The sequence below is a fragment of the Planctomicrobium aquicomposti genome, from assembly GCF_051466325.1.
Lineage (GTDB): Bacteria > Planctomycetota > Planctomycetia > Planctomycetales > Planctomycetaceae > Planctomicrobium.
Genome location: NZ_CP195792.1, coordinates 807,400 through 864,642 on the forward strand (window position 1 = coordinate 807,400; position 57,243 = coordinate 864,642).

A 57,243-nucleotide genomic window follows, 5' to 3' on the forward strand; every position below is an offset into this window, starting at 1 on the left:
ATTCCTGAGCAGGGGGAGCGATTTTCAGCATCCGGACTGCTCCGCGCGGCCCGCGCAGGGTCTGTTCGCCGAGAATCGTCACTTCGTCACCGTTAAAGAGTTCCCGCCCGGAGAACGAGTGCTCTTCGCTGAACTCGCTTCCAATGCGGACAATCGCACGGGGGAGGCGGTTTTCTTCGGGCGTGATGGCGACCACCCCGCGTTCCGGAGAAACGCGGTCGACGAGGGTGGCGTCAATCCAGCTGAAGCTGCCCGCCGGAGGATCGATCATATACCAGCCGCCGTGATCGTGTCGGCGAACGGTGACGAGGTCGTTCATTTTGAGCTTCCCCGTCACATAAAACTGGGCTCCGGGGCCGCAGCGGACTTCGACATCTTCGCCGACGACGGTTCCCTGATAGGTCGAGGCTGGCTCGGCGCTGAAACCCGCCAGAGGCGAGGAACAAACAAGGAGCAGGCTGAACAGCGAACGAAAGAGTCGTCGTGTCATGGTCATCAGCTTTTGATCAAAGGGGCACAAGGAGCGTTTCTGTGAGGGAATTTCGGGTGAAATTCACACAAAATCGCGGGCAGGCAGGGAATTGAACTCAAGAAATGAGGGGGATCTTCCGAGGGGCTCTCTTCTTACCGTACCCCTCGCGTCTGAGGCAAGATCAGTCAGCCGAGCTTTGTTGCGAGCCGGAAGCGAATGAGAAAGTTACAATGCCCTCACTCCCCGACTTTCGGTTTTCAGAACAGGCGCCCGAACCCATGACACAATCGTCTCCCCGTCCCAAGGCAGTCGTTCTGGTCAGCGGTGGCCTTGATTCGGCAACGAGCCTGGCTATTGCGCAAGATCAGGGATTCGAGTGCTTTGCGCTCTCGTTCGACTATGGTCAACGACACCGGTTCGAACTGGATGCGGCACTGAAAACCTGTGCGTCACGGGGGGTCAGCGACCACGCCATCATTGAACTCAATCTGCGACGATTCGGAGGCTCCGCGCTGACGGCCGACATCACCGTCCCGAAAGATCGTGATGAAGCGGCGCTCGCTGCAGGGATTCCGATTACCTACGTTCCGGCACGCAACACGATCTTTCTGTCGATTGCCCTCGGCTGGGCGGAGGTGCTGGGGGCGTTCGACATCTTCCTGGGAGTGAATGCGGTCGACTACAGCGGCTACCCGGATTGCCGCCCCGAGTTTGTCACGGCCTTCGAAACCCTGGCCAATCTGGCGACGAAAGCGGGAGTGGAGCAGATGGGGAAGTTTCGCGTTCATGCCCCTCTGATTCACCTGACCAAGGCTGAAATCATTCGCGAAGGGTTGCGACTGGGGGTGGATTATGGACTCACCCACAGCTGCTACGATCCGCAGCCGAATGGCACTCCGTGCGGACATTGCGACTCGTGCCAGATTCGACTGGCTGGTTTCGCTGCGGCAGGGGTTTCTGATCCGACCGCGCCTGCTGAGTAGGTGATCTCCGTGGCTTGAAGAATCGAAGTGGTGATTGTTCCAATTGCTTTTTGGGGCGTGGTCCTTGCCACTCCGAGGTTGGCGATTCAACAATCAGATGGATTGAGGTACGGGCGGATGAGTGTGTGAGCGGCTGAACTTCCTCTTGAATTGAGGCTGACCCATGACTGAAAAGTTCGTCGGTATTGCAGGGATTGTTCTGGCGTTTATGGGCTGGCCCGTGGCTGCTGCCGAGAAGCCGAACATCGTGTTCATCATGGCGGATGACCTCGGGGTCTTCGATCTGGGCTGCTATGGCCAGAAATTGATCCAGACTCCGAATATTGATCAGCTGGCCCGCGAGGGGACCCGCTTTACACAGGTGTACGGAGGGGCGAGTGTCTGCGCTCCCTCCCGCAGCGTGTTAATGACCGGCCTGCACACCGGTCATACGCGGATCCGGGGGAATCATTCAAAGGTGGCTGGTGTCATCGGAGAAGAAGGCGAGCGCGGAAGGGTACCGCTGCGTCCCGAGGACCTGACGATCGCTGAAGTTCTCAAAGGTGCGGGCTACACCACCGGCATGACAGGCAAGTGGGGACTCGGAGAGCCGAATTCCACGGGCGAACCGAACCTGCAGGGCTTTGATGAATGGTTCGGCTATCTGAATCAGGATCGGGCGACAAACTATTATCCTGATTCCGTCTGGAAGAACCGGGAGCGACACGTCATTGCCGAAAATGCCGACGGCAAGCAGGGGGCGTATTCACACGATCTGTTTACGGACTTTGCTCTCGACTTCATCCGCCGGCATCAGTCGGAGCCGTTCTTCCTGTACGTTCCCTACACGATTCCGCATGTCGCCCATCAGGTGCCGGACCTGCAACAGTACGCCGGCAGGGACTGGCCGGATAAGGCACGCGAGTATGCAGCCATGATTTCGCGGATGGATGCCGATGTCGGGCGGATCGTGAAGCTGCTTGATCATTCCGGATTGAGCGAGAAGACCTTGGTCTTCTTCTGCAGCGATCATGGCGGGCCTGCTGCGTATCAAAAGGTGTTTGCCAGCAATGGAAACCTGCGTGGGAGGAAGGGGACACTTTCTGAAGGGGGGCTGCGGACCCCGATGATTGTGCGCTGGACGGGGCAGATTCCGGCCTCCCGGACTTCGGACGTTGTGTGGTCCTTCCCGGATCTGTTTCCGACCTTTGCCGAACTGGCCGGGGCCCGTGTCACCACCCCGGTCGATGGCGTCAGTATCCTGCCCACACTGCTCGGGAAATCGCAGAATCTCGAGGATCGGATGCTGTACTGGGAACAGATGTCGAATGGCTTGCAGCAGGCTGTTCGCTGGCAGAACTGGAAAGCGGTCCGCACCGGCCTGGCTGCTCCGCTCGAAATTTATGATCTCGCGTCTGATCCGACAGAGAGCCACAACGTCGCGAATGAGCATCCCGAAGTGGTGCGGCGTGTGGAAGAATTCCTCAAGACGGCGCGGTCGGAGTCGGAAGAATGGCCGCTTCTGACTCGCAATCCTAAACAGTCTCGGGCAAAATGACGTCGCGGTGAACTGACGTTAACGCTCGGCTCCAGGACTCACGCCATGAAGATCTTTTCAGCTGCACTGTCTTGCGCTCTGGCAATTGTCTGCACGATCACTTCGCAGACGATGGCCAGCGAACGGCCCAACATCGTGTGGATCAATGTGGACGACATGTCTCCCCACTTTTCCTGCTATGGGGAACAGCGGATTCAGACGCCCCACGTCGACGAGCTGGCCAAAGAAGGGACCCTGTTTCGCAACGCGTTTGTGACAGCCCCTGTCTGCTCGGCGAGCCGGTCGGCTTCGATCACCGGCATGTATCAGACTTCGATCGGCGCCCAGAATCACCGCAGCAGCCGGGGAGACGTCAAAATATATCTGCCAGAAGGAGTGGAACCGCTGCCTGTGCTGTTCAAGCGGGCCGGCTATTACACCGCGGTGGGGAGCCCCGAGATGAAGCCCGGGAAGCAGATGGGCAAGCTCGATTACAACTTCGTCTATGATGAGTCGATGTATGACGGCAACGACTGGTCCGGACGGAAGCCCGGACAGCCCTTCTTCATGCAGGTGCAGCTGCACGGGGGGAAATCCCGTGAGGGGAATAGCGGTCCCGCAGATCTGCAGAAGGCCTTGGGAACACTCACTTCTCCGGATGTGGTGACACTCCCTCCTTACTACCCGAACGATCCGTTGCTGTTGGCAGACTGGGCCTATTACCTCGATGCTGTCCGCAAAACCGACGCCGAGGTGGGGGACGTGATCAAACGTCTGAAATCCGAAGGAATCTACGATCAGACGGTAGTCATCTTCACGACCGATCACGGTATCAGCCACGCTCGTGGCAAGCAGTTCCTGTATGATGAAGGGATCCATGTGCCGCTCGTGATCCGGGGACCCGGAGTTCCCCGCAACACGGTGCGGGACGATCTGGTCGAACACATCGACATGGCGGCCACCTCTCTGGCTCGGGCAGGCATCGCGATTCCCGCCAAAATGCAGGCGCGGGATCTGCTGGCCACCAACTATCAGCCTCGTCAGGAGGTTTTTGCCGCCCGCGACCGCTGCGATGAAACCGTCGACCGGATTCGTTCTGTCCGGACAGCCGACTTCAAATACATCCGGAACGGTTACCCGGCTCGTCCCCATCTGCAGCCCAACCGCTACAAGGACAGCAAGCCGATCGTCCGCCAGCTGCGCAAGCTTCACGAAGAGGGGAAGCTGAACGACTTGCAGGAGCGCCTGCTGTTCTCGGAAAGCCGCCCCGCGGAGGAGCTGTACGACCTGAAGTCTGACCCCTATGAAACTGTGAATCTGGCTGCGGATCCGAAGTATCAGACGCAGCTGCTGGAGTTGCGGCAACGCCTCGATCGCTGGCAGGAGGAGACGAACGATCTGGGGCGGGTCCCGGAGTCGGAAGCCTCATATGACGCCAACACCATTGCGAACATCAACAGCAAGGGGGGAGGAGACAAGAAGACACTGCGGCGGAATATCGAGCTGATGAAGAAGTGGGCTGCCGAAGGCAAATGAGTGCGATTCGACCGGTGGGAATGAATGCCGGACGATGACCATTTGCCTGTGGGATCATGGATAAAAGATTGTGGCGCCTCCCGCCTCTCTCCGATTGAGGACTGTGCATCATGCTGAGCCCGATTCGTTGTCTGAAGAGTCCCCTCCTCGCCGGCCGGCATGGTTGGCTGTGTCTTGCCGTACTGCTGTGGGGGGCGGTGGCCTCCCCGGCGGCCAGCTTCGCTGACGAGACGAAGCGGCCCAACGTGTTGTTTATCGCTGTTGACGACATGAACCACTGGGTCGGCTACTTCGCCCGAAACCAGCAGACCATCACCCCCCACATTGATGCCCTCGCAGCCCGAGGTGTGCGCTTCACCCATAACTATTGTGCGTCCCCCTCCTGCAATCCCTCCCGGGCAGCGCTCTTGTCAGGTCTGCGTCCCAGTACCACGGGAATCTACGGCAACGTCGACGACTGGCGTCTGATCATTCCTCAGGACAAGACGCTGATCACGACCTTTCGCAATGCGGGCTATGAGACTCTCGGGGCAGGCAAGATCTATCACGAATCACACAATCGACCGGAGGAATGGAATGACTTCTTCCGGAGCAGGGTGAAAGATCCCCTTCCGCAAGGGGACACCGGCGTGGGAGGAATCAAGTTCGCTCCGTTGGACTGCGATGATGACGACCTGCGTGAAGGGGGCATCGTTCAATATGGGGTTGACGCTCTGTCCCGTCGACATGACAAGCCGTTCCTGATCACGATCGGGCTGCACAAGCCCCATATGCCCTGGAATGTTCCCCGGAAGTATTACGACATGCATCCGCTGGATCAGATTCAGCTTCCCCCGACGCAAGAAAACGATCTCAGCGACGTGCCCCCCGCCGGAATCCGGATGGCCAACCCTGACAAGGATCACCAGCGCATGCTTGAATCGGGTCGCTGGAAAGAGGCGGTGCAGGGGTACCTCGCGGCGATCTCGTACAGCGATGCCATGGTGGGGCGGCTGATCGACGCGTTCGACAAGTCCCCTGAGCGGGAGAACACGATCATCGTGTTCTGGAGCGATCATGGCTGGCATCTGGGGGAAAAGGAGCACTGGCGGAAGTTTGCTCTGTGGGAAGAGGCGACCCGGTGTCCCCTGATCTGGGTGGTCCCCGGGGTGACACCACCGAACAGTGTCTGTACCCGAACCGTGGACCTGATGTCCGTGTATCCGACACTGACAGACCTGTGCGGTATTCCCACACCCTCCCATGTGGAAGGGAAGAGTATTCGGGCTCTGCTGCAGGATCCTCAATCGTCGTGGTCGGCTCCGGCATTGACGACTTACGGAGCGCAGAATCACGCTGTCCGCTCCGAGGGTTGGCGTTATATCCGCTATGCGAATGGCGATGAAGAACTCTACGACGAAACCGCGGACCCTTATGAATGGACCAATCTCGCGGGTGACAGCCGCTTCCAGTCCCGCAAAGACGAACTGGTGAAGTTTCTACCGCAGCAGAACCATCCCGGATTCAAATCAGGTGCAGGCCGAAAGCGAAACGGGAATAGTGATAACGATTAGAGCATTTTGACTCTTTGGCTGCCCCGTCCTTGCCAAGGGAATTCAGCATTTCATCAGATGAAACGCGGGCTGTGCGGGGATTAGAAAGAGCAATCTGTTCGAGGTGTCAGAAGCTTCATTCCGAGTGAATGTTGACATCACCTCACGGAGTGAGGAGCAGCGGGGACACGGAGCAGCACGTGTGACGGCGGATCGGGTCGACGCTCCGATGAACACCGGGTGATGAACACCGGGTGATGAACACCGGGTGATGAACACCGGGTGATGAACACCGGGTGATGAACACCGGGTGATGAACACCGGGTGATGAACACCGGGTGATGAACACCGGGTGGCCTGCCTCTGAAATGCCAAATGGATTTGAGATTCGTGCAGCGTGATCGCCCGCAAGATCTCTGCCTGAAGACCTCACTTTGATTTCATTGCCACTTCTCTCCCGGTTCGTCCATAACGGCGTCTCGAAATCGAGTCCTCCCCAGTTGCTCCTGCTCCGGCAGTCGTTTCCGCCTGGCTGAGATGCTCCTAATTTTCGATTTGCCCGTCTCGTTAGTTGCCACTCGAGGGGGGAGGCGGCTAAACCTTGCAATCTCATCATTCCGTCTGGGAGAACCTTGAGTGACTGAAACGTCCAAGCCCGCAAAAATGGATCGAGGCCAGTGGATGGCCTTCCTGGCCGCCTTTCTTGGCTGGTTGTTCGACGGATTTGAAATTGGTCTGGTCCCGCTGGTGGCCCGCCCTGCGCTGTTCGACCTGCTGGGGACTCCGACAGAAGGGGAAGTCGGCCAGTGGATCGGCATTCTGACGGCCGGTTTTCTGGTGGGCGCCGCTGCAGGGGGCGTGCTGTTCGGCTGGCTGGGAGACCGGATCGGCCGGGTGCGGGCCATGTCTCTGAGCATCATGACCTATGCGATTTTCAGTGGGGCCTGCGGCTTTGCCAGCAATGCCCCGACGTTCCTGATTCTGCGGTTTATCGCCTCGCTGGGGATGGGAGGCGAGTGGTCGCTGGGTGTCTCTCTGGTGATGGAACTGTGGCCGAACCGTTCGCGCGGCTGGCTGGCCGGGATGATCGGCGCCGCTTCGAATATCGGGATCGTGCTCGTGGCGGTGATCTCCCTGAATCTGGAAGGCTTCGTGCACTTCCTGGAACAGGGGCTTTCCCAGCTGGGTGTCCCGGATTCCAAGATGGAAGTTCTGGCGTCCCACGGGGGCTGGCGTGTGCTGATGCTGATTGGAGCATTGCCCGCCCTGCTGACATTTTTCATCCGGATCTTCGTTCCAGAATCTAAACGCTGGAGCGAAGAGAAAGGGAAAGGGGCGACCTCGCACTGGGCTGCGAGTGACCTGCTGGGAGTCCTGATCGGAAGCCTTGGCCCCTTCTTGATGATCTGGTTGTTTGCGTCGAACCGTTTTGACCAGGCGAATATGGAACTCGGCTGGGTGGTCCGGTTGGTCGGTTCGATCGTCGGTTTGTCGCTGGCTGTGGTCGGTTATCTGTACCCGGTGACGAAGTATCTGCAGCGGACCAGCAGTCAGGGTCCGATTCTGGGAGCAGGCGGTCAGCCGGTCCGCAAGCTGATGCTGCTGGGAGCTGTGCTGAGTGGCGTCGCCCTGCTGGGAACCTGGGGGTCCATGCAGTGGGCAGCCCCTTGGGCCGATCAGCTGAAGTCCGCCGAACTGAACGCTGCGAAAGCCGCCGGGAATGAGGCCGACGTCGCACGCATCACCAAGCTCCCCGCCAAAGAGTACACGCAGATCGCGTCGGGAATCGGCGCGGTGGTCGGAACCTTCCTCGCCGGGTGGCTCGGTTATGTCTTCAGCCGTCGCACGACCTACGTGGTACTCTGTCTGCTCTCTCTGGGAACGATCGAGTTGTTCTTCTTCGGGAACAAGTCGTTTGGAACCATGTTCGTGGCCACGTCATTCATCGCGGGGGCCACGACGGCGGCCTTCTATGGCTGGCTGCCGTTGTATCTGCCGGAACTTTTTCCCACCCGTGTTCGGGCGACCGGACAGGGATTCGCATTCAATTTTGGGCGGATTCTGGCTGCCATTGGTGCACTGCAGACCGGAGCGCTCATGAAGTACTTCGGCGAGAGTTATCAGCGGGCCTGTGGAATTATGGCGCTGATATATCTGCTGGGCGTGGTCTTCATCTGGTTCCTGCCGGAAACCAAAGACAAAGAACTTCCTGCGTAGTGCAGAGTGCTGACTGTTGTGTCCGGTGCAGTGGCTTCATGCTCGGACAGGGGCTTGTGGAAACCCGGACGCCAACCCCTGACGGGGCGCGCAAAAAAAGCCGCAGTCGTTCCTGTGACGAAAACGACTGCGGCTCCCCCACAGTACTTCCAGGTTGATCTGCCGGTCAGATCCGCTTCGCGCCAAACTTCAGAAACAGGGTCAACACGACGACTGCTCCGAGGATGGACATCAGCATCCCTGATGGCTGGAATGGTTGGCCGCCATCGACAAAATAAGCGATGAGGCCCCCTGCAAAGGAGCCGACGACTCCCAGCAGAATCGTTTTCACCCAGCCCATCGGCTGGCGACCGGGGACGAGTAATCGACCGATCACTCCCACCACGAGTCCAAACACAATCCAAGACAGAATCAGACCAATCGTATCCATTGCGGCAGCCTTGTCTCTTTGAAGAACCAGTCGACGTCCTGAGCCTTTCTCAATGACGTGACCTTGGTGGCCAAAGCACGGCGACACATCCCAAGACCGGTCTCTCGGTCGCCGCTGCTTATCGTTTAGCAGCGTCCTGCCGCTTGAGCAGATGCCGTTCCAATAACCGCAGATTCTTCACGTTGGCACGCCACGTCACGTCGAGCAGATCGCCCACGATCGGAACCGCGCCGACTCCCAGATCGACGAAGACGTTCGCGACCATGCGCAGCTGAACGTGCTTGGGAACGCCCAGCTCGCGGCAGAGGTAGACGATGTAAGCAGCAATGGCTGTCGTCAGCACATCTCCAATGCCGGGAATCAGGCCAATGACGCCGTCCCAGCCAAATCGAATTCCCGTCCCTGGAACGACGAAACGGTTATCCAGGAAGTCGACGAGCATCCGAATGCGTTCCAGCACAGCCTGCTCATCAACAACACGCTCGCCCCGCTCGAGCAATACGACCGGACCCAGTGGAACCACCGATTCCCAATTTTCCATTCGCTTCCTCCCGGCACCTTGGGCTCTCTGTCATGGCGACTCGGCAGCCAGATGTGGTGCCCCATCTGGTTGTTTATCGCCCGCATCGATCGCCCAGCAAGCAGGGAAGAGACTCGCACGGACGACATCGACATTTCATTTTAGCGCGATCGTGGGGGAATAAGAGATCGAATCGCTGAGTTTTCTGAATGTGTCGACGGGTGGCATTGTTGTTGCATTTCTGCTGTTCGCTTTCGCAGCAAGTGGTGAAGTTCACTCACAGGAGATGACCATGCCCTTGGAGTCGAAGACAGACCTGCGTGAAGAGACACTCGAACAGATTCAGGATCTGATTCAGACGAACATCGACAGCCGCGACGGATTCAGGCACGCAGCCAGCGCCATCGAAGACCTGAATCTTTCCACACTCTTTCACTCGCTGGCGACTCAGCGTGAAGAGCAGGCCAACGAGCTGTCCCGCTACGTGGAATGGAACCACGAACAACCTCGCCGCGAAGGCTCATTCGCAGCGGCGCTGCACCGCCACTGGATGACAATCCGGGAGAGCCTCTCGACCAATAATCTCTACACCGTGCTGGCAGAAGCCGAACGGGGTGAGGACCAGATTAAAACGGCTTACGAAGAGGCCCTGCGGGCCACAGCCGGAAGTGCGATGAACGACGTGCTGCTGCGACAGTACGCTCAGGTCAAGGGGGACCATGATCGCATTCGTGATCTGCGGGAAGAGTACAAATCTGCCTGATGGCTAGTGTTCAGGATTCTGTGTGATTGGCAACGGTGCCGGCCACATTCACGTGTGAAATCTGGGGAAGGATGGATAGATGACTCGACCGTCAATGAAACATGCATTGCTGGGAATTGCCGCGCTCGCAATCGTGGCCACGACCTGTCTGGAAGCAGATGCCGGATGGCGTCGCCAACAGCGCCGGGCGTGGCGTCATGGCTGCTGCGAACCGGTCTATCAGGACTTCTGCTCGCCCTGCGGCGAACAGTACGCGCCGGCCTTCAATTCCTGTCCGTGCGGAGGAGGAACGGCCTGGGCTGCTCCGGGAGGTGTCGAGTATTCGGCTGCCCGCCCGATCTATCCCAATGACGCTGTGCAGCCGACGCAAAATGGCGCATATCACCAGGAGCAGATTGAGTCAAACCGTCTGAGAAACGATGCCCGGAACATGGATCGGGTACAACCACGCACATTTGAGCAGAATGGCCGGGGAGCCGCTGCGTCTCCGGCACCCTCGGCACGAATCGAAGCCGATGTGCCCAGTGCTCCCGTTCCGGGCGAAAATGCACCACAACTGAACGACTGAGTCTTCCTTTTTGGCGGCAGCAGGTCGGATGGGAGAAACTTTCGGGTTGATTCCATCCGACCTTTTTTGGTTTACATTGAAAAGGTGATGTCGCCATAATCTCAGGACGATTGATTTGGCATCGGGTTTGCTTTGTTTGCTCGAATGCGCGATACTTGCCACGACCTTCCTACGGGCTTTCCCATGCTGCCTTGCCAAAAAAGTGTGTGTAAGCGAGTCCTGACGAAAGTTGGCTGGTGCTTTCTCGCAACGGCGCTCAACTCTGCGTGTTTCGTTTTAGCACAGGATACAATTCCACTTCCCCCTGTCGCCGAAATTCAGGCGTCCACGCTGGAGATCCCGGTCGAGGTCCGGTTCTCGTCCGTCGTCCCGACTCAGGACTTCATCGATATGCCCGTTGTCGATGCGAACGGTCGACAGTTGGGAAAAGTGTCAGACCTGCTCATTGACCTGCAGTCAGGAGCCGTTCCCCTGGCGATGGTTCGGCAGCAGGGTTCCATCGGCGCAGGCCAGATCGTCGTCCCCTTGGCGTGTGGAACCTTTCTCCGCAACGATTCTGGACAAGTCGAGTGGAAGCTCGCTGCTCCTGCCGTCAGCCGTCTGCGTGCCCAGTCAGGGTTGACTCGGCCGCCGCGGACTCGTCAGGAGGCGAGCCAGTGGTGCGAGAAGTTCGGTGTCAGCCTCCCTCGGCTGCACGCCAGCCAGACGGCCGAAGAATGGCAACTGACCTCCCTGCGACTCCTCGCGGACCAGCGGATTGAGAGCCCCATCGGAGGGTATGTCGGACGGGTGAAAGAGTTCGTAGTCGACCTGTCGACGCAACTCGTGGCGTACACGTTGCTGGCTATACCCAACCCGGCCGCAACCAGCCCGAACACTCCTCCGGAGCAGATCCTCGTTCCTTTGTCCGCGTACCGGAAATCCTCCCGAGAGCATGTCTGGATTCTGGAAATCCCGATCGCACAACTGCGGCAGATGGAGCGGGTTCCCTCGGGAACGTTTCCCCTCAGCATCCCCGCCTATTGGGTCGAGCATCTGACCGAAGAGCTCGGGACCGACTTCTACGGCGGAGTGCAGTCGCTGGTGCAGCAAACCCCCAATACCCAGGCTCGCCGGACCGAGTTCACGGTCCCGTAGTCCTGTTGGAAATTTGGGTCGGTTATCTGGGGATCAGTTTTCTAGAGACTGCTCCAGTTCGTACGCTCGACTGGCCGTCGCTTCACATGACTCAGCCGTACTGGCGAGACAACTCTCGCGGACGGCAATTGCTGAGAGCACGTTTGCGGGACTCTGGCACTTTGTTTTTTGATCGACCCGTTCTTGCCATGCAGAACTGAGCATTTCATCACAGGAAACGCTTGCTGCGCGGGCGCTGAAAAGAGCAAGCTGCTCCAAAGCAAAAGTTCCGCCTGCCCGGGACAGGGATCATCTTGGCCTGAAGAGTCGGGATTCCTCTGCGAACTGTCGATCCGCTTGCCCTCTGCACTGGCCAGTCTGGCACACCGCTTGCATTCTCCCTCATCCCGTTGAGGCGGTTCTTTCAAGGTGGTGAACTGCTGAAATCGGCACGGTTCTGGCGGTTCACCGGAGACCCTGTTGCGGATGAAAGACCACAGTGTCCGTCCGGCTGCCAGGCAGACGAACGGCTCAGGATTCTGGAGCAAACGACTCGATCAAGGAGGATCCCATGTTGACGACATCACTCATCGTGCTCGCGTCCGTCGGAATTCTGACGCTGTTGGCGAGCGTGGGGACTTCGCTCATCTATCTGGTCAGCCACGGACTCTCCTGGCTGATGGAGTTATTCTTCGGGAGCCTGTCGGCCTGCAAGCATTGACCCGTCACCCTGCCCGAGAAGGGCTTGCTCACTCCCCGAATGTCGATTTGCGTCGGAGGGTGTGATGGTAGGACTGGGCAAAGCGGTGAGCTTCGTCGCGGACATACTGCAGCAGCCGGAGCGCATAAGAATGGCGTCCGAGTCGGAGCGGCTCATCCGCTCCGGGAACGTAGATCTCTTCTTCCCGCTTGGCCAGTGAGATGGTTGTGGGCCCCTCTACCTCAATCGCCCGCATCGCCGCCAGGGCGGCATTCAACTGTCCTTTGCCACCATCGATCAGCAGAAGGTCGGGGAATGCATCCCCTTCCTGCGACAGTCGGCGCAGTCGGCGGCTGACCACTTCCCGCATCGAGGCGAAATCGTCGACTCCCTCGACCGTGCGGATTTTGTATCTCTTGTAACCGTGCTTGAAAGGGAGGCCGTCGATGAACTGCACCAGACTGGCGACGGTTTCTCCTCCCTGCAGATGGGCGATGTCCACCCCTTCAATGACACGCGGAAGTTTGGGAAGCTGCAGGATCTTTTTCAGCCCCCGCAGCCCCTTGCGGGGATCGATATAAAAGACCTCCGGCTGGACATGATCTTTGAGGTTCCCTCGCAGATTCATGCTCTCCAGCGCCTTGATCTCATCCCGCAGTCGCGCTGCCCGTTCGAACTTCCGCTCCTGTGCTGCCAGTTGCATTTCTTCTTTCAGTTCCTGCAGCAAGCGGTCTTTCTTGCCATCCAGGAACAGCCGCAGCTTGCGAATCTCTTCGCGATAATCCTCTTTGCTGATCCGCAGATTGCAGGGGGCAGTGCACTGGTTGATGCTCGCCAGCAGGCAGGGCCGGAACCAGCGCCACTTCTGCTCATCTTCATCGATGTCCAGAGCACAGGTCCGGAACTTAAAGATCTTCTGCAGCACATTGATGGTCCCTCTCAGCTTCTTCGCCGAAGTGAAAGGACCATAGAGCTTCACTCCCTTCGTCCGGGGTTTCCGCGTGAACTCCACCCGCGGGAATTCCTCTCCCGTCACGATCTGCAGATACGGAAAAGTCTTGTCGTCCTTCAGCTCCTGATTGAAACGGGGCTGGATATCCTTGATCAGCCGCGCTTCCAGCAGCACAGCGTCGACTTCCGAATCGGTTTCGATGCAGTCGACGTCGGCGATCTCGGGAATGAGATCCGCAGTTCTGCGGTCAATTGCGGCGGCTGCCAGAAAGTAGCTCCCGGCCCGACTGCGAAGGTTGACCGCCTTGCCGACGTAAATCACGCGGCCGAGACGATCCTTCATCAGGTACACGCCCGGCTTGGGGGGAAACTTCCGCACCTTCTCGCGCGGCAGGAGCGGGCCTGCCTGGGATACCGGGTTCGAATCCGCCGGGGGCGGAGTATCAGTCGATCCATCACTCATGCTGCCATTTTAGCATCGTCCTCTCTGCTGTTCAGTCCGGAAACATCCGGTTTGGCGGGGAGCGGCGGGGCGGTCGGCAATCCGGTATCGAAGTCCTGAGTCTCCCTTGCTATCTTGAGGACGTTCACCACCTGTAGCGGAGCGGACCCATGATTCAAATTCGACGGGCAGAAGAACGGGGTCACTTTGATCACGGCTGGCTCGATACGTACCACACCTTCTCCTTCGCCCGGTACATCGACCGCGAGCACATGGGATTCCGGGCGCTCCGTGTGATCAATGAAGACTGGGTCGCCGCCAGCAATGGCTTCGGCGAGCACGGTCATGACAATATGGAGATCATCACCTACGTCCTCTCGGGGGCACTCGAACATCGCGACAGTCTGGGCAACGGCGAGGTGCTCCGTCCCGGCGAAGTTCAGCACATGTCCGCGGGCACAGGAATTCGCCACAGCGAATTCAATCATTCCACCTCCGAACCGGTTCACCTGTATCAGATCTGGCTGCTTCCCCGTGAAGAGGGGTTGACCCCCGGATACAGCCAGAAGCAGTTTCCGGCCGATGGCCGACTCAACCGTTTTCAGCTCGTCGCCTCGCCTGATGGAGCCGACGAGTCACTGACAATTCAGCAGGATGCCCGCATTTCGCTGTGCCACCTGACCATGAACCGCGAAGTCGGCTACGATCTGGATTCGCAGCGTCACGCCTGGCTGCAGGTCCTGCGCGGCGGGGTCAAGGTGAATGGCAGCTGCCTGAATGAAGGGGATGGGGCGGCCATCAGCGACACAACCCGACTCACAATTTCGGCTCCACAGGATGCGGAGCTGCTTCTTTTTGATCTGGCTTAAGGACGCGGTCAATGAACTCGTTTTTTCAGTCCCTCGGACTGCTGTTACTGCGCTGCAGCGTCAGCGCGATGATGATGATTCACGGCTGGCAGAAAATCGGGCAGTTTGCAGAGCTACGGACAAAGTTTCCCGATCCGATTGGTGTCGGCTCACATCTGAGCCTGATTCTCGCCATCGGGGCCGAGTTCGGCTGCTCGATTCTGTTGATCCTCGGGATCATGACCCGGCTGGCGACGATCCCGCTGATTATCACCATGGTGGTCATCGTGGCCATTGTCCACAAAGACGACCCGTGGGGAGCGTCCAAAGAGCTGGCCGCTGTTTATCTCGCCACGTATGTCACGCTGCTGGTAGCTGGCGGCGGTATGCTCTCTTTTGATGGTCTGCTGTTCAACTGGTGGCGGAAGCGTCGCGCGAATCAGGCCATGCGGAACACCGTGAAAGCGGAGCTGGCCCGGGAAGCGGTCAAAGCCAACCCGTGACGGGACAAAACGCTCAAGGCTCGTCGGTCACGCCGAGGAATTCCAGTTCCTCATCGCTGATCGACGAGCGTCGGGCTGCCTCTTTCATTTTGCCGATCGCGTACGACTTGTGATTGGCCACCTCCTGCTCTGTGATTCCCAGATGCCGGGCGACCTCCCGGTTGGGGAGTCCTTGCACCAGCAAGAGTTCGACGCACTTGAGCCGCGTGAACTCCCCCTGTGCCAGCCAGCGCTGGATCAATTCGCGCAGGCAGTCGGCCACAACCTGTTCTTCGCCTCCCCGTCGCTCCCGGCTGCGTGCCAGTGATGAGGCGACCCGAGCCCGCCCCGCCGGTTCCAGGCTGTGGTTAAAATCTTCCTCTGCATGCAGGGGAAGCCGAGGACGTCGACCCTCCCGACGCAATGTGTCGGTGATTTTGTGGGCCGCGATGGCGAACAGAAAATTTTCGACAGGAGTTGTCGGGTCGTAATTTGGCAGCGAAGTCAGAAAGCCCAGAAAGGTTTCCTGAACCAGATCTTCCGCCTGCCCCCGATCCGGAATCCGGCTGAGGACGAAGGCCTGCAGCCGCCCCTCGTATGTGGAAATGCAGGCTTCCCACGCCCGTGCATCTCCCGCACGGATACGCTGGACGAGGTCGGACTCTCCGTTGGCCCTCGACATGTTTGCTCCTGCCACCGCGGCAGCGGGCGATTTGCCCGTGCGACGGGGTGGCGAATCCATGCTATCCCCGGGGAGGGTCGACGCAAGGGAACACTCTGTGTTCGCCGGCTGCAGAGGGACCCGCAGGCCCCGGGGCTCCCTGCCAAGCTGGCAGCGTGCGGCGCGGCAAGGGAGTCGGTGTGCGTCGCAAGGTTCATGGTGCAAGCATGTTGCGTGCTGTGTGAAGACTCCGGCACGTCCGTTGCTTTAGGGGGCTGGGATTCCGGAAATCTGTCATTCCCGGCAGCCGATGAGGGTGCAGGGATCGAGTGAGATCGATATCGGGCAGCGGATCAACGCTGTATTTGTAGTCGCTGATACTGGAAGAGGAGCAGCCGTGGCGAAGCTTTTGAGTTTTGATGATGAGGCTCGGAAACAACTGCTGTCGGGAGTGACGAAGCTCGCCCGCGCCGTGTCGAGCACGCTGGGCCCCCGCGGACGGAATGCTGTGCTGGATAAAGGCTGGGGTTCTCCCAAGATCACCAAGGACGGTGTGACCGTCGCCGAAGACATCGAGCTGGAAGACAAGTTCGAAAACTGCGGCGTGCAGCTGGTCAAGGAAGCCGCTTCCAAAACCGGTGATGTCGCCGGGGACGGAACCACCACTGCCACCGTTCTGGCCGAAGCCATTTACCGTGAAGGACTGAAGTTCATCGCCGCCGGTTCCGCACCGGTCGCTCTGGGTCGCGGAGTCCAGAAGGCTGTTGACGCCATCGTGGAACACCTGCGGAAACTGTCGAAGCCGGTCAGTGCCACCGATCGCAAGGCGATTGAAACCGTCGCTGCCATCGCCGGCAACAACGACAAGGAAATCGGCAAGTTCCTCGCTGACGCCCTGCTGAAGGTCGGCAAGGACGGCGTGATCACCGTCGAAGAAGGACGCGGGACCGAAACCAGCGTCGACCTCGTCGAAGGGATGCAGTTCGAACGCGGCTATCTGTCGCCGCACTTCGTGACCAACGAAGACGAACAGGAAGTGGCCTTCGACAATGCCTACATCCTGATTCACGAAGAAAAGATCAGCAACGCCCGCACCCTGGTGCCTGTGCTGGAAGCGGTCTCCCGCTCCGGTCGGCCCCTGCTGATCATCGCCGAAGATGTCGAAGGCGAAGCACTCGCGACTCTGGTCGTCAACAAGCTGCGGGGCATCGTCCAGGTCTGTGCCGTCAAGGCCCCGGGCTATGGCGATCGTCGCAAGGCGATGCTGCAGGACATCGCGGTTCTCACCGGCGGCAAGGCTTACTTCAAGGATCTGGGTGAGAAGCTCGAAAGCGTTGAACTCAAGGATCTCGGAACCGCCAAGAAAGTGCGGATCGACGCCGAGAACACCACCATCGTGCAGGGTGGGGGAGACAAGAAGGCCGTCGAAGGCCGTGCCGCCCAGATTCGTGCGGAAATCGAAGGGACCGACAGCGATTACGATCGCGAAAAGCTGCAGGAACGTCTCGCCAAGCTGGCAGGCGGCGTGGCTGAAATCAAGGTTGGTGCCGCCACTGAAACCGAGATGAAGGAACGCAAGGACCTGTTCGACGACTCCCTCGCAGCCACCCGTGCCGCCATCGAAGAAGGCGTGGTTCCCGGGGGTGGTGTCGCGTTGCTCCGCTCGGCGGAAGCACTCGACAAGCTGAAGCTCAAGGGTGACGAAGCGCTGGGTGTGCAGCTCGTGCGGAACGTCCTGGAAGCCCCGTTGCGGAAGATCGCAGAAAACGCCGGCCGCGAAGGGGCTGTCGTGGCGAACAACGTCCGCAAGAGCAGCGACAAGAACTACGGCTACGACGCACTGAACGACAAGTACGGTGACATGTTCGAATTCGGCGTTGTCGACCCGACCAAAGTGGTTCGCTCGGCACTGCAGAACGGAGCCAGCGTCGCCTCGCTGCTGATGACCACCGACTCCATTATCGTCGATGAGCCCAAAGAAGAATCTGACGACCATGGGGGCCATGACCACGACCACGGAATGGGCGGCGGCATGGGCGGAATGGGAATGCCCGGCATGGGCGGAATGGGTGGCTTCTAGAGTCGGTCGTTCTTTCCCGGTCCCCGTGCAGCAAACGCCTCACGGGGGCGGAAAGAGACGCTCAGGCCACTGGGGACCTGCTCTGTCAGCACGGGGTTGCCGGCAACGGCCCTGCGGCAGGCAGTTCCCGATCAATCAGAATGCTTGAAACAACGTTGCTCTTCGCCGACTGCGGAGAGCCTGACATCGAACTCAATAACACAATCGATTTGTGAGGAGCTTTATATCCATGACACTGAAGCCGCTTGATGACCGCGTCGTAGTGGAGCCCCTGAGCGCCGAAGAAACCACCGCTGGTGGAATCGTGCTGCCCGATTCGGCAAAGGAAAAGCCCCAGCGCGGAACCGTGGTGGCTGTGGGCCCCGGTCGCCTGCTGGACAGCGGCGAGCGTTCCACGCTGAGCGTCAAGGTTGGCGATCAGGTGCTGTTCGGCAAGTACGGCGGTACCGAAATCGAAGTCGACGGCAAGGAAATCAAGATCCTCCGGGAAAGCGACATCCTCGCCAAGGTGGAATAGTCTGTAGTTCAGGTGCCCCGCGCATCGGCTTGATGCGCGGGCCGGCGATCGAGAGTTTCCAGATCATCAAATTCAGGAGCCCACTGTGGCCAAACAATTACTTTTTGACGATCGCGCCCGCCTGAAGTTGCAGCGTGGCGTGAACACACTGGCCGACGCTGTCGCCGTGACCATGGGACCGACCGGTCGCAATGTGATCATCGACAAGAGTTTCGGCAACCCGCTCGTGACCAAGGACGGCGTGACCGTCGCCAAGGAAGTCGAGCTGGAAGATCCGTACGAGCACATGGGTGCCAAACTCGTCAACGAAGTCGCCACGAAGACCAGCGACATCGCCGGTGATGGTACCACCACAGCCACCGTGCTGACACGTGCGATCTACGAAGAAGGTCTCCGCAGCGTCTCGCTGGGTGCCAACCCGCAGGTCGTCCGTCGGGGAATCGAAAAAGCTGTCGATGCCGCGATCGAATTCATCGAAGGCTTCGCCCGTCCGGTCGCCGACAAGAAGGAAATCGAGCACGTCGGTGCCATTTCCGCGAACAACGACATGGAAGTCGGCCGGATGATTGCCGATGCCATGGAGAAGGTCGGCCGCGATGGCGTGATCACCGTGGAAGAAGGAAAGTCGAACGAAACGACGCTGACCCTCGCCGAGGGGATGCAGTTCGACAAGGGATACATTTCCCCGTACTTCGTGACCGATGCCGCTGAAATGAAGGCGGTTCTCGAGAACGCCTACATCCTGCTGCACGAGAAGAAAATCTCCAACCTGCGCGACTTCATCCCGCTGCTGGAGAAGGTGTCTCAGGTCGGCAAGCCGCTGGTCGTCGTCGCGGAAGATGTCGACGGCGAAGCGCTGACCGCCCTGGTGGTCAACCGCCTGCGTGGCGTGCTGCAGGTCTGTGCCGTGAAGGCTCCCGGATTCGGCGATCGCCGCAAGGCGATGCTGGGTGACATGGCGGTGCTGACCGGCGGAACCGTGATCTCCGAAGATCTCGGGATCAAGCTGGAAAACGTCGAGCTGTCACAGCTCGGCCGCGCCAAGAAGGTCGAAGTCGGCAAGGACTCCTGCACCATCATCGACGGTGCCGGCAATCAGGCTGAGATCCAGAAGCGGGTCGGCCAGATCAAGAAGCACATCGAAGAAACCGACAGCGAATACGACCGTGAGAAGTTCCAGGAACGTCTCGCCAAGCTGACCGGTGGTGTGGCGATCATTTCCGTCGGTGCAGCGACCGAAGCGGAAATGAAGCAGACCAAGGCCCGCATGGAAGACGCCCTGCACGCAACCCGCGCTGCCGTGGAAGAAGGCATTCTTCCGGGCGGGGGCGTGGCGCTGCTGCGAGCCATCGAAGCGGTGCAGAAGGTCAAGGGCAAGGGGGACGAGCAGATCGGGGTCGAGATCATCGCCCGCGCTCTCGAAGCTCCGGCCCGCCAGATCGCCGGCAACTGCGGCGAAGATGGTTCGGTCATCGCCGACGAAGTGAAGAATCAGGCAGAAGCGACTCATGGCTGGAACGCAGCCACCGGCAAGTACGGTGACATGTACAAGGCCGGAGTGATTGATCCTGCCAAGGTGGTGAAGAGTGCTCTGCGGAATGCCGCTTCCATCGCCGGCCTCATGCTGACGACTCAGGTTCTGATTACGAAGACTGATGAACCGAAGTCGGGCAAGAAGCCGAACGTGGAAGGTTCGATCCGCTAGGGCTGGTCGCTCTTTCCGGTTTCCGCGCAGCCAGCGTTTCGCATGTTGAAAGGCTGGCATCTGCGGACGAGGACGGGGCAATCAAAGCTCACCAGGTTCGAGAGCCGTTGGCTCACTCCTCTCCCGCGCAGCGGGGATCCTGAGAGATCAGGCCTCTGTGTCGCGGGAAGGAGGAGCCGTCCGGCCCCCCCCGGCAGCCATTGCCGGGGCTGGATTGCAAAAAAGATGTGACGAGCCACCGCAACCCGGTGGCTCGTTGCTTGTCCAGCAGAGGTCAGGCGGCACATTCCGCATCGCCTGCAAGGTGCCCCGGTTTTCGGGGAAGGGAAATCAGCCTGCTCCCGCAGCGTCGATCGCGGGAGAGATCATCCGGAATGCTTGCGGCGTTGACTGGCCGTGTAGAATGAAGCATTCCCCTTTCTGAAGTTGTGACAGACAGATGCCCGGCATGGCCTCCAAGCGTGATTATTACGAAGTCCTCGGCGTCACTCGCACCGCGACCGTCGAGGAGATCAAGAAGGCCTATAAAAAGCTGGCGCAGAAGCACCATCCGGACCGCAATCCGAATGATGAAGAGGCGGTGCTCCGCTTCAAGGAATGCGCGGAGGCGTACCAGATTCTCAGTGACTCCGAAAAGCGGGTCCGCTACGACAAGTTCGGGCACGCCGGCGTGTCCGGAGGTGCGGGACGGGGCGGAGCCGGGGGCTTCACGGATCTGAACGACATCTTCGACGCCTTCGGCGACATGTTCGAAGGGTTCGGACTCGGTGGGGGCCGTCGGGGCCGTCGCGGAGGTCCCGCACGCGGATCGGATCTGCAGACCCGGGTGACTCTCGATCTCCGTGAGGCGGCACTCGGCTGCAAGAAAGAATTGAAGATTCATCGGCGGAAATCCTGTGTCCGCTGCGAAGGCTCCGGTGCGGAGCCGGGTTCGCGTCCCGACACGTGCGAATATTGCGGCGGACACGGACAGGTCGTGCAGGCTCAGGGCTTCTTCCGGATTCAGACCACCTGCCCCGCCTGCCGCGGTGCGGGGAAAGTGATTCGCAACAAGTGCAGTGAATGCGGAGGGACCGGTCAGGAAGCCGAAACGGTCCTCAAGGAAGTGGCGATTCCGGCAGGGATCGACGACGGTCAGTCGCTGTGTCTGCGTGGAGAAGGGGAGGCGGGCCCGCAGGGGGGGCCTCCGGGAGACCTCTACGTCGAGATTCACGTCAAAGAGCATCACATCTTCCAGCGGGAAGGCCAGCATCTGCTCTGTCGCGTGCCGATCAGTTATACCCAGGCGGCTCTGGGAGCCACCATCGAAATCCCGCTGGTGGTCGGCAAGGACGAACTGCGCATCCCGGCCGGGACGCAACCGGGCGAAGTCTTTCGCCTGCGTGGAAAAGGAATGCCCGATCCCCGTGGCCGCGAGGCCGGTGACCTGCATGTGGAAATTCAGGTGATGGTCCCGAAGCGTCTGAGTGAAGAACACGAACAGCTGCTGCGGAAGATGGCCGAGTACGAACAGACGGACGTCCATCCGCATCACAAGAGCTGGCTCGAAAAGATTAAAGACTTTCTGACTGGTAATACGGAATCCGACGACTCCAATTGAGGTTGGCGGGGAACGACGCCGGCCGGCGTGCCGGGTGTCACAGAGACTCATTTCTTGAACTGGGGGAGACCTCAGGCTACGGACAGGTGACCCATGGCAGGTGAACATCAGGATTCAGATCTCAATCCGGCACAGGAAGCAGCCATTGTCAACGAAGCGGCTGCCTCGGCGGCAGGGGCTGCTGCCTTGAATGGCCCGAATGAGCCCGAATGGAACGCACTCCTGGCCGAGCGCGATGAGCTCAAGAACCAGCTGTTGCGGCAGATGGCGGAGATGGACAATGTCCGCAAGCGGACGAACCGCGAACGGGATGAGGAGCGCCGCTACGCCGCGCTGCCGCTCATTCGCGATCTGCTCCCGGCGCTCGATAATCTGCAGCGGGCCGTGCAGACAGGGGAACAGACCGCCGATGCCGCTGCACTCGTGCAGGGGGTCCGGATGGTCCTCAAGCAGTTCGACGATGTCCTCACCCGCTGCGGCGCTGAGTCCATTGCGGCCCTGGGACATCCGTTCGATCCCCATTTTCACGAGGCCCTGCAGCAGCAGCCCTCCGCGGAACATCCCCCCATGACCGTTCTGCAGGAACTGGAACGGGGTTACAAGCTGCACGACAGGGTGATCCGGCCGAGCAAGGTCATCGTCTCCAGCCAGCCTGCAGCCCAATAATCTGAATTCCTTTTGCCATTCATCCGCTGCCTGGGAGGACTGACCCGGTAGCCGATCTTTCATCGCGGCCGGTACAGACCCAGAGCCGCAGCGAACTTCAGAAGCACACGAGAGCGCAATGCCGACTTACGACTACGAATGCAAAAGCTGCCAGCACACCTGGGAGGTCTTTCAGTCGATCAAGGCTGACCCGATCAAGAAGTGCCCCGAGTGTGGCAAAAATCAGGCGAAGCGGGTGATTGGCCCGGGCGCCGGAATTCTGTTCAAGGGGTCAGGGTTCTACATTACGGATTACCGCAGCGACTCTTACAAGAAGGCCGCCAGCGCGGACTCCAAGGCTGCCGATTCCCATAAATCCGACAGTGGCTCGAAGAGCGAATCCAAGAGCAGCAAGTCCAAAGGATCGACGGAGTAAGTCCCGTTGTGAACGGCCGGGTGCGGTCAGGTCACCTTCTGCGGCGAGCGGAATGCCCGCGCTCAGGTCACGGGGAGCGGCTTGAGCCCGACTCTTGGACAGAGTTTCAGCAGCGGACACTCCGTGCAGCGGGGCCGCCGCGCGATGCAGATCTGCCGGCCATGATGAATGAGCCGGTGGGAGAACATGATCCACTCCTTGCGCGGGACCAGCTGCATGAGGTCCTGCTCGACCTTTTCCGGGTCATGGTGCGTGGTCAGTCCCAGCAGTGCGGTGATCCGCTTCACATGGGTGTCGACAACCAGACCGCTGGGGATGCCGAAGGCGGTCCCCAGCACGACATTGGCCGTCTTTCGGCCGACGCCCGGCAGCTGCACGAGAGCCGCGAGCTGTTGCGGCACTTCACCCCCGTGGTGTTCCACGAGGCCGGTCGCCATCCCTTTCAGGCTCTTCGCCTTGGCCCGGAAAAAACCGGTCGACTGAATGATCTCTTCGATTTCCTCGAGCGATCCCCGGGCGAGATCCGCCGGCTCCGGAAAACGCTCGAACAGTTTGGGGGTTACCAGGTTGACGCGCTGATCGGTGCACTGGGCGGAGAGAATGGTGGCGCTCAGAAGTTGAAACGCATTGGCGTGGACGAGCGCGCACTCGGCGTCGGGATAGGTCCGCTTGAGCGCGGCAATGATCTTGCGCACCCGTTGCTTTTTGTCATCAGTTGATTCAGTCATTGTGGCGGATGTTCTACATCGGGCTGCGGTATCGGGACCAGTCCTTCGGAAGAAATAAAAAATTCCCCAAAACGGCTTGGTCGCCGGGATCGCACTCGGCAGAGGTGGACGCCTCACCCCTGCTGCTGGAGAATCAGAGCGGAAAGCTGCGCACGGGATCAGACCGCCACCATCGTGACCGCCGGACCGGCTCCCCGACCGCCGCCCGCACTGCAGGAAAAATCATGTTTTCCTCTGACCAATTTGCCCGAGGGCTGGAGTTGTTCAACCAGCGGGAGTTCTTCGCCTGTCACGATGTGCTGGAGGAACTCTGGTCGGACGCGGTCGGTGAAGAACGGCAGCTCCTGAAAGGTCTGATCCATGCGGCCGTGGCCCTCTTCCATTTTCAGGAGGGAAATCCCGGAGGGGCACGCAAGATGCATTGTTCCGCGTTGCATTATCTCTCGACAGACGGCGACAGCTGTGTCGGGATCGACCTCACCCGGTTCCGGCGTGAGTTTGCACAATGTTTCGCGGAGTTGACAGCGGCCGACGAACAGATCTTTCTGACGGTTCGCCTCGATCCGAAACTCATTCCCCAACTTCGACCAGATCAGGACTCTCAATGATTGAGCAGCCTTGCGGCCACGAGACGCTGCACCCAGCGAGCTATCAGGGAACGATTCCGTGGCTGCGATCTTTTCCAGACATTCTGTTGCCGCACGTCGTCCGCACCTATCGTCCTGCAGATCCTGCCGTGGCCCGGATGCTCGCCACCGCTCTTGCCGGGAACGGACTGGTGGCGATTACTTCTTCCGATGTGCGGAACAGTCCCGATCCGCGCGGCGCTGCGGGTTGCCTGGTCCGCGTGACCGCGTACGATTCCCACTCGGGGATTGCCCTGCTGAAGGGGCTGGGACGGATCGTGATTGAGGGGTTGCAGGCCAGCGCCGACGGAGACACGCTGCTGAGAGTGCGCGGGGTTCCCGATCACCTCCCCGACGAAATGGCGGGACAGCGACGACCTCGCCGGCAACGGTTGCTCGAACTGCTGACCGCCCACTATCCGGAACTTGGCCGCAACCGCTACCTCGCCCAGATTTTCGAGCACGAATTCCCGTTGGGGGCGTTCTGCGATCTGCTGGCGCACTCACTCAAGCTGGCAGCGGACGATCTCTGCTGGCTGTTACGGGAACACAACGCCGATCAGCGCTGCCTGTTTCTGCAGGAGCGGCTGGAACGGCATCAGCCGGTGCGGGTCCTCTTCCCCCCAGTCACCAGCTGTAACTGACGACAATTCCGCCGGGATGTCGTCGAGCCAACTCGTCATGAAAACGGCAGCGGCTGCAGAGGCACACAGGCTCCCGCAGCCGTCCGCCAAACGACTCGATCAGTGCTGGAAGGCTTCGTGGCAGGTGTTGCAGGTCTTTTTGCCGAGGTCGAATGCTTTGCGGTCGCCGGCCTTGTCCTTGGCGCGCAGAGCGGTCACCAGGTCGCCCGATGCGTTGGAGAACTCGGTTGCGTACTGATTCCATTCCGGCAGCTTCGCGGGATCTTTGACTTCGTGCGTATCGGCGAGGGTGGCCTTGGAGAGCAGGTACCAGGTGATGCCACTCAACGGCTCTTCCGGTGTCCCGCGCGGGCGCTTGAGGAAGTTGAGGATGGGGGGGTTCTGGACGTTGATTTCTTCCATGGCTGCTCCGAGGCCGGTCAGCTTGTTCCACGGATGTTCCACGGCATGTTCGCCGGTCACTTTGCCGGAGACCACTTCCTGAATCTGAGCCAGTGCCGACTGCGCATCGGCATAGGAACCATTCCGTTTGTAGATCAGGGCGGCATCTCTTAAGGCCGGGCCATTCAGCTTTCCCTCCCCGAGTTGTGGATGCTCGGCGAGGTACTGTCCGATGCAGGCGATCAGCCCCAGCGATTGCCGCATCAGCGGGCTCTTCTTCTCGTTGAACGATTCTTCCGTCACGAGAATTTCGGTCAGCTTGTCCACATGCCGTTTAACCAGCAGTTGCAGTTCATCGAACTCGATAACTGGTTCCGCAGCGGCGGGAGTTTCCGCCTGCAGTCGGGGTGTGATCGTCGTCAGCAACGTCACCACGGTGAGCCAGGTCAAGCAACGCAGCATCGCATCTTCCTTACACAGATTCAGTGAACAACCAGTGACCAATCTTGGTGGATGCAGCGAGAGGATGGCAAGCCCACGTGCGCCGCCGGGATGCTGCCAGAGACGGAAAGTGTCCGATCAGAGAAATACTCTGGCCAGTGCAAACAGCAGCAGCACCCCGAGGTTGAGTCGAATGCAGAGTCCCGGCAGGCCCCCCCGGCGGCGGGTGCGAATCATTTCGGCACTCGATGCGATCACTCCTGTCAGCCCCATCAGGATCAACCCCGCGAACAGGGATGCCAGCAGCACCGCTGTAAGCGCGGGGGGAAGAATCTCCCACTTCCACTTCAGCATCACGAGTCCCAGCAGGAAGTAGAGCAGCGTTCCCGGAAGGGTGATCAGAGTGGCGGCAACAGCGACCATCATTGTGGGGGAGAGGTGGGGTTTGTCCGCAGGCGTGGGGCGCTGTGTGTGGGTCTCAGGCCGGAAAATCATGATTGTATGACCTGGTCCGCGCAGTCTTTGAAGAACGGTCCCGGGGAAGATCGGACGCTGTTGAATTCGCTTGACATTACGTAAGTCAGCCATGATGATCAATCACAGAACACTGCCGAAAGGGACCAGATTTTCGTCGGAAAGCTTGTCCTTTCAGGCCCTTCAGCTGCGATCGTCTGAACAGGAACAGCTTCATGTCCGCAGGTCAACGCCGCCTCGATATCGAACAGATTGGTGACGTTACGGTTGCCCGGTTTGTTGATAAGAAGATCCTGGATGAGAACAACATTCAGGTGATTGGCAATCAGCTGTTCGGGCTGGTGGAAGAAGACGGACGGAAGAAGATTGCACTCGATTTCTCGAACGTCGAGTATCTGTCCAGTGCTGCGCTGGGCAAGCTGATCACTCTCGATAAGAAGGTGAAAGCTGCTGGCGGCAAGTTGCGGTTGTGTTCCATCCGCCCCGACATCTACGAAGTGTTCGCCATCACCCGGCTGAACAAACTGTTTGATATTCGTGACAATCAGGAGGCTGCCCTCACCGGCTTCTAAGTCGAAGTGGCGAGCGACATCTCTGGGTCACTCGCCGGCATCCGGCCGCCTGTATTGGTCTTCACATCAATTTCCCCGAGTAGCTGCCATCCTCTCAATGGCTGATCCGGTTCAGTTTGACGTCTCGATTCCCAGCGATACATCGCGTGGGTTTGAGGTGCAGGAACGGATACTCGGCCTGCTGGAAAAGCACGAGTTCACCGACAAGGACCTCTTCGGCATCAAGCTGGCGCTGGAAGAGGCGATCGTCAACGCCATCAAGCATGGCAATGGTCTCGATCTGAGCAAATCGGTTCACATCAGCTGTCAGCTGCAGGCCGATATCGTCCGCATCACCATTGAAGATGAAGGTCCGGGCTTCAATCCTGAAGAGGTCCCCGATCCGACCGACGATGACAATCTCGACAAGCCGAGCGGCCGCGGCCTGATGCTGATGCGGGCGTTCATGACCAATATCGAGTACAACGACAAAGGGAATCGGGTTCTGCTCGAGAAGAAGCGCAGCACCTGAGTGGTCATGCCCGGTTGGCCGATCGCCCACTCGCTGCTGACCCCGACTGCTGCTTTCCCTGGGGGGGTGTTGTCGAATGCTTGTTGCTGTCTGGCGATGATGTCTTGATCGTTCCTGTCCGGCAGTTTGTGAGACTGCCCTCGAAATCCGGACCTCGCGGGTGACCGTGTGCCACTTTCGGCGCAAGCCTGTTTTCGTTCGGTCAGCCACTGCAGAGACTGAGGCCACTCTTCATGCGACAGCCACTGGATCGGGAAGAGTCTGTTGAACAGGCTTATTTCTTTCGCGTGCTCCGCGAGCGGGTCGAAGACAACACGCCGGTTCAGGAAGTGCTGGCGAGTGTCCGCGAAGAGATTCTCGCAACCACGAAGCTTCCAATGGCGATCGACTTTTTGCTCGGTGAGCTGCATTTAAAGGGGCGCTTTGGTGACGGGATGGGACGTCTGGGGCACTATTTCACCCCGTTCCAGACGTTTATTGTTCAGCAGGCCGAGGATGATGAATCCCGGCTCGACTTCCGGTTGGGCCTCCAGATTCTGGAGCGCGAGGCGGAGCTCAAGTCTCAGGGGACGTTGACCGCGCCGGCGCTCTTCATTTTTCAGTTTGAATGCATCGCGAGAAACCGTCTTGGTTACGATGCCGGGATGAAAGCGGTTGCAGGAGATCCGCTGTATCCTGAAGAGTGGCAGACCTGGATTTCCCGCATCCGGCATGAACTGGGGACTGTCGAGTTTGCGGACATGGTCTATACCCGTTCGCAGCAGTATGTCGAGGAGCTGCGGCTCCGGCGCCGGGAACCGGATTTCGTGCCGGGGTATCCGATTCTGTTTGATGTCGCGACCGGACGGATTGCCCGGGCGAATGTGGGCAAGGATCCGCTTTACATGTTCGCTGCGCTGCAGCGTCAACTCGGCTATCCGGTGGTTCCTCGTCCGCGTCCCCCACGGACCGAGCGGCTGCTGGATCCTGTGGTTGAAAGTCGGCTGCAGCGGATCGAAGGGCGCATGGCTCTGCTGGAACAGGAATTACGGGGAGGCGTCGACCTGACCAAGTTCTACAAGTCGGGACCTGCCGACTTCCCCGATCACGGTCCCGACGTCTGAGAGGGGGATCGGGAGCCCCGGCGAGACGGGGGGCGACTGGCAATTCCGCACCTGGTGGGGGCGATATCGTGATCAAGAAAAATTGTGACAAACCGGCACAACCGGTTTCGTGCCATTGTACGGAAGGCCGGGTCGTCTAGAATGACAGCATCGCTTGCCGTCGCTGTTCGGTCGCAGCGAACACACTTCTCCGCGTCGTGTCCCCATTGGAGTTCCGCGGTTGTCTGCAACCACGATCATGACAATTGAAGAACTGATTGAGGAATTCGATTTCCTGGGTGACTGGGAAGATCGTGCTGACTTCCTCATCGACCTCGGGTTCGACCTCCCCAAGCTGCCGGACGCAGCCAAGGTGGAAGAGAACCGTGTGCACGGCTGTCAAAGCAATGTGTGGATGTTGATCGAGCTTAACGAAAGCGTCACTCCTCCTCGCGTGGAGTTTGTCGCCAACAGCGATTCGATCATCGTCAACGGTCTGATCGTTGTGCTCTCGGCGGTGTATCACGGCAAGACGCCGGCAGAAATTCTGGCGACCGACGTGGATGGCATTTTCCGGCGGCTCGAACTGGATCGGCATCTGAGTTCACAGCGTCGCAACGGACTGTATGGCATGGTCACCCGGATTCGGGATTTTGCCGCGGCAGCCCAGTCGTAAACGCTCGGAGCGCTCCCCGGTGGCGATTGTGGTGGGGTGGCGGGCCTGGAGGCCGGGACAACTCAGTGCAAGGTTCCGTCAGTCGATGCTGCTTCATCCGAACCTTTTTCCATCGGAGAACGTCCTGCCGGAATCCCTGTTCCCCGGTTCTGACTTTCGGCCGAAGCCCGATCCCTCTTTGCTCAACACAGCCTCAGCACCGATTGCAACCTGATGTATGACGTCGCGGCCGCTCGTCGCCAGTTTCCGATCTTCTCGCAGACACTTCCAAAAGAAGTGCCGGTGACGTTTCTCGATTCGGCAGCCTCCGCGCAGAAGCCGCAGGTGGTCATCGATGTCGAGCGACAGGTCTATGAGACTCACTATGCGAATGCCTACCGGGGGGTCTATCGCTTTGGCGCTCAGATCGACGACGAACTGGAAGCCTCGCGGGAATCGATTCGGGCCTTGATCGGAGCAGAGGATTCGCATGAAGTGATCTTCACCAGCGGTTCCACGCTGGCGCTCAACATGATTGCTTTCGGGTGGGGACGAACGCACCTGCAGGCGGGAGACGAAATTCTGCTCAGTCTGCTGGAGCATCACGCCAACTTTGTCCCCTGGCAGCGGGTGGCTCAGGAGACTGGTGCAACCCTTCGGTTTCTCCCGCTGACGTCGCAGGGGGAACTCGACCTGTCGCAGCTCGACCAGTGCATCGGTCCCCGCACCCGGATCGTGACCGTGACGGGGATGTCCAATGTGCTTGGAACAATGCCCGACATCGAAGCGTTGTCGCGTGCTGCGCATGCAGTCGGTGCGGTTCTCGTGGTTGACGGCGCCCAGAGTGTGCCTCACGGCGGCACCGATGTGGTTCGGCAGGGGATTGACTTCCTCGTGTTTTCGGGGCATAAGCTTTATGGTCCGACCGGGGTCGGCGTGCTGTACGGACGCAAAGAACTGTTGACGAAAATGCAGCCGATGGTGTTCGGCGGACATATGATCGAGGCGGTCCATCGCGACGTCTCGACCTTTGCCGCTCCTCCCGCCCGTTTTGAGGCGGGGACGATTCCCATCGTGCAGGCCATCGCGCTGAAGACCGCGATCGATTACGTTTCGGGGCTCGGATTTGCCGAGATTCATGCTCATGAGATCGCCCTGACGGAATACGCTCATGCCCGCCTGGGGGAGGTGCCGGGCATGAAAATTTATGGTCCGGAACCGGCACGCAAAGGGCCGATCGTCAGCTTCACGATGGAGGGAGCCCACCCGGAAGATCTGGCGCAGCTGCTGGATCGCAAGGGGGTTTTCGTCCGCCACGGTCATCACTGCACCATGCCATTGCATGAGTGGCTGGGGGTTTCCGCCACGGTTCGGGCGAGCTTCGGTCTGTACAACACCCGTGACGATGTGGACCGACTGGTCGCTGCCCTGCTATTTGCCCGGCAGCGGTTGCGGCTGCCGACATAAATCTGGTGGCGGTTTTTTGCTGGACGATCGTCTTTCAGACGGCCATTTTCCGGGTGGGGTCGGGCCGGTCCTGCCGAAAGCTCCGCTGCCCCCCTCCGGCCCCGTGTCCTCAATCGGTAAACTGCTCGAAAAGGCTGCTCCGAGAATCTATGATGTGCAGGACTCGCAACTGGACCGCTTGATGGCCACTGAGATCGCAGCCGATAGACAAACGCCCTCTCCCGCTCCGGGATGTGTGCAGCGACAGTATGTCACCCTGTTTGGCGGTGACGAGCCGCTGACACTGGAGAGCGGTGCGACGCTGGGGCCGATTACCGTTGCCTATGAGACCTATGGCCAACTGACCCCCGCTCGCGACAACGTGATCTACATCTGTCACGCGCTGACGGGAGACGCCCATGTCGCCGGCCGGCACTCGCCGGATGACCGCAAGCCGGGCTGGTGGGATGGCTTCGTCGGTCCTGGCAAACCGATCGACACGGACAGATATTTCGTTATCTGTGCCAACGTGCTCGGGGGTTGTCAGGGGACCACCGGACCCAGTTCGATCAACCCGCAGACGGGGGTCCCTTACGGTCCGGAGTTCCCGTTCATCACGTTGCGGGACATTGTGGAAGTTCACAATGCTCTGCTCGACTCGCTCGGTATTGACCGGGTCATGGCCATTGTCGGCGGCAGCCTGGGAGGCATGCAGGCCCTGGAATGGGCCGTTCGTCGACCGGAACGGGTCGGCGCCGCACTCGTGCTGGCAGCCGGTGCGAAGCTCAATGCTCAGGGAATCGCGTTCAATGCGGTCGGCCGCCGCGCGATTCATGCCGATCCGCTGTTTCGAGCCGGGCTCTACTACGATCAGGAGGAGAAGCCCCGCTTCGGGCTCGCGCTCGCCCGCATGGTGGCGCACATCACCTACCTGTCGGAGCAGTCGATTGAAATGAAGTTCGGTCGACGACTGCAGCACAGCGATCAGTTCGCTTATGACCTGCGGGCCGAAACCGAGTTTCAGGTCGAGAGCTACCTTCACTATCAGGGGAAGCGGTTTGTCGAGCGGTTCGATGCCAACTGTTACCTCGCGCTGACTCGCGCGATGGATTACTTCGACCTCTCCAAAGGGAAGAGTTCGCTCAAGGATGTCTTCCGCGAAGGGAAGACCCGCTTTCTGGTGGTTTCTTATACGTCGGACTGGCTGTTCCCCACTTCGCAAAGCAAGGAACTGGTGCAGGCGATGATCGAAGCCCGCCGGCATGTCACCTTCTGCGAACTCAAAAGCACCTTCGGACACGACGCCTTTCTGATTGACTCCGAACTCCCCAAGCTCGCCGGACTGGTTGTTCCTTTCCTTGCCCGGGCACAGCAGGACTTCCGCAAGAAGCGAATCTGATTCCGTTCCGACATCGCCATGTGCGCCAAACGACTCCACCTTCCTGATCCCCGTGCCGCCGTGACCAACGATCTGATTCTCAGCCAGATCGAGCGGGGGAGCCGCGTTATTGACCTGGGGTGCGGCAATGCCGAGCTGCTGGAGCGGCTCCGTGACGAGTACGCCTGTGATGTGCTGGGGATCGAACGGGATGAAGACTCGTTTCTGCAGGCGATCGAGCGGGGAGTTCCGATCCTGCAGGCCGACCTCAACAGCGGCATCGGTGAACTGCCGCCGCATTCGTTCGACTATGCGGTCCTCAGCCAGACGCTGCAACAGATTTCCCGTCCGCTCGAATTGCTGCATGACATTTTCCGAGTCGCCCGCAGAGCCGTGGTCGTGGTTCCCAATTTTGCCCATTGGAGAATCCGGCTGCAGGTCGGACTGGCTGGCCGGGCTCCCATTACAGACAGCCTGCCCCACGAGTGGTATGAGTCCCCCAACGTTCACTTCCTGTCGATGCTGGACTTCCGGGAGCTGGCGGCGCACGGGAATTTTCAAATTGTCAAAGAGATTCCCATTATCGGCCGGAAGCCCGTGAGCCGGGCCTTTTTTGCGAATCTGCGAGCCCACAGCGCGCTCTATCTTCTGGAAAGGGCCGAGGAACGGCCCAGCTGATGCGCCGGGGAACTGCGCGCGTTGCTGGTTGCGGAACGATGGCCCCGAGCGGACCGCAGGCCGCCCCGCGGCACGCAGGCAAATGCCCGGCCGTCTGTCTATAATTGTGATTCCTTCCACAATTCATCGCAGTAGTAAAACGGTGACTGGTTATGGTGACGACACTTCATCCGCGCAGAGGGAGCTTTTCATCCCGGCTCCTAGGCAGCCTCGCAGCGATTGCCGCGCTGCTGGTCGTCATGTTTCTGCTGCTGGGGCGACCTCAGCAAAATACCAAGGTGGAACAGTCGGGGACCGAAGAGGAAGTCGTCGGTCGTCGCGCGGAAGATGAACTGTTGCGCGTGCTCGATGGCGTGAAGCCGCTGCGGCTCGACATCACTTCGGACCGCGTGACCCAGACTCGCGAGCTGAACAGCTGGCGCGGGTCTTATGGCCGGTCTGCAGAGGAAGTGGCCAAGCTGACCAGCGACAGCGACCTGATCAAAAAACTGCTCCCTGCTGAAGTGCAGTCGCGCATCAACAGCCAGCGGTTCCTGCCGGAAGATATTGTCTCACTGCGGGAAGCGTTCCTCGCCCGTCAGATCGTCGAGATGATTTCCAGTCAGACCAAAACCGATTTGGAACGGGTGGTGGCTGTCTTTGACTATGTGACCATGAATGCGGCCTATGTCTCTGACGAGTCCGCGACAGCCCTGCCGCTCACACCGTATGAAACGCTGGTGTTCGGACTGGGAACCGGTTCCGATCGCGCGTGGACCTTCGCGTCGATCATCCGTCAGCTGGGAATGGATGCGGTCCGACTGGTCCCGCAGACGGCAGGCAAGGAAGAGGCCTGGCTCGTGGCAGTGCTGGACCCCCGCAATGGAATTCTGTTGTTCGATCCACGGATCGGCCTGCCGATTCCCTCCGCCAAGGCGGACCAGACCAGCCCTTATCCCAATGTCCCCGCAACGTTGCAGGAAGTTCTGCAGTCCGACGCGTCGTTCCGGCTTCTTGATCTTCCGGATTCCCCCTATCCGCTGACCAGCGATGATCTGAAACACCTCAAGGTGGAATTGATCGGCACGAGCAGTGAGTGGGCCCCCCGCATGGCTGAACTGCAATCGCTGCTTCCGGAAAGTGTGCCGATGGAGGTCTATTGTGGACTGGGGGAGAACAAGCTGCGGGCAAATGGTCTCTATCAACGGGTGGTTGCTGCCGGCCGCGATGGCCTGTGGACCGAAGAACAGGTTTCGGTCTGGCCCTTCCCGGAACAGCAGGTGATTCATGCGGAAGTTCCGGTGGGAGGAGCAGTCCGGAAGCAACTGGACGAACTGCGCTACATCTTCGACGGACCTTACAACGTCTTGCGGGTCGACCCGGTGACCAAGCAGGAGTACGTCGGCCGGCCCGACCACACGTTGCAGTATGTGCGGCTCGAGCAACTGCAGGGGAACTACAATATCGCTCTGCGTGAGTACCTGCATATTCGACGGTCGGCCACCAGCGGTTCGACACAGGCGAATCATATTGCTGCCGACTATGCCACGCTGTGGACGGGCGTGACTCAGTATCAGACGCATCGCTATTCCGCAGCGCTCAACACCTTCCGCAGCTTCGACGAACGAAACCGGGGGAGCGAAACTCTTCCTTGGGAACGCTTGCAATTCGAATGGGCGGCACGTTCTCTGGTTGCTGAAAACAAGCTGGCGGAAGGAGCCGAGATGCTGACTCAGGCGCCGCCGGGACTCATGCAGCGGCGGGATGTCTACCTCGCTGAGCGCTGGAAGAGACTCGCCGCTCCGAAATCGGAACCGACCGAGCCCTCCAAGCCGGCAGCCACCTCCCCCTCTTCCGCTGCTGATGCAGCAAAGGGTTCGACCGAGCAGCCCGCTGCCCCAGCCCCGACGAGCCCGTCCGCGGAGTCGACACCTCCGGCGACCCCCGCCCCTGAGACTCCTGCTGCGACGCCCGCCGGAGAAGGGAAAACGGAGTGAGCACCGCCTGGAATTTCGCCCAGCGGCGCTGGTTTTTGATTTCGCTGTTGGTGTTGCTCCCGCTGGGAACAGTCATCGGCTGGCGCGCTGAGCCGGATCGGGTCTCGTCGTTTCCCAGGCACATTGTGGAAGCCGCGACAGGGGTGCTGACGGCCACTGTGCTGCTCCTGATGTCGATGACACTGGAGCGGACAAAGCTGGTCGAGTCGCTGCGGGCTCCTTTTCCGGTGCTGGGTGCAATCCTGATCAACTTTGTGCTGATTCCCGCAGCGGCACTTCCGTTGTTGCCCCTGCAGCAGCGTGAAGACCTGATGGTCGGGCTCATGCTCGCAGCCGCGGTCCCGAGTACACTGGCGGCGGCGGCCGTCTGGACCCGGAAGGCCGGTGGCAATGATGCCATCGCGTTGCTGGTCTCGGTGCTGACGAACAGCGCCTGTTTTGTGGTAACTCCACTCTGGCTCAAGTACGGCTGCGGCGGCGAAATTCAGCTCAACACGACCGCCATGATGCTGAAGCTGTTTTACACGGCGCTCCTGCCGATTGTGGTCGGGCAACTATGCCGCCTCTGGCCCCCGACCTTGCGGTTCGCAGATCGTGGAAAAGAGAGCTTCGGCGTCGTTGCCCAGGTCTTGCTGTTGGCAGTCCTGTTCTGGGCGGCAGTTCAGGGGGGTGTCAAACTGAATCTGCAGCGAGTCTCCCCGGGAACTGGCGGGTCGATTCTGCTCCCCTTCGTCATTTCGTGCGGCTCCGTGATTATTCTGCATCTGCTGGGGCTGGGACTGGCATTTCCGCTGGGAAAGCTGGCAGGCATCCGCCGTGCCGATCTGATTGGTATGGCCTTCTCCGGCAGTCAGAAGACGCTGCCGATCGGGCTGTTCATTGCGACCGGGTTGCTGGAGCGGGGGCTGGATCTGGCTGCGATCCCGATCCTGATTTACCACGCGACGCAATTGGTGCTGGATGGCTTTTTACTGGAGCCGCTGAAACGCTGGTCGGGGGACGACCTGGCGGGGTCAGGGACGCTGAAGCCCTTGCCGGTCGCATCGGAAGGCGAGTTGCCAGTCCGCTGAGCAGCGGAGTCGAAGGGGCGCTGTTCTGCTGGGTGAGCGCAATCCTGAGCACTTCTGCCCGAGTCTCTCGGGACCGTGAGAGTCGCCTGCTCAAGGTGATCTTTGGCCCATCGCAGTGTTTCGGGCAAGCATGTCCCGATTTCGGTCAGCACTGCTTTTGTGCGCTGGATTGCTGATATCGCCGCGGCTCGTCTGTGGCCCCGTCGACAGGCAATCGGAGTGTGTTTCCACACGGCCCGAGTCACGGTGCCGGCGCATCGCTCGCAGGAGGATCAGTTGGTGGGGGGAGCGTGAACTCCAGAATCGGCCCGTCACGCAACACTTCGATCTTGCCCGGCTGAATTTCAATTGAACAGGGAACCGGCGGGAAGAGGGGCAGGCTCTTGAGGTAGTCCAGGTAATTCCGGTAGTCCTCTTCCGTTTCGATCTGCTGTTCCGCGAAATCCGGCTCCGGCGTTTCGGAGAGCGGCTTCTCGAAGATGACCAGATGGGGCCCGGTCACGGCGCCGATCCGCGGAAGCCCGGTCGCGGTTTCGAGCGTGAACGTGCCGTCCTCCTGAACTATTCCATAGGAGATCGGTCCCGGGTACCCCGGTGGTCGGCCGGTTTTTTTCGGCTCGTCCATGGGCTGGAAGGTGAGTCGTCCCCCAACCGGAGGTTTCCCTTCGCAGGAGACGACCCGACCCCGGACCGGAACAAGTTCGTAGGGATCGCCACACCCCACGAGGATTGCCGGGAGGCACAGAATCAGCGCGCTGAACAGCGGCGTCCAAGCTAACCGGTTGAAATCCATCGATTCTCCAATCAGCCGGGATCTACCTCAAAAGGTCCCCGGCTACTCAAATCTTCGCAGTCTGATTGGCTCAACCGCCCCTTTTGGAACGCTCCGCCCTGATAAAAATCCTAACATCTCTCGTCTTGGCAGGCCAGATTGCGTTTTCTTCAAGAACGTCGGAGCAGGTCGTCCAGCTCGCGGATTCCCGTCATTTTTGCAGCGATCCAATACACGAGCACCCCGACCACACAGGGGACGCCCAGAGCCACCAGCGACATTCCTTCCTGCGGAGGCAGCAATCCTGCCGCCCCTCGGCAAGCCAGCCACATGACAGCGGTTGCGGCGACTCCTTTGATGGCCGTCCGCGCAAGCTCCCTCCAGTTCAAGGGGCCCAGACTGCGGTTCAGAAAATACAGCGTGAGAATCACTTGCAGTGTTGTTGCGATGACGTTTCCCATCGCCAGCCCCGGACCTCCAAAACGGAAGACCAGCAGCAGATTCAACACCAGATTGACCCCGAGTGCTAAAAGTCCCAATTTCAGGGGGGTGATCCGGTCGCCGACGGCATAAAAGGCCCGGTTCAGGATGTTCATGCTGATGTAACTCCAGACCCCGGCACCATAAATGGCGATCATGCGGGAAACAAGCTGCGCATCGCGACCGCTGAACCGGCCGTCGCGAAACAGGTAAGTGAGCGGCTCCGCGAGCAGAATCAGCCCGACGCTGGCGGGAAATCCAATCACAATCACGATCCGGATTCCCCTTTCCAGATCTCCGCGCAATCCTGGCCAGTCCTGTTGCTGGGCATGTTGAGCCAGCCGCGGATACAGGACCGTGCCGAGAGCGACTCCGAAGACCCCGAGCGGGAACTGGTACATCCGCTGTCCGGCGTAGAGGGCGGCTGCCGTTCCCGATTCAATCAATGGTCGAATCCCCCAGGCTTCACACCAGGCGGGGCCCCCCTGATCGGGACGGGCGAGCGCCCACGCAAGCAGACCATCGAGCACCGAGCTGACCTGCAGCACCGCGAGTCCAGCCAGCACGGGAATAATTGTCAGGAAGACTTGGCGAACGTGTGGCCACGCGGACGACCAGGCGGTTGTCGCGTTCATGCCGTAGCTTTTCAGAATCCACCACGGCAGCGCCAGTTGAGCGACTCCGGCGACGGTCACCGCACCCGCGATCAGCAGCGCCTGTTGCTCCGGTGATTCGAGCAGTGTCCACGCCAGAACCAGCGCGATCAGCCAGACGACGTTCAGGACGACCGGTACCAGAGCGGGCCATAGAAACTGACGCAGGGCGTAGAGTGTCGCCGACATCAGGGCCGACAGGCAGATCAACACCATGTAAGGCAGCATGATCTGCAGCAGCCGTACCAGCAGTCGCGTGGACTCCGAAAGATCAGCCCAGGCGACCGTGGCTGATAACGCTACTTCCGCCAGCAGAACCAGTGCGGAAAGGCCGACTGCCAGGACAAACGCCACCGCCCAGAGCATCGAACGGGCGGCAGCATCTCCGTGCTGGTCCCGGGTGCGGATGAACAGCGGGAGAAACGCCGTGGTCAGTGCCCCTTCACCAAACAGTTGCCGGGCCAGATTCGGGATGCGGAAGGCGACCACGAATGCGTCCAGCGTCGTTCCTGCGCCGAACAGCGAGAACATTTTAATGTCGCGGATGAGTCCGAGAATGCGCGACGTGAACGTTCCCAGGCTGACCAGCCGAAGATTCGCGAAGAGGGAACGCCCTTCTCCGGCTGTTCCCCCGGTGCCGGGGGGGACGGGTTCTCCGGCAGTCTGTTTCACCAAACGTCCCTGTCTCTGAAGCAGTGTGCTCGTGTCCGTTCCCGCAGTGCGGGCGATTGACTCGTCAGTCGAGATCCTGTTCCGTCCGGCCCGTGGGGAGCCGCGAGCAACTGGTCGGTCCGGAGTTCCGCCGGAAGCTGCCCACAGCAGGCATCCCGTCCGGCAAACAGTATCGGAAGCGGACGGGGGGCGGAAGCGGATTTTGCCGGCACGGGTTCCTGAATTCCTCGGGCATTTTCAGAGGGCTGCTCCCTCACCCTGCTGACACGGAACGGCTACAATTTCGCTCTTTGCTTTTGTCTTTCGCTGTCGGATTGAATGTCGACCATGACTCTGGAATTTTCTCCCTCCGGGACAGATCTCGCACAACTGATGCGAACCCGGCGGACCATCAATGATTTCAAGCCTGACGTCCCTCCTCGGGAGCTTGTGCTGCAGGCGATCGAAGTGGCCCGCTGGGCACCCAACCACAAGATGACGGAACCCTGGCGGTTCCATCTGCTGGGACCGGAGACGGCCCACACGGTTGTGGAGCTCAATACGACATTGATCGCGGAGAAGAGTGGGATCGAAGTCGCGGTGAAAAAGCGGGATCGCTGGGCTCACGTGCCGGGCTGGCTGGCGGTCAGCGTGCTGCGTGCTGCCGATCCGGTTCGCGAGACGGAAAACTACGCCGCCGTCAGCTGTGCCATTCAGAATCTGAGCTTGTTCCTGTGGTCACAGGGGATCGGTTCGAAATGGTCGACTGGTCCGGTCACGCGGCATCCGGATTTCTACCGGCTGCTGGGAATTGATCCGGCGCAGGAGCAGGTGGCAGGACTGATCTGGTACGGCTATCCCTCATTCATTCCGGAAATGCGTCGACAGTCAGTCAGCGAAATCACGAAGGAGCACCCATGAGCTCGCTCCGGCTGATGAATCCGCACAGTGTGCTGGCTGCCATTGAAACGCGTCCCAAAGACGTGCTCGAGGTTCATGCCGGTGCCAAGAGCAATGAAGCGTGGCAGGCGGTCGTCGAGGCAGCCCGGCCGCATCGCATTGCCGTGCGTGACCCGATTCCCCAGGAGCGGGGTCGCAATCCGCGCGATGGTGGACGCGCGGGCACGACCTATGCCGTGGTCCGCGAACGTGCGGGGCTGACCCTCGAGGAACTCTTTGGCAATCCTGCCCGGCGGGGGCTGTGGCTGGCCCTCGATCAGCTGCAGGATCCTCATAACGTCGGGGCCATCTTTCGCACCGCTGCCTTCTTTGGCGTGAAAGGAATCGTGCTGACGGTTGATCGTTCCGCTCCGCTGACCGCGACCGTCTATGATGTTGCTTCCGGCGGACTGGAGCATGTGCCGTTTGTCCTGCAGACTAACCTGGTCCGCGCCATCGAAGTGGCCAAGAAAAGCGACATGTGGGTCCTGGGCAGCTCTGAGCATTGCCGGGATGATGTCCAGGAGATTGACCGCGATCGGCGCTGGCTGCTGCTGGTCGGCAATGAAGAGAAGGGGCTGCGCCGGCTCTCGATGGAAAAGTGCGACCAGATGTGCAGCATCCCCGCAGCCGGAGCCATCGGGTCGCTGAATGTCTCCGTGGCGGCAGGCATTCTGATGGCGACTTTGACCCGCAAGCCGTAGGGGAGAGTTCTCGCTCTGAGGACTGGAAAAAGCACCTTGCTCTGAAAACGTGGACCGGAGCGAGGTGACCAGTGGTCGGCCTGACGGCTTCCTTTTGGTCAGAACCAGAGGGCCCGCGCGGCGATCCGCAGCTTCTTCCAGCGGGACACCCGGATTTTCCGTGAGAAGACGTCGTAGTCGGCCTGGCGGATGTTCTCCAGCAGCGAACCATAAAGTTCGAGAAACGCACTGAGGATGCGGCGACCTGCGGGGGAAAGCTGGTCAAGCAGTTCCAGAGAGCGGATGTAGTAAGAGCGGGCCCGTTCCCACTGAAAGGTCATCAGGTCGCGGAAGCAGCCATTCCGGCGGCCGGCGGACAGATCCTCGGTCGAATACCCGAATCGTTGGAGGTCTTCCTGCGGGAGATAGATGCGACCCATACGGGCATCTTCCCCGACATCGCGAAGGATGTTGGTCAGCTGAAAAGCGGTTCCGCAGGCCAGGGCCGGCTCACGGGGAAGTTCCCCCCGAAAGCCCCAGATCCGGATGCTGGAAAGTCCCACAACTCCCGCAACCTGATAGCAGTACCGCTCCAGATCTTCGAACGTCTCGAACCGCCGTGGTTGCAGGTCACCGCGCACCCCCGCAATAACTTCCCGGAGCTCCTCCGGAACCAGATTCCGCTTGCGGGCGACATCCGCCAGGGCCGTGAGAATGGCGTTTCCGGTCCGTTCTCCCCGCAGGCAGGCATCGAGCTGCCGTTCCCAACTCTGCAGCAGCGCCACCCGGCTCGAAATTTCGAGCTCAACCTGATCTCCCAGATCGTCGGTGTGCCGCATGTACGCGTATAATGCACACATCTCGCGGAACATGTCTCGCGGCAGTATGCGAAAGGCGTGGAAGAAATTGCTGCCGCTACGGCGCGCGAGCTGTTCACACTGACGATAGCAGTCCTGCAGCAGGAGTTCGGCCATCTCAGGTCGATCGGCGTCGCTGCAGGCCGGGATTTGCACAGTCGTCATCCGTGATTGAATTCAGAGGGAATTGAATTGTACAGTCAATCGTTGAGAGATTCGAATCCAGAGCATTTTGACCGATCAGGGCCCCCTCCTCGCCACGCGGAAGTCAGCATTTTGCCCCACGAAGCGTTGCCTGCGCGGGAACAGGAAAGAGCAACCTGCTCCAGGTGCGAATCTGCCTATCGGCAGGCTCTGGCTGCAGTCCTCAGGAAGTCGATGTAATGTCACCCGGTGGGTGTTCGAAATCGGGCGATTGGCCCTGATGAGGTCCGAACATTCCGTTGATAAGGACTGGACACTTGCGGTTGCGACATTTCATCCCTGTTCTGCTGGTCACTCTCGGAGTGGTTCGCAGCCTCTCGGCAGTGGAGCCCGTGGAGGAATTTCTGGCCGGGCTTCAGCAGCGGCGGTATTTTGACACCGCCCTGAGCTACCTCGATCAATTGGCGGAGAACAAGAATCTCGATCCGGCGCTGAAGGCGGTGCTCCCTTACGAACGGGGGCAGGTGCTGCTTCGCAGTGCCCAGGATCTGGTGAATCTCGACGCTCAGCGGAAACAGCTCGACGCCGCGCAGCTGGCGTTCGAACAGTTCGTCAAACAGCAGCCGACCCACCCGCTGGCAGCCCGTGCCAACACCGCCCGGGGACGGATTCTGCTGGAGAAGGCGCGTGTCGAGATCTGGGATAGCGAACGGGGGGCGAACCAGAATCAGCGTTCAAAATTCCGCGAGAGTGCAAAGCTGAATGTCCAGTCGGCGAGGCGGATTTTTGAACAGGCTCGTGATCAGTATCTGGCGGCCCATGCCAGGTTCCCGACGCACATCCCCGAAGAGGATCGTGTGCAGCGGGCCGCCCGGGATGCGGCGGAAGCCTTCAGCATGGAAGCCCAGCTCGATCTGGCGGAATGCCTCTACTGGGAAGCCCAGATCTTTGACCCGGGCTCCAAGGAACGGAAAGATCGGCTCGACGAAGCCGGGAAAGAGTTCGAGCAGATTCACCAGAAGTTCCGCACGCAGATCGGTGGGCTGTTTGCCCGCATGTGGCAGGGGAAATGTTTTGAAGAGCAGGGGAACGTCGCTGCCGCCGAGGGGATTTACAGCGAGATCCTTGCGCACGACGACAAAAGCGAAGCCTACCAGACATTAAAAGATCGGGCCCTGCGGTTCCGGCTGATCTGTCTGAATCATGATCAGCGCAAGCAATACACCACCGCGGCGGACGAAGCCGACCGCTGGCTGAAGTCGGCGCGGACACGGGCCCGGACGGATGTCGGACTGGGAATTCAGTGGGAGTTGTGCCGGGCTCAGGAGGCCCTCGGCAATGACCGCAACGCTACAGACGCCGTGAAGAAAAGCCTGTTGAATCAGGCGTTGAGTCGAGCCCGCGACATCAACAGGTATCCGGGGGAGCTGAAGGTCCCTTCGTCTGCCATGATTCAACGGATCATGGGGGCGCTCAACAGGGCCACCAGTGACCCGAAGGACTTCGATTCCGCGTACAGCTCCGCCGGTCAGCTGTGGGAAGAAGTCAAAGCGGCCAACTCAGCCGTCGCGGACGCCAAGTCACGCAACGATCTGAAGTCGGCGCAGCAGCATCAGGCCACGCTGCAGGCAACCTCTGCAGAAATGTCCCGGCTGTATGAGCTGGCACTGCGGCTGGCCCCGGTCGATGCGGATGCCGCGCTGATCAATCTCGCGCGAATCCGACTGTCGTACGGTTATCTTCTGCAGCAGCGGTTCTTCGACGCCGCAGCCATCGCCGAATATCAGATGATCAAGTACGGAGAGAAATATCCCGAAGTCGGCGCGGAAGGGGGCTTCCTGGCGCTGACCGCTTTTGATCATGCCTACAATTCCGCGCCGGAAAACGACCGCAGCTTCGAACGCCGACAACTCACTCAACTGGCGACGACCATCTGCAATCGCTGGCCGCAATCGGATCGGGCGAACGACGCCCGCAACGCCGTTGCGAAAGTGGCCTGGCAAGCGGGGGATCTGCAGGAAGCGGCCCGGTGGTGGAACGAAGTCCCTGCCGATTCCTCACAGTATGCCGACTCGCAGGCGCGCGCCGGGAAAGCCTTTTGGCGGCAGTATGTGTTGAGTTCCAATCTCCGCGACGGGGAACCGGCCAGTCCCGAGCAGTTGCAGAAGTGGAAAGCGGCCGCGGTCCAGCATCTGGAAAATGCACTCGCTGAAGCCGAGAGATCGACTTCGCCAACGGCCCGTCTTTCCGATGAGATGGTCGGTGCCAAACTGACGCTGGTGAGCATCCGCAATCTCGACGGAATTTATACCACTGCCAAGGGGGGGCCTGCCGGCGCGATCGAATTGTTGACCAAAGACCCGCATCCGGTCATCAAGATGGTCGAACCGACCCCAGGACAGAAACGCCCCACAAATCCCGCGATGGCACAGAGTCGGCAGATGGCCAGTTCCGCCTGGCAGCAGCTGTTGCGGGCCCAGATTGGCGTGAAGGATCTCGATGCGGCACGCAAAGCCCGCCAGAAGCTGGAAGAGGTCGCCGGTGGAGAAAACAATGCGGCGCTGACGCAGGTCTTTGTGGACTTCGGGAAAGAACTGGAACAGGAGCTGACCCGGCTGCAAGCTTCGGGGGAAACGAAGCGTCTGGCAGATGTGCGTGCCGGGTTCGAGAAATTTCTGAACGACCTGTTCGAGCGAAAAGAGGGGCAGACGTTCTATTCACTCCTCTGGATCGCCGAGACCTATAGCAGTCTGGCAGAAGGCTCTCGCGACAGCCGCGAGCAGCAGCGCAAGCTGTATGAGAAGTCGGCGGTCTCGTATCAGTCGATTCTCGATCGCGCTGCCCGGGAACCGGACTTCGCCCGTCCCGAACAGATCACCGCCTGCAAGCTGCGGCTGGTGAACTGTCTGCGACTGCAGCACAACTTCTCGAAGGCCGAACCGATTCTGCTGGAGGTCATGAAGACTTCTCCGCAGGCTCCCGACGTGCAGTTCGCGGCGGCGCAGCTGTATCAGGAGTGGGGTGAAAGCGGAGGAGACGACGCCGAACAGAAGTTCGCGATCGCACTTTACGGTCGGCCGCAGCCGGTTCATGTCTGGGGCTGGAACTATGCTGCCCAGTCGCTGCAGCGGGCGACAGCGGGACGTCGTGATGAACGGCTGGAGCAGATGCATTTCGATGCCCGTTATCATCTGGCCAATTCCGAATACCGGTTTGGCAAGTCGCTCAAGGATGCGGAACAGTCCCGGCTGCATCTCGATCGCGCCTTGGCCGCAATTACGGGATTCCGGCGGATCTCTGCGAACTGGCCCGATACGGAGTATGCCCGCTTCAACACGTTGTACAAACGGGTTCTGGCCGACACCGGAGGAACCATTGTGGACCTCCCCCGGCAGACCGCGACTGTGGCTGCTCCTGCCGAGCAGACAGCCACCGCGAACAGCTCCGCGACGGCATCGGCCACCCCGTCCCCCGTGGTAGCCCCGGTCACGGATACATCCGCAGCGCCCGTGACAGAGCCTCCCCCAGCGGCGGCAACGTCCCCGTGGATGCTGTGGGGAGCCGCACTCATGGTTCTGGGGGGGCTGGCCTATACCGGATACACGATCTTTCGCTCGGCGAACACGGGGCGGAAGGGCTCACGGTCGCGAAGCGTCCCCCGCGCGGGAGGGCCCGCTCCGAATCTGTCCGAGTTGACGTTGCCCCCGGAGCTGCTGTCACCCGGCCCGACGCCCCCCAGAAAAGTGCGTCCGGCCACGGCTCGCAAACCGGGACCGGCAGCCCCTCCCAATCCGCGGCCCCCACGCGAATCGTCACCCGGGTGACAGCGCTGGAAATTTGAAACAGACGACTGCGGACCAGATGCCCGACGGCCAGCTCCTCACAGCCTTTCGAACAGATCCGAATTCAAGATGAAATCCTCTCTCAGACTGCTCCTGACCTGCGTGCTGTTTCAGGGTTCTCTCTCCGCCGCGGATCTCGACACGGTGCACCGCCGTGGAGAGCAGAAGGCGGTGGCGGGAACAATCAGTTCTGTCTCACGCGATGAAGTGGTCGTCAGTCAGAAGATCGGCAATCGGGAAGAGCACATTCCCGCCAACGAGATCACACGGGTGGAATGGAAAGACGAGCCGATCGGCCTTGTGTTGGCGCGGGGGCGTGAACAGTCCGGCAATGACACCGAAGCCTTCGCGGGATACACCGAAGCGGCGTCGGCTGCGACTTCTGCGCGGGCCCCCTTGCGGTCTGACATCGAGTTTCTGCTCTGCCGTACCTCCGCCAAACTCGCCCAGCGCGATCCGGCGCAGGCCAAAGCGGCGATCGAGCGGCTGCAGAAGTTTGTGACGGCCGAACGCAATCACTTCCGGTATTATCAGGCGCTTCAACTGCTGGCCGATGCGGCTCTGGCAGCGGGAGATTTCGCCGCAGCGGAAGATGCGTATACGCGGCTGCAGCAGGCTCCCTGGGGAGACGTCCAGGCTTCGGGGAAAATCGGGTTGGCGCGCATTCAGCTGGCGCAGAATCAGGTTCAGCAGGCGAGTCAACTCTTTGACGAAGTCGCCGGAAAAGAAGCGGCGACCGCGTGGGAGAAACTGCTGCAACTGCAGGCGCAGCTGGGGCAGGCAGACTGTCTCGTCAGGAACCGTAAAGCGGATGAAGCCAGCCAACTGCTGAACAAAGTGATCGAACAGGCCCCTGTCGGGGAATCTCGCCTGTTGGCAGAAGCCTACGTCCAGCTGGGAGACAGCTTCAACAGCACCGCCACCGATCCCAAATCGGCTGTCTTCGCGTACCTGCACGTCGATGTGATCCCCACGCTCGCAGCCCATGCCGATCTGCATGCCCGGTCGCTTTACCACCTCGCGAAACTGTGGCCGCTCGTCGGTCAGCCGACTCGCGGGGCTGAAGCGGCCGCCCGGCTCGAACAGGACTACCCCCAAAGTGAATGGGCCAAAAAGCTGGAAGCGGGGAACTGACTCGGCAAGCCTTCTACCGGTCACAGCGGAGGGGGGCCCGCGAGTTTCCCGATGCCATTTTTGGCGGACCGGTTGGCGTCCACTTGCATCTGCATTAAGTTCTGCAGGGCGCGTGCTGATTGTCACACCGCGCTCGACCTGTTTTCTCCGTTTCTGCCCGCATTGAGCTCTCTATGTCGTTTCCTCCTGTTGCAGACCAGCTGGCCATTCTTCGTCGCGGCGTGGAAAAGATCGTCCCGGAAGCAGAACTGGCGGAGAAGCTGACGAAAAGCCGCGACACCGGAGTTCCGCTGCGGATCAAGTACGGAATTGATCCGACCGCTGCCGATGTGCATCTGGGACACACCGTGCCGCTGCGGAAGATGCGGCAGTTTCAGGAACTGGGGCATCAGGCGGTCATCATCATCGGCAATGCGACCGCCCTGGTCGGCGATCCGAGTGGCCGTGATGAAGCCCGCAAGAAAAAACTGACGGCAGACGAGGTGGAAGCTAATGCCCAATATTACCTCAACCAGGTGGGCAAGGTGGTCGACCTTTCCCGGGCCGAGGTTCATCGCAATGGGGACTGGTTCGGCAGCATGGGACTGGTCGACGTGCTGCAGTTGTGCGGCAAAGTGACCATCGCGCAGCTGCTGACACGGGATGACTTCGCCAAGCGGCTGAAAGCGGAGTCACCGATCTTTCTGCACGAGTGTCTGTATCCGGTGATGCAGGCCTGGGACTCGGTGATGATCAAGTCCGACGTCGAGTTGGGGGGGACCGAGCAGCTTTACAGCTTCATGCTCGCTCGCGATCTGCAGCGGGGTGAAAATCTGTCGCAGCAGGTGAGTGTGATGTCGCCGATTCTTGTGGGGACCGACGGCACGCGCCGCATGGGCAAGAGCCTCGGGAACTACATCGGCATTTCGGAAGAGCCTTACAGCATGATGAAGAAGTTCATGCAGCTCCCCGATGCCGTGATGCGCACCTACTTTGAACTGCTGACCGATGTCCCGCTGGAGGAAATTGATTCCATTCTGGCAGGCCATCCGAAAGAGGCGAAGGTGCGTCTCGCCAAACTGATTATCGCCGAGTACCACAGCGTGGCGGCCGGAGTCGAAGCGGCAGATCGCTGGCAGAAGGAGATTGGCGAAGGGAGCCTCCCCAGCGACATTCCGGAAGTGCAGATTTCACGTTCGAAGCTCAACGAACAGGGAAGCCTGCAGGCGGCAGCACTCCTGAAGGAGTGCAAGCTCGTCCCGTCGACCAGTGTGGCCATGCAGCGGATTCAGGGGGGGGCGGCCTACGTGCTGGTCGGTGAAGAGAAGAAAGTTCTCACCGATCGGGCGGAGTGGATCCCGGTTGTCGACGACATGTTGATTCGCGCGGGGAAGAAAGACTGGTGCCGCGTCCGCCTGATCGACTGAGTCCCTGACTGACCGAGATGCCTTGGAGATGTCAGCCGCTCAGGGAGCCGGTTGATAAATCTCCAGCCAGCCCAGCAGGACCTTGCCCACCTTCGCAAGTGATTCTCCCGAGCAGGCGGCCGGCAGATCATTGCGCCGGTGCCAGTGCGGATAATCGAAGTCGATGATGTCGCAGGTCGGGATGCGGGCGATCTCGTTCAGCGGGAGATGATCGTCGCGGACTTCGTGCTTGCGGCGGGCGATGAACTCCTTCACCCCCAGCCGGGCCGCCGTCGCCCAAATGGTCTGGGTGACATGCGGAGCCAGCCGCAGGCTTCCCCGTTCGTAAAAAAGTTGCAGGTCGCGATCCGCCACCATATCGGCCACGACTCCCGCCACATAGCGGAACCTCGTTGGTGGATGGTCCCGATACTGCTCAGCAAAGTGTTCCGAGCCGTAGAAATATTTGTCGTTGGGACCGTAGACCAGTTCTTCGCCGTCGAAGAAGACAAGGTCCACTCCGTACCGGCTTTGCAGTTGCGGCAGATGATGGGCCAGTTCCATAAAGAGCGCCACACCGCTCCCTCCATCGTTGGCGCCGATAAAGGCCTTGGTGCGGTTGGCGGGGATCGTCTCCCGATCGGGGAACGGGCGGGTGTCGTAGTGACAGCCGATAAGAATCCGTTCGGTCTTCTCCGGATGGAACGACACGATCAGGTTCCTCATTCGCACCGCTTCGCGGCTCTGCGGATGAGGAACGGTAAACTCCTGCCAGCGGACCTCTCCCCCCTGGGCAGTGAAGTGTTTTTCCAACAGTTCCTGTTGCTGCTGCATCCCGACCGATCCCGAGTAACGCGGGCCGATGGCGCAGACCTCTTCGAGGTATCGAAAGGCCCGGGCGGCATCGACCGGCCAGACACGCGGTTCGGCACCCTGCACCGGTCGCAGGGTGGCCAGCAACAGAAATACCCAGCAGCAGGAGAGAAATCGCATGTCGTCGCTGACCTGAATCCGTCCAGGGAGAAAGCCGTCCACGGCGGGCAGCCACCGCTGCGCTTGTGGGAACGATTCCCTTCGGCTCGCAGTCCGGTCATTGCCGCGCGGTCAACCGACGCCCCGGAACGCTCCGGATCGTCGGTTGCACCCGATCAGCGTAGACTCCCCGACCGGTTCAGGACAACCCCGCTGCCCGAGCCTGCAGATTTTCAGCGGCATCGAGAAACCGCTGCTGCAGGGCGATGGGCAAGGAGTGGAACTCTTCAATAATTTCAGGAGTGAGGGCCGCGACCACCCGTTCGAGTGCCGCAGCGGCTTTCTTCACGATCTGTTCGGTGGAAGCCTCATCGCGGGGGCCGTCCCCTTCGCGCGGAGCAGATCCGCGAGCCCCCTTGCCGAACGGCGTATATTCCGTATTGGCGACGTCGCGGGCGGCGGAGGCGACCATGACGTTCCCATCGCCCCCTTCCCCACCGGCAGAGCCGACGTAGGCTGCGGAACTGCCGTCGCGGCTGAACTCACTCGGATCGCGGACAATTCCGGTCCCGACACTCAGGTATTCCGGAGCGATATTGAACGGTGGCTCTTCGACAGCCGGTTCCGACAGGTTTTCGCCGTGCTGGGCGCGGCGCCACGCCTTCATCTCGGCGATGGTCGCTTCCATATCCTGGGCCCACTGCAGGCATTCCGAGGAATCATCCCAGTTCAGAGCCACATAAAAATGCGACCATTTCAACTTGGGATAATTCTTGTGGACGTCGGCAAAAGTTTCCCAGACCCGGCGGCGCTGGTAGATCTGATCCCCGCTCATGCCGATCAGCACCCCGAAATCGACATCGGTGCGACCCCGGGCGAACTTCTGGGTCCAGCGCGAGGCGCACTCGCCGATTTCCCAGTTGCAGTGGCTTAAGGCCTGCTGGGCACGACGGATGAGTTGATCTTCAGTTTCCTGGGATTCTGACATGGGGGCTCATTGATGAATTCAGGGGAGGGCGACTGCCCTCCAAAACGGACAAGGTTGCCAATGCTAGGCAGGGGGGACAACATTCTCCACGGGCGTTGACCCGAATCCCGCTGCTGCTCGGCCAATTCGTCACTGTCGGGGTACACCAAACCGTGCAACAGCTTGGGTTTCCGCACCTGCGAGATCCTGAGCGGTCGCCATTTCCCGCAGCGTCGGAAAACTCGATTCCGGTGATTTTCGGCTCGGCAACGACGGACGGGAGGTCTGCGGCAGAAGCCGCGTCGACGTTGTACAGGCAGATCAAAAGTCAAAATGCTCTAATAGCAGTGCATTGCATCGTCGGGAAACTGTCAAGGAATCAGTGATGGACGTCACAGGAGAAATCGCGGAGGTGCGCCGGTTCGTCGCCGCCGCGCGGCAGCAGGGACGCCGGATCGGCTGCGTGCCGACAATGGGAGCACTCCACGCCGGACACCTCAGCCTGATCGAAGAGTGTCGAAAACATGTCGACGAGGTGGTCGTCACGATTTTCGTCAATCCGACGCAATTCGCCCCGCACGAAGACCTGAACAAATACCCGCGCCCGCTGGAGCAGGATCTGGAACTCTGCCGGAAGAGTGGTGCCGGGCTGGTGTTTACGCCGGTCGTAACCGACCTGTACCCGGCGGGCTACGACACGTGGGTCGCTGTCGAAAACCTGTCGAAACCGCTCGAAGGGGAGATTCGGCCCGGCCATTTTCGGGGCGTCACCACGATTGTCTGCAAGCTCTTTAACATCGTACAGCCTGACGTGGCCTGCTTCGGAGCCAAAGATTATCAGCAGCAGGCGCTGATCCGCCGGATGACCATCGATCTGAATCTGCCGATCGAGATCATGGTCTGCCCGACGGTTCGGGAGCCGGATGGTCTGGCGATGAGCAGCCGGAACGTGTACCTCAGTCCGGCAGAACGGCAATCGGCTCTGGCGCTGTCACAGGTGTTGCGGGGGGCAGAGACGCTGTTGCGCGGCGGGGAAACCGATCTGCAGAAGATCTCGCAGCAGATGTGGTCGACTCTTGCCGCGACTCCGCTCGTCATGCCGCAATACGCGGTGCTGTGCGATCCCGATTCCCTTGCCGTTTTGACGACTCCCCAACCCCGGATTGTCGCCCTCGTGGCGGCGAAAGTGGGGGAGACACGTTTGATCGATAACCTTACGATTCAACTGGAGTAGCAGCTTGTGCTTTCCGGTTCCCGCAGGGGATCGTATTCCGGAGCGGCGCGTGGCCCTCTGCGGGGAAGCGCCTGGGAATTCACAAGGTCAAACTGCACTGACGCTCCTGTCGGCACGAACAGCCCGATTGGCAGTCGACAGGAAGGACAGAAACAAAAAACAGGTGGTGCCGGCTCAGGCCGGTGGCCATCGCATGTCTGGATTGCGTTCGATGCGACAGGTCCTCTTTCGAATCTGGCTGCAACAACCGTGGAGCGGTTGGACGGAGGCCGTTCCGGGCGACCCGTTCTTCGGAGCGGGGTGGGTCTGCCTGATCGCAGCAGTGGTCTATTACCTGTACCACGTCGTGCGGGGGCATCGGGAGATTTACGCGGCACCCTCCACCGCGCTGACCTGGGGGGGAGGCCTGTTGGCATTGACCCTGGCGCCCCGGTTTCTGTCAGTACCGCAATCAGTTCCGGTGTTCGGCTATGGGCTGATGGTGTTGATCGGCTTCCTGTCGGCGATGGCCTTTTCTTATCACCGCGCCAAACAGGTCGGCTTCAATCCGGAACTGGTCATGGACTCCGCGTTCTGGCTGCTGGTGTCCGGCGTGGCAGGGGGTCGACTCGCCTTTCTGATTCAATATGGTGGGCGGGTGTTTGCCAACGTCCGTAATCCGTGGCAGGCGTTCATGGCAGCGATCAATCTTTCGGAAGGGGGATTGGTGCTGATCGGAGCACTAGTGGGCGGAGCCGCCGGCTTCTTCGCGTTCTGCTGGTACCGCAAAATCTCGTCGATGGAATTCGCCGATATTCTGATTCCCGGAATCTTCATCGGGATCGGCTTTGGCCGCATCGGCTGCCTGCTGAACGGGTGCTGCTTCGGGGACCGCTGCGATCTTCCGTGGGCCATCACGTTTCCGCATGGAAGCGTCACCTTCGGGATTCTCGCCGAGCGAGGATTTATCGATCCCAATGCACCGGCCACGATTCCGTTGCATCCAACCCAGATCTACAGCTCGATTGATGGCTTTATCCTCGCGATCGTGACCGGGATCTATTACTGGTATCGCCGCTACCCGGGCGATGTGCTGGCGCTGGGCTGCATTCTCTATCCCCTCACACGCATCCAGATCGAGTTTCTGCGTGCAGATGAAATGGGGCAGTTCGGCACGGGCCTCACCATCTCGCAGCTGTACAGCATCGGCATTCTGCTGTGCGGCCTGGTGTTGATGGCGATCGGCCCGCTGCGGGGCAAATGGGCAGCTGCACGCAGGAGTCCTGCCGAGCAGTTGCCTGCTGCGTCGGACGTCTCGTCACCGGCCGTTCCCCTGTCGCGATAGGATGGCCGTTCAGCGACGGTGGGACTGCGTCACCTGCAGATGGGTGCGGATGAAGTCGAGCAGCGCCCGCTCCAGCGGGGTGTCGGTCGTCAGCAACAAGCGGTAAATTCCTCGCCGCTCGCAGCATTCCGCCATCTCGGCGAGGTGCTTTTGCAACCGCGACTGGTACTCGGCTTTTGCCGAAACGGGATCGACATAGATCTCCCGTCCGGTCTCGGCATCGACAAACAACGTCGCTTCCTGAAAAGGAAAATCGAGTTCGGCCGGATCGAGAATCTGGAACACCGCGACTTCGTTTCGGCCGGATCGCAGATAGTTCAGCTGCGTTTCCAACCCCTCCAGTGGCGTCAGAAAATCGGAGATGACGATAAAGAGCCCGCGTTTGCGGATCCGTTCGGCGGCCTGCTCGAGAGCAGCCACGATTCCGCTCGATTTTCCTTCCGGCTGCAGATCGAGAGATCCGAGAATCCGTCGCAGATGTCCCGGTCGATAACGGGGAGGAATGTACTCATCGACAGTTTCAGAAACACGGAACAGGCCCACGGCATCGCGCTGGCCATTCAGGAAGTAGGCCAGTGTCGCGGCCAGCGTTTTCGTGTAATCCGCTTTGGAATACGGCAGCGAGCCGTACGACATGGAGCGGCTGTTGTCGACCAGCAGATGACAGCGGAGATTGGTTTCGTCTTCAAAGCGTTTGACGTAGTACCGGTCGCTGCGTGCGAAGAGACGCCAGTCGAGATAGCGGGGATCATCCCCCGACACATACTGCCGGTATTCAGTGAATTCGACGGAGAACCCGTGATACGGACTGCGATGCAGGCCGGTGAGAAAGCCCTCTACCACTGAGCGAGCCCGCAACTCCAGCGACTTGATCTGCATGAGCGCCACCGGATCGATCCACGAGGGGGGCGGGTAACCGGCGCCGGCTGTTGTCGCTGAAGAAGCTGTCGACATGCGTGCAACCCTTTGAGCGTGACACCACTGCTGCGGAACCCGACCTGTGTCGTTCTTCTCCGGCGTTGACGATCGTCAGGAAAAATCCCAGGCCGTCACGCAGAGCCACCGCTATCGTACCAGTCGGCCGATTCCACGAGTAGAGAGGAGGCTGCGGTCGCACTGTGAGCGGACCGGGCGATATGATGCGCCCATTCCCTGGTCCCTGGAAGCAGATTGAACGTATGAGACTCGGCATTTTCGGCGGCACTTTCGATCCCATTCATCTCGCTCATCTCATTCTCGCGGAGACCGCGCGCGAGGCCTGTCAGCTGGATGAAGTCTGGTTCGTCCCGACCTTCGTCTCCCCGCACAAGGAAGGACTGGCGGCCACGCCGCCCGCTGCCCGTCTGGAAATGGTGAAGTTCGCCATCGCCGGCCATCCGCAGTTCCGCGTCAGCGATCTGGAAGTGAAACGCCGGCAGGTCAGCTACACCGTCGACACGCTGCGGGAAATTCACACCCGCCATCCGGAACACGAACTGTTCCTGCTGATGGGGGCCGATTCACTCGGTGATTTCCTCACGTGGAAGGAACCGCAGCAGATCCTGCAGCTGGCGAAGGTGGTGGCCGTCAATCGGGGCCGTGGAGTGCCCGACCCGGCAAACGTGATCGCAGCACTGGGGAATGAGGCAGTCGAGCGCATTCAGACGATCGACATGCCGCTGATCGGGATTTCGGCTTCCGACATTCGTCACCGCTGCGAGACCGGCCAGAGTGTCCGTTATCTGACGCCCCGCTCCGTCGAAATGTACCTGCAGCAACATCGACTCTATCAGCGCTGAACGGGCGGGGCCGGGTGCGAAAAGAGTCCGCCGTGAAAGACCTGAATCCGCACTCCTCCCCGGGAGGACCGTTTACCCGCCAGCATCAGCTTGTCGGCATGGTCGAGCATCTCTTCGGCCTTGCGCGCCGCTGAAAAGACAGCCAGACCGCAGGTCCAGGTGATCTGATGCTCGGGCTGACGATTCTGCGCAGCGAGCGCATCACGCAGCTCAATCGCCAACTGCTCCGCTTCTTCCGCGTCGACCGCCGGATAGAGGACTGCGAACTCGTCCCCTCCCAGTCGGCCGATACTGTCGTAAGGCCGTACGGCTCCTCGCATGATGCTCGCGGCTTGAATCAGAAACTGGTCGCCCGCGAGATGACCGTGAGTGTCGTTGTACTGCTTGAAGGTGTCGCAATCGAGGTAAGCGATGGCCAGCGAAGTCTTGTGCCGCTGCGAGCGTTCGGTCTCGGCCAGGAGCCGATCGAGGAATCCTTTCCGATTGATCAGGCCGGTCAACGTGTCGGTTCCGGCGGCAATACGAGCCCGTTCGACCGCGCGTGATTCGCGGCGGCTCAGCCGTGCAAAGGCGAAGACGATGACCGCCCCCGCCGCATCCTGTGCGAGATGCACCGGGGACTTGACGACGAGATAGGTGATCCACGGCAAAAGAAATCCGGCCAGGGCTGCCAGTCCGCAGAAGATGGGTCCGGCGACTCCCAGAGAGGAGCCAATGCGTCGCACTGGCCACAGGCAGCAGGCCACTGCCAGTAACGGCATATTGAAGCTGCCGAAGAGGGCGGTGATGACGGCAATTGCCAGCACCCACAGCATCCGCGGACGAAACGGCATCAGGTCCTGATCCCGTGTGGAAGAGAGCAGCTCCGCGAGAACAAGCTGCTTCCAGTTCTGACGTAGGTTGAGGAGAAACGACGATTTCATCTGTATGGCGAAGGGAGACTGCAGCGGTGATTCCATGCAGTCTCCGGAAGCCCTCCTGACCTGAAACGAGTGAGGAACCGGGTCCTGTCAATCAGGGGGCGACCCGGTCGGGCAGTTCGAGAATCTTCAGTTCGCGGAACGAAATGTCCGATGTCGGATCGTGCCCCTGCAGGCTGATGTGGCCGGCGTCCAGTCGCAATCCCTTTCGCGGATTTTCGTCGGCGGCGCGGGTGTCTTCCCAATCCACCACGGGATAGCCATCGACCCAGGCCATCATGCGGGGTCCGGCAGCGATAAGTGTGGTGGTGACCCATTCGAGGTCATTGGTCACAACGCGACGGGCTTCGACACGGCGGAAGATCGCACCGGTTCCGGCGTTCGCCGGGACGTTGCGGTTCCCATCTTTGATGCTGTTGTCGATTTGCATTTCATAGCCATTGGAAGGGGCTTTCTCGGTGCCAGGCATGGCACGGAAAAAGTATCCGCTGTTGACGTTGGCGGCGTGAGTCTGGGCTTGTCCCTGCAGGATGAAATCCTGGAACACCGCTTCGGTCTCAAGGAACACCGGACCACCGGTCATGCGGACGGCACCATTGGCGTTTTTCACTTCTCCCTTGCCGCCCGGAACGATCCTCCAGCCTTCGAGCGATTCGCCGGAGAGCAGCGGATTCAAGCCCTTTGGCTTCAGCACGACTTTGCGGAACTCGATCAGCCCGGAATTCTTCTGCAGACCGATCTTGCCGGTCTTCGGTGCGTTCGGTGCCGGATCGGTGTAGTCGAGAACCTGCTTGCCATCGAAGTCGACCACAATGTGGGGGCCATCGGCCACCACCCGGATCGTGTGCCAGTCGCCTGAGCCCAGAATCGGAGATTCGGTCTTGGCCTGATTCACGAGGCTGCAGGTGAGGTAGCCGTTCGGCTGGGTGTCAGCGATGTTGACCTCGTAGCAGTCAGGGGGAATCTCCACCGGATCGGGAATGCTGCGCAGGAAGACGCCGCTGTTGCCGCCGGCAGCCATCCGGTATTCACAGACCAGTTCGAAATCGGAGAAGGGAACGTCGGTCAGCAGCAAGCCGTTCGAGCCGGTGTCGGCTTTCAGCACGCCGTCTTCCACGCTCCAGTTGACGTCTTTTTTGTCGGGAGTCCAGCCGAACAGCGAGCTGCCATCGAACAGGCAGATCCAGCCCTCGGCCTGTTCCGCCTTGGAGAGAAAGCGGTCTGCTGGATTTGCAGGCGTGCCGGGAGGATCAATGACGGGCCCGGTTGCGGAACTCTTCTCTTTGGTGGCAGCAGAGGCCTCTTTGTTGGCCACTGGCGTTGCTTCCTTTTGGGCTTCCGGAGCATTGTCCGGCGTTCCGGCAGCGGGCTGTTGCTGCTCGGAGTGGGCCGTCTTCTCCTCACTGGCAATCGGGCGTTTACACCCGGAGACTCCCAGCATGATCGCCAGCCCCAGACAGATCAATGGTCGCTGCATCCCGCTATTCCTCCACTGTGATTCGAATCGGACCGCACGTCATGCTAGCAAGTGAGCGGCGCAATGCGGAATGATGAGGGCGAAGGAGCGGGAAGACTTGAAAACAAAAAACCCGCCTCGGTGAGGAGACGGGTTTTTGAATTTCCGACGGGAGACAGCGATTACGCGCCCGCTTCTTCTTCACGGTTGTGACGGAAGATGAAATCTTCGAACCGCAGTTCGTTGGAGTTGGAATCTTCGGTGAAGCTGGTGAACAGTTCGCCCATCAGTTCGTGGAAGCGACCCTGCTGAATGGAGTAGAAGTTGTGCTTGCCGTCGCGACGCGGTTCGATGAGACCGGCAACGCGGAGGAGTGCCAAGTGATGGCTGACAGCGGGCTGGCTCTGTCCCAGACGCTCACACAGAGCGGAGACGTGCAGTTCCTTTTCGCGACCCAGGAAAAAGAGGATCTTCAGGCGGGTTTCATCGGCCAGCAGCTTGAAGACCTGAACGAGATCCTTTTCCAGCTTCTGGGAGAGTTCCGGGACGCGTGTTTCTGCTTCAGGAGCGGCGGGAGCTTCCACCTGACGGGAAGCGGTCTGGGGAATTTGCGTAATCATATCTCTTCCTATGGTCAAAAATGTGTGCGCACCGCACACGACTGTTTCGATGAGCAATGCCTGGGAAAGACATCCTGGAACCGGTCACAATCCACTATTGGATTTACTAGCAATCCTTCTGCCGTTCTCGACTGATCTTTCGATTTCGAGAGATTGCCCGGCGCATCCGTCTTGAGGTTGCTAGGCAACCATCAATTTCGGAAACGCCACACCTCCCTATCTGGACCGGCGATTCGAGCATCGCACGATTCGGCTATCGGCAGCCAAGGTCTCAGTAGGCACCCACGCGGGCTACTGACAGGTTCTCTGACGATTTCGACGAGACCTGAGGCTGGACAACTCGCCAGCGACACCGAACCAAAGCCATTGCATTATGCAGGCCAACCAATAAGTCGTCAATTACTTCTTATGCGACTTCATCAATTACTCATAAATCAGAATCGATGTTCTCGGATGCGGTAAGATATTTGAAAATATTGACTTGCGGCATATATGGGGTGCCCGGCCGAGGGGTTCCTCCCGCGCCCAAGTGTTCTGAAAAACTTTCATCAACATCCGGCTCTGTATATAACCCCGCCCGGAATATCGTCAGTTTGTGTCCAGAATCATGGCACAATCGCCGTCTTTTTTGGCAACCCCGTCGACTCAGCTTTCCTCAGCCAGCTGCGCCATGATCTCGTCCGGGATACTGAAGTTCGCCGTCACCGACTGGACGTCCTCGTTCTCTTCCAGTGCTTCCAGCAGCTGCAGAACCTGACGCCCCTCCTCCAGACCTAACTCCACGACATTGCTGGGGATCCGTGTGAACTCGGCGGTTTCAGTGGGGATCTTTTGAGACTCCAGCGCCTCCGACAGTTGCTGAAACGCATCAACGGCACAGGTGACTTCGAACAGATCCCCCACCTGCCGGACATCATCGGCACCGGCCTCCAGCGCAATTTCGAACAGTTTTTCTTCCGCAATGGCAGTGGTGGAGACCGTGAACATCCCCTTCCGTTCGAACATCCAGGAAACGCAGCCGGTTGCTCCGAGGTTCCCTCCGTGGACTTC

At 60.0% G+C, this 57,243-nt stretch carries 54 protein-coding genes (2 of these 54 cut by a window edge); 36 read left to right on the plus strand and 18 right to left on the minus strand.

Annotated features, from left to right (window positions below):
* Positions 1-490: the 5' end (the start) of an SH3 domain-containing protein gene (locus SH664x_RS03065; RefSeq protein WP_437204947.1), read on the minus strand. The gene continues 875 nt to the left of window position 1, outside the view; only the first 490 of its 1,365 coding nucleotides appear in the window; it begins with the start codon at positions 488-490; the stop codon falls past the left edge of the window.
* A 260-nt stretch (positions 491-750) separates the two neighbouring features.
* Here SH664x_RS03065 and queC point away from each other — a divergent pair, with 260 nt between their 5' ends.
* From queC to SH664x_RS03090, 5 genes are all read left to right on the plus strand, one after another.
* Positions 751-1,455 (plus strand): 7-cyano-7-deazaguanine synthase QueC, encoded by a 705-nt coding sequence (queC, locus tag SH664x_RS03070; RefSeq protein ID WP_437204949.1) that lies wholly within the window; start codon positions 751-753, stop codon positions 1,453-1,455.
* Positions 1,456-1,618: 163 nt separating this feature from the next.
* A complete protein-coding gene (locus SH664x_RS03075) occupies positions 1,619-2,992 on the plus strand; it encodes an arylsulfatase (protein WP_437204950.1) in 1,374 nt (457 codons plus the stop codon).
* Positions 2,993-3,037: 45 nt separating this feature from the next.
* Positions 3,038-4,507, plus strand: coding sequence for a sulfatase family protein (locus SH664x_RS03080; protein WP_437204951.1), 1,470 nt, complete (start codon positions 3,038-3,040; stop codon positions 4,505-4,507).
* A 110-nt stretch (positions 4,508-4,617) separates the two neighbouring features.
* Complete coding sequence (locus tag SH664x_RS03085; RefSeq protein ID WP_437204953.1) at positions 4,618-6,060, plus strand: sulfatase; 1,443 nt, start codon at positions 4,618-4,620, stop codon at positions 6,058-6,060.
* A gap of 615 nt (positions 6,061-6,675) precedes the next feature.
* The gene (locus SH664x_RS03090; RefSeq protein ID WP_437204955.1) at positions 6,676-8,256 is read left to right on the plus strand and encodes an MFS transporter; all 1,581 of its coding nucleotides are present in this window, start codon (positions 6,676-6,678) and stop codon (positions 8,254-8,256) included.
* A 166-nt stretch (positions 8,257-8,422) separates the two neighbouring features.
* Here the strand turns inward: SH664x_RS03090 and SH664x_RS03095 are convergent, their stop codons facing one another.
* Both SH664x_RS03095 and SH664x_RS03100 read right to left on the minus strand, forming a co-directional pair.
* Complete coding sequence (locus SH664x_RS03095; RefSeq protein WP_437204957.1) at positions 8,423-8,686, minus strand: GlsB/YeaQ/YmgE family stress response membrane protein; 264 nt, start codon at positions 8,684-8,686, stop codon at positions 8,423-8,425.
* Positions 8,687-8,804: 118 nt separating this feature from the next.
* On the minus strand, positions 8,805-9,227 hold the full coding sequence (locus SH664x_RS03100) for a DUF4112 domain-containing protein (RefSeq protein WP_437204959.1): 423 nt from the start codon (positions 9,225-9,227) through the stop codon (positions 8,805-8,807).
* Between the two features lie 271 nt (positions 9,228-9,498).
* Here SH664x_RS03100 and SH664x_RS03105 point away from each other — a divergent pair, with 271 nt between their 5' ends.
* From SH664x_RS03105 to SH664x_RS03120, 4 genes are all read left to right on the plus strand, one after another.
* Positions 9,499-9,969: a PA2169 family four-helix-bundle protein gene (locus SH664x_RS03105; RefSeq protein WP_437204960.1), complete on the plus strand. Its 471-nt coding sequence runs from the start codon at positions 9,499-9,501 to the stop codon at positions 9,967-9,969.
* A 79-nt stretch (positions 9,970-10,048) separates the two neighbouring features.
* Positions 10,049-10,537, plus strand: coding sequence for a hypothetical protein (locus tag SH664x_RS03110; RefSeq protein WP_437204962.1), 489 nt, complete (start codon positions 10,049-10,051; stop codon positions 10,535-10,537).
* A 204-nt stretch (positions 10,538-10,741) separates the two neighbouring features.
* Positions 10,742-11,674, plus strand: coding sequence for a PRC-barrel domain-containing protein (locus SH664x_RS03115; RefSeq protein WP_437204964.1), 933 nt, complete (start codon positions 10,742-10,744; stop codon positions 11,672-11,674).
* A gap of 550 nt (positions 11,675-12,224) precedes the next feature.
* Positions 12,225-12,374 carry a hypothetical protein gene (locus SH664x_RS03120; RefSeq protein WP_437204965.1) on the plus strand — a complete coding sequence of 50 codons (150 nt, stop codon included), beginning with the start codon at positions 12,225-12,227 and terminating at the stop codon, positions 12,372-12,374.
* A 28-nt stretch (positions 12,375-12,402) separates the two neighbouring features.
* On the opposite strand, the gene SH664x_RS03125 is transcribed toward SH664x_RS03120, so the two are convergent.
* Complete coding sequence (locus SH664x_RS03125) at positions 12,403-13,767, minus strand: excinuclease ABC subunit UvrC (protein WP_437204967.1); 1,365 nt, start codon at positions 13,765-13,767, stop codon at positions 12,403-12,405.
* Positions 13,768-13,916: 149 nt separating this feature from the next.
* Between SH664x_RS03125 and SH664x_RS03130 the strand changes: the two genes are divergently transcribed.
* A complete protein-coding gene (locus SH664x_RS03130; protein WP_437204969.1) occupies positions 13,917-14,615 on the plus strand; it encodes a pirin family protein in 699 nt (232 codons plus the stop codon).
* Positions 14,616-14,626: 11 nt separating this feature from the next.
* On the plus strand, positions 14,627-15,097 hold the full coding sequence (locus tag SH664x_RS03135; protein WP_437204971.1) for a DoxX family protein: 471 nt from the start codon (positions 14,627-14,629) through the stop codon (positions 15,095-15,097).
* Positions 15,098-15,110: 13 nt separating this feature from the next.
* Here SH664x_RS03135 and SH664x_RS03140 read toward each other — a convergent pair whose 3' ends face one another.
* Positions 15,111-15,758 (minus strand): RNA polymerase sigma factor, encoded by a 648-nt coding sequence (locus SH664x_RS03140; RefSeq protein WP_437204973.1) that lies wholly within the window; start codon positions 15,756-15,758, stop codon positions 15,111-15,113.
* Between the two features lie 376 nt (positions 15,759-16,134).
* On the opposite strand from SH664x_RS03140, the gene groL (SH664x_RS03145) reads away from it, so the two are divergent.
* The 6 genes from groL (SH664x_RS03145) to SH664x_RS03170 all read left to right on the plus strand — a co-directional run bounded on the left by groL (SH664x_RS03145) (position 16,135) and on the right by SH664x_RS03170 (position 22,720).
* Complete coding sequence (groL, locus tag SH664x_RS03145) at positions 16,135-17,817, plus strand: chaperonin GroEL (RefSeq protein ID WP_437204975.1); 1,683 nt, start codon at positions 16,135-16,137, stop codon at positions 17,815-17,817.
* 229 nt (positions 17,818-18,046) lie between these two features.
* A complete protein-coding gene (gene groES, locus SH664x_RS03150) occupies positions 18,047-18,334 on the plus strand; it encodes a co-chaperone GroES (RefSeq protein ID WP_437204977.1) in 288 nt (95 codons plus the stop codon).
* A gap of 85 nt (positions 18,335-18,419) precedes the next feature.
* Positions 18,420-20,039 carry a chaperonin GroEL gene (groL, locus tag SH664x_RS03155; RefSeq protein WP_437204979.1) on the plus strand — a complete coding sequence of 540 codons (1,620 nt, stop codon included), beginning with the start codon at positions 18,420-18,422 and terminating at the stop codon, positions 20,037-20,039.
* Positions 20,040-20,487: 448 nt separating this feature from the next.
* The gene (dnaJ, locus tag SH664x_RS03160) at positions 20,488-21,639 is read left to right on the plus strand and encodes a molecular chaperone DnaJ (RefSeq protein WP_437204980.1); all 1,152 of its coding nucleotides are present in this window, start codon (positions 20,488-20,490) and stop codon (positions 21,637-21,639) included.
* Positions 21,640-21,732: 93 nt separating this feature from the next.
* Entirely contained in the window at positions 21,733-22,305 is a 573-nt protein-coding gene (gene grpE / locus SH664x_RS03165; RefSeq protein WP_437204982.1) for a nucleotide exchange factor GrpE, read from the plus strand.
* A 118-nt stretch (positions 22,306-22,423) separates the two neighbouring features.
* The gene (locus tag SH664x_RS03170) at positions 22,424-22,720 is read left to right on the plus strand and encodes an FmdB family zinc ribbon protein (protein WP_437204984.1); all 297 of its coding nucleotides are present in this window, start codon (positions 22,424-22,426) and stop codon (positions 22,718-22,720) included.
* A gap of 62 nt (positions 22,721-22,782) precedes the next feature.
* On the opposite strand, the gene nth is transcribed toward SH664x_RS03170, so the two are convergent.
* Positions 22,783-23,448 carry an endonuclease III gene (nth, locus tag SH664x_RS03175; RefSeq protein ID WP_437204985.1) on the minus strand — a complete coding sequence of 222 codons (666 nt, stop codon included), beginning with the start codon at positions 23,446-23,448 and terminating at the stop codon, positions 22,783-22,785.
* A gap of 224 nt (positions 23,449-23,672) precedes the next feature.
* Here nth and SH664x_RS03180 point away from each other — a divergent pair, with 224 nt between their 5' ends.
* Together SH664x_RS03180 and SH664x_RS03185 are read left to right on the plus strand one after the other, a co-directional pair.
* Positions 23,673-24,056, plus strand: a complete 384-nt coding sequence (locus SH664x_RS03180) for a DUF309 domain-containing protein (RefSeq protein WP_437204987.1) — start codon at positions 23,673-23,675, stop codon at positions 24,054-24,056.
* Positions 24,053-24,718, plus strand: a complete 666-nt coding sequence (locus tag SH664x_RS03185) for a hypothetical protein (protein WP_437204988.1) — start codon at positions 24,053-24,055, stop codon at positions 24,716-24,718. Before SH664x_RS03180 ends, SH664x_RS03185 begins: the two co-directional genes overlap by 4 nt.
* Positions 24,719-24,817: 99 nt before the next feature.
* Here SH664x_RS03185 and SH664x_RS03190 read toward each other — a convergent pair whose 3' ends face one another.
* Positions 24,818-25,561 carry a hypothetical protein gene (locus SH664x_RS03190; protein ID WP_437204990.1) on the minus strand — a complete coding sequence of 248 codons (744 nt, stop codon included), beginning with the start codon at positions 25,559-25,561 and terminating at the stop codon, positions 24,818-24,820.
* Positions 25,562-25,678: 117 nt separating this feature from the next.
* Positions 25,679-26,035 (minus strand): hypothetical protein, encoded by a 357-nt coding sequence (locus SH664x_RS03195; RefSeq protein ID WP_437204992.1) that lies wholly within the window; start codon positions 26,033-26,035, stop codon positions 25,679-25,681.
* Positions 26,036-26,229: 194 nt separating this feature from the next.
* Between SH664x_RS03195 and SH664x_RS03200 the strand changes: the two genes are divergently transcribed.
* The 9 genes from SH664x_RS03200 (at position 26,230) to SH664x_RS03240 (ending at position 35,382) form a co-directional block, all read left to right on the plus strand.
* Positions 26,230-26,586 carry an STAS domain-containing protein gene (locus SH664x_RS03200; protein ID WP_437204994.1) on the plus strand — a complete coding sequence of 119 codons (357 nt, stop codon included), beginning with the start codon at positions 26,230-26,232 and terminating at the stop codon, positions 26,584-26,586.
* Between the two features lie 97 nt (positions 26,587-26,683).
* Positions 26,684-27,097, plus strand: coding sequence for an ATP-binding protein (locus tag SH664x_RS03205; RefSeq protein WP_437204996.1), 414 nt, complete (start codon positions 26,684-26,686; stop codon positions 27,095-27,097).
* A 233-nt stretch (positions 27,098-27,330) separates the two neighbouring features.
* Positions 27,331-28,200 (plus strand): hypothetical protein, encoded by an 870-nt coding sequence (locus tag SH664x_RS03210; RefSeq protein ID WP_437204998.1) that lies wholly within the window; start codon positions 27,331-27,333, stop codon positions 28,198-28,200.
* A gap of 238 nt (positions 28,201-28,438) precedes the next feature.
* Complete coding sequence (locus SH664x_RS03215; protein ID WP_437205000.1) at positions 28,439-28,855, plus strand: SufE family protein; 417 nt, start codon at positions 28,439-28,441, stop codon at positions 28,853-28,855.
* A gap of 213 nt (positions 28,856-29,068) precedes the next feature.
* Entirely contained in the window at positions 29,069-30,301 is a 1,233-nt protein-coding gene (locus tag SH664x_RS03220; RefSeq protein ID WP_437205001.1) for an aminotransferase class V-fold PLP-dependent enzyme, read from the plus strand.
* Between the two features lie 181 nt (positions 30,302-30,482).
* The gene (metX, locus tag SH664x_RS03225; RefSeq protein WP_437205003.1) at positions 30,483-31,679 is read left to right on the plus strand and encodes a homoserine O-acetyltransferase MetX; all 1,197 of its coding nucleotides are present in this window, start codon (positions 30,483-30,485) and stop codon (positions 31,677-31,679) included.
* An 18-nt stretch (positions 31,680-31,697) separates the two neighbouring features.
* A complete protein-coding gene (gene metW / locus SH664x_RS03230) occupies positions 31,698-32,336 on the plus strand; it encodes a methionine biosynthesis protein MetW (protein ID WP_437205005.1) in 639 nt (212 codons plus the stop codon).
* Between the two features lie 152 nt (positions 32,337-32,488).
* Positions 32,489-34,312, plus strand: coding sequence for a hypothetical protein (locus SH664x_RS03235; RefSeq protein ID WP_437205006.1), 1,824 nt, complete (start codon positions 32,489-32,491; stop codon positions 34,310-34,312).
* Complete coding sequence (locus tag SH664x_RS03240) at positions 34,309-35,382, plus strand: bile acid:sodium symporter family protein (protein ID WP_437205008.1); 1,074 nt, start codon at positions 34,309-34,311, stop codon at positions 35,380-35,382. Before SH664x_RS03235 ends, SH664x_RS03240 begins: the two co-directional genes overlap by 4 nt.
* 241 nt (positions 35,383-35,623) lie before the next feature.
* Here SH664x_RS03240 and SH664x_RS03245 read toward each other — a convergent pair whose 3' ends face one another.
* Positions 35,624-36,175 (minus strand): hypothetical protein, encoded by a 552-nt coding sequence (locus SH664x_RS03245; RefSeq protein ID WP_437205010.1) that lies wholly within the window; start codon positions 36,173-36,175, stop codon positions 35,624-35,626.
* Between the two features lie 149 nt (positions 36,176-36,324).
* Complete coding sequence (murJ, locus tag SH664x_RS03250; protein ID WP_437205012.1) at positions 36,325-37,959, minus strand: murein biosynthesis integral membrane protein MurJ; 1,635 nt, start codon at positions 37,957-37,959, stop codon at positions 36,325-36,327.
* 318 nt (positions 37,960-38,277) lie between these two features.
* Here murJ and SH664x_RS03255 point away from each other — a divergent pair, with 318 nt between their 5' ends.
* Both SH664x_RS03255 and rlmB read left to right on the plus strand, forming a co-directional pair.
* Positions 38,278-38,859, plus strand: coding sequence for a nitroreductase family protein (locus SH664x_RS03255; RefSeq protein WP_437205014.1), 582 nt, complete (start codon positions 38,278-38,280; stop codon positions 38,857-38,859).
* On the plus strand, positions 38,856-39,581 hold the full coding sequence (gene rlmB / locus SH664x_RS03260) for a 23S rRNA (guanosine(2251)-2'-O)-methyltransferase RlmB (protein WP_437205015.1): 726 nt from the start codon (positions 38,856-38,858) through the stop codon (positions 39,579-39,581). Before SH664x_RS03255 ends, rlmB begins: the two co-directional genes overlap by 4 nt.
* Positions 39,582-39,679: 98 nt before the next feature.
* Here rlmB and SH664x_RS03265 read toward each other — a convergent pair whose 3' ends face one another.
* Positions 39,680-40,582, minus strand: a complete 903-nt coding sequence (locus SH664x_RS03265; RefSeq protein ID WP_437205017.1) for a phytoene/squalene synthase family protein — start codon at positions 40,580-40,582, stop codon at positions 39,680-39,682.
* A 296-nt stretch (positions 40,583-40,878) separates the two neighbouring features.
* Here SH664x_RS03265 and SH664x_RS03270 point away from each other — a divergent pair, with 296 nt between their 5' ends.
* From SH664x_RS03270 to tyrS, 3 genes are all read left to right on the plus strand, one after another.
* Positions 40,879-44,385, plus strand: a complete 3,507-nt coding sequence (locus SH664x_RS03270) for a hypothetical protein (RefSeq protein ID WP_437205019.1) — start codon at positions 40,879-40,881, stop codon at positions 44,383-44,385.
* An 87-nt stretch (positions 44,386-44,472) separates the two neighbouring features.
* The gene (locus SH664x_RS03275; RefSeq protein ID WP_437205021.1) at positions 44,473-45,537 is read left to right on the plus strand and encodes a tetratricopeptide repeat protein; all 1,065 of its coding nucleotides are present in this window, start codon (positions 44,473-44,475) and stop codon (positions 45,535-45,537) included.
* A 173-nt stretch (positions 45,538-45,710) separates the two neighbouring features.
* Positions 45,711-46,943: a tyrosine--tRNA ligase gene (tyrS, locus tag SH664x_RS03280; protein WP_437205022.1), complete on the plus strand. Its 1,233-nt coding sequence runs from the start codon at positions 45,711-45,713 to the stop codon at positions 46,941-46,943.
* A 39-nt stretch (positions 46,944-46,982) separates the two neighbouring features.
* Here tyrS and SH664x_RS03285 read toward each other — a convergent pair whose 3' ends face one another.
* Together SH664x_RS03285 and SH664x_RS03290 are read right to left on the minus strand one after the other, a co-directional pair.
* Positions 46,983-47,915, minus strand: a complete 933-nt coding sequence (locus SH664x_RS03285; protein ID WP_437205024.1) for a M28 family peptidase — start codon at positions 47,913-47,915, stop codon at positions 46,983-46,985.
* A gap of 178 nt (positions 47,916-48,093) precedes the next feature.
* The gene (locus SH664x_RS03290) at positions 48,094-48,882 is read right to left on the minus strand and encodes a hypothetical protein (protein WP_437205026.1); all 789 of its coding nucleotides are present in this window, start codon (positions 48,880-48,882) and stop codon (positions 48,094-48,096) included.
* Positions 48,883-49,246: 364 nt separating this feature from the next.
* Here SH664x_RS03290 and panC point away from each other — a divergent pair, with 364 nt between their 5' ends.
* Positions 49,247-50,095: a pantoate--beta-alanine ligase gene (gene panC, locus SH664x_RS03295; RefSeq protein WP_437205028.1), complete on the plus strand. Its 849-nt coding sequence runs from the start codon at positions 49,247-49,249 to the stop codon at positions 50,093-50,095.
* 193 nt (positions 50,096-50,288) lie between these two features.
* A complete protein-coding gene (locus tag SH664x_RS03300; RefSeq protein WP_437205029.1) occupies positions 50,289-51,419 on the plus strand; it encodes a prolipoprotein diacylglyceryl transferase in 1,131 nt (376 codons plus the stop codon).
* Positions 51,420-51,428: 9 nt separating this feature from the next.
* Here SH664x_RS03300 and SH664x_RS03305 read toward each other — a convergent pair whose 3' ends face one another.
* On the minus strand, positions 51,429-52,373 hold the full coding sequence (locus SH664x_RS03305) for a DUF58 domain-containing protein (protein WP_437205031.1): 945 nt from the start codon (positions 52,371-52,373) through the stop codon (positions 51,429-51,431).
* Between the two features lie 224 nt (positions 52,374-52,597).
* Here SH664x_RS03305 and nadD point away from each other — a divergent pair, with 224 nt between their 5' ends.
* Complete coding sequence (gene nadD / locus SH664x_RS03310; RefSeq protein ID WP_437205033.1) at positions 52,598-53,197, plus strand: nicotinate-nucleotide adenylyltransferase; 600 nt, start codon at positions 52,598-52,600, stop codon at positions 53,195-53,197.
* Here the strand turns inward: nadD and SH664x_RS03315 are convergent.
* From SH664x_RS03315 to SH664x_RS03330, 4 genes are all read right to left on the minus strand, one after another.
* A complete protein-coding gene (locus SH664x_RS03315) occupies positions 53,188-54,156 on the minus strand; it encodes a GGDEF domain-containing protein (protein WP_437205035.1) in 969 nt (322 codons plus the stop codon). The two genes, nadD and SH664x_RS03315, sit on opposite strands and share 10 nt — an antisense overlap.
* Before the next feature lie 55 nt (positions 54,157-54,211).
* Entirely contained in the window at positions 54,212-55,594 is a 1,383-nt protein-coding gene (locus SH664x_RS03320; RefSeq protein WP_437205036.1) for a 3-keto-disaccharide hydrolase, read from the minus strand.
* Positions 55,595-55,755: 161 nt separating this feature from the next.
* Positions 55,756-56,193, minus strand: coding sequence for an ArsR/SmtB family transcription factor (locus SH664x_RS03325; RefSeq protein WP_437205038.1), 438 nt, complete (start codon positions 56,191-56,193; stop codon positions 55,756-55,758).
* A 645-nt stretch (positions 56,194-56,838) separates the two neighbouring features.
* Positions 56,839-57,243, minus strand: the 3' portion of a protein-coding gene (locus SH664x_RS03330) for a YebC/PmpR family DNA-binding transcriptional regulator (protein WP_437205040.1). The gene runs 351 nt beyond the window's last position; only the last 405 of its 756 coding nucleotides appear in the window; its start codon lies off the right edge, out of view; the stop codon is at positions 56,839-56,841.

Coding starts and splice junctions, on each gene's coding strand:
- queC (WP_437204949.1), top strand. CDS start 751: ATGACACAATCGTCTCCCCGTCCCAAGGCAGTCGTTCTGGTCAGCGGT.
- SH664x_RS03075 (WP_437204950.1), top strand. CDS start 1,619: ATGACTGAAAAGTTCGTCGGTATTGCAGGGATTGTTCTGGCGTTTATG.
- SH664x_RS03080 (WP_437204951.1), top strand. CDS start 3,038: ATGAAGATCTTTTCAGCTGCACTGTCTTGCGCTCTGGCAATTGTCTGC.
- SH664x_RS03085 (WP_437204953.1), top strand. CDS start 4,618: ATGCTGAGCCCGATTCGTTGTCTGAAGAGTCCCCTCCTCGCCGGCCGG.
- SH664x_RS03095 (WP_437204957.1), bottom strand. CDS start 8,686: ATGGATACGATTGGTCTGATTCTGTCTTGGATTGTGTTTGGACTCGTG.
- SH664x_RS03100 (WP_437204959.1), bottom strand. CDS start 9,227: ATGGAAAATTGGGAATCGGTGGTTCCACTGGGTCCGGTCGTATTGCTC.
- SH664x_RS03105 (WP_437204960.1), top strand. CDS start 9,499: ATGCCCTTGGAGTCGAAGACAGACCTGCGTGAAGAGACACTCGAACAG.
- SH664x_RS03110 (WP_437204962.1), top strand. CDS start 10,049: ATGACTCGACCGTCAATGAAACATGCATTGCTGGGAATTGCCGCGCTC.
- SH664x_RS03120 (WP_437204965.1), top strand. CDS start 12,225: ATGTTGACGACATCACTCATCGTGCTCGCGTCCGTCGGAATTCTGACG.
- SH664x_RS03125 (WP_437204967.1), bottom strand. CDS start 13,767: ATGAGTGATGGATCGACTGATACTCCGCCCCCGGCGGATTCGAACCCG.
- SH664x_RS03130 (WP_437204969.1), top strand. CDS start 13,917: ATGATTCAAATTCGACGGGCAGAAGAACGGGGTCACTTTGATCACGGC.
- SH664x_RS03135 (WP_437204971.1), top strand. CDS start 14,627: ATGAACTCGTTTTTTCAGTCCCTCGGACTGCTGTTACTGCGCTGCAGC.
- SH664x_RS03140 (WP_437204973.1), bottom strand. CDS start 15,758: ATGTCGAGGGCCAACGGAGAGTCCGACCTCGTCCAGCGTATCCGTGCG.
- groES (WP_437204977.1), top strand. CDS start 18,047: ATGACACTGAAGCCGCTTGATGACCGCGTCGTAGTGGAGCCCCTGAGC.
- dnaJ (WP_437204980.1), top strand. CDS start 20,488: ATGGCCTCCAAGCGTGATTATTACGAAGTCCTCGGCGTCACTCGCACC.
- grpE (WP_437204982.1), top strand. CDS start 21,733: ATGGCAGGTGAACATCAGGATTCAGATCTCAATCCGGCACAGGAAGCA.
- SH664x_RS03170 (WP_437204984.1), top strand. CDS start 22,424: ATGCCGACTTACGACTACGAATGCAAAAGCTGCCAGCACACCTGGGAG.
- nth (WP_437204985.1), bottom strand. CDS start 23,448: ATGACTGAATCAACTGATGACAAAAAGCAACGGGTGCGCAAGATCATT.
- SH664x_RS03180 (WP_437204987.1), top strand. CDS start 23,673: ATGTTTTCCTCTGACCAATTTGCCCGAGGGCTGGAGTTGTTCAACCAG.
- SH664x_RS03185 (WP_437204988.1), top strand. CDS start 24,053: ATGATTGAGCAGCCTTGCGGCCACGAGACGCTGCACCCAGCGAGCTAT.
- SH664x_RS03190 (WP_437204990.1), bottom strand. CDS start 25,561: ATGCTGCGTTGCTTGACCTGGCTCACCGTGGTGACGTTGCTGACGACG.
- SH664x_RS03195 (WP_437204992.1), bottom strand. CDS start 26,035: ATGATTTTCCGGCCTGAGACCCACACACAGCGCCCCACGCCTGCGGAC.
- SH664x_RS03200 (WP_437204994.1), top strand. CDS start 26,230: ATGTCCGCAGGTCAACGCCGCCTCGATATCGAACAGATTGGTGACGTT.
- SH664x_RS03205 (WP_437204996.1), top strand. CDS start 26,684: ATGGCTGATCCGGTTCAGTTTGACGTCTCGATTCCCAGCGATACATCG.
- SH664x_RS03210 (WP_437204998.1), top strand. CDS start 27,331: ATGCGACAGCCACTGGATCGGGAAGAGTCTGTTGAACAGGCTTATTTC.
- SH664x_RS03215 (WP_437205000.1), top strand. CDS start 28,439: ATGACAATTGAAGAACTGATTGAGGAATTCGATTTCCTGGGTGACTGG.
- SH664x_RS03220 (WP_437205001.1), top strand. CDS start 29,069: ATGTATGACGTCGCGGCCGCTCGTCGCCAGTTTCCGATCTTCTCGCAG.
- metX (WP_437205003.1), top strand. CDS start 30,483: ATGGCCACTGAGATCGCAGCCGATAGACAAACGCCCTCTCCCGCTCCG.
- metW (WP_437205005.1), top strand. CDS start 31,698: ATGTGCGCCAAACGACTCCACCTTCCTGATCCCCGTGCCGCCGTGACC.
- SH664x_RS03235 (WP_437205006.1), top strand. CDS start 32,489: ATGGTGACGACACTTCATCCGCGCAGAGGGAGCTTTTCATCCCGGCTC.
- SH664x_RS03245 (WP_437205010.1), bottom strand. CDS start 36,175: ATGGATTTCAACCGGTTAGCTTGGACGCCGCTGTTCAGCGCGCTGATT.
- SH664x_RS03255 (WP_437205014.1), top strand. CDS start 38,278: ATGTCGACCATGACTCTGGAATTTTCTCCCTCCGGGACAGATCTCGCA.
- rlmB (WP_437205015.1), top strand. CDS start 38,856: ATGAGCTCGCTCCGGCTGATGAATCCGCACAGTGTGCTGGCTGCCATT.
- SH664x_RS03265 (WP_437205017.1), bottom strand. CDS start 40,582: ATGACGACTGTGCAAATCCCGGCCTGCAGCGACGCCGATCGACCTGAG.
- SH664x_RS03275 (WP_437205021.1), top strand. CDS start 44,473: ATGAAATCCTCTCTCAGACTGCTCCTGACCTGCGTGCTGTTTCAGGGT.
- tyrS (WP_437205022.1), top strand. CDS start 45,711: ATGTCGTTTCCTCCTGTTGCAGACCAGCTGGCCATTCTTCGTCGCGGC.
- SH664x_RS03285 (WP_437205024.1), bottom strand. CDS start 47,915: ATGCGATTTCTCTCCTGCTGCTGGGTATTTCTGTTGCTGGCCACCCTG.
- SH664x_RS03290 (WP_437205026.1), bottom strand. CDS start 48,882: ATGTCAGAATCCCAGGAAACTGAAGATCAACTCATCCGTCGTGCCCAG.
- panC (WP_437205028.1), top strand. CDS start 49,247: ATGGACGTCACAGGAGAAATCGCGGAGGTGCGCCGGTTCGTCGCCGCC.
- SH664x_RS03300 (WP_437205029.1), top strand. CDS start 50,289: ATGTCTGGATTGCGTTCGATGCGACAGGTCCTCTTTCGAATCTGGCTG.
- SH664x_RS03305 (WP_437205031.1), bottom strand. CDS start 52,373: ATGTCGACAGCTTCTTCAGCGACAACAGCCGGCGCCGGTTACCCGCCC.
- nadD (WP_437205033.1), top strand. CDS start 52,598: ATGAGACTCGGCATTTTCGGCGGCACTTTCGATCCCATTCATCTCGCT.
- SH664x_RS03315 (WP_437205035.1), bottom strand. CDS start 54,156: ATGGAATCACCGCTGCAGTCTCCCTTCGCCATACAGATGAAATCGTCG.
- SH664x_RS03320 (WP_437205036.1), bottom strand. CDS start 55,594: ATGCAGCGACCATTGATCTGTCTGGGGCTGGCGATCATGCTGGGAGTC.
- SH664x_RS03325 (WP_437205038.1), bottom strand. CDS start 56,193: ATGATTACGCAAATTCCCCAGACCGCTTCCCGTCAGGTGGAAGCTCCC.